General features: G+C 65.9%; 52 protein-coding genes and 2 tRNA genes (2 of these 54 running past the window's edge). 35 read left to right on the top strand and 19 right to left on the bottom strand.

Features of this window, described 5'->3' with window-relative positions; genetic code table 11:
* The 10 genes from BM252_RS03800 to fliE all read right to left on the bottom strand — a co-directional run.
* Positions 1–324: the start of a flagellar hook-length control protein FliK gene (locus BM252_RS03800; protein ID WP_093383866.1), read on the bottom strand. 1,038 nt of this gene lie to the left of the window's left edge; 324 of the gene's 1,362 nt are visible here — the first part of the coding sequence; it begins with the start codon at positions 322–324; its stop codon lies off the left edge, out of view.
* A gap of 2 nt (positions 325–326) precedes the next feature.
* Positions 327–638, bottom strand: coding sequence for a hypothetical protein (locus tag BM252_RS03795; RefSeq protein ID WP_093383863.1), 312 nt, complete (start codon positions 636–638; stop codon positions 327–329).
* Positions 631–1,020 carry a flagellar export chaperone FliS gene (gene fliS, locus BM252_RS03790; RefSeq protein ID WP_093383861.1) on the bottom strand — a complete coding sequence of 130 codons (390 nt, stop codon included), beginning with the start codon at positions 1,018–1,020 and terminating at the stop codon, positions 631–633. Before fliS ends, BM252_RS03795 begins: the two co-directional genes overlap by 8 nt.
* A 62-nt stretch (positions 1,021–1,082) precedes the next feature.
* Positions 1,083–2,480 (bottom strand): flagellar filament capping protein FliD, encoded by a 1,398-nt coding sequence (gene fliD, locus BM252_RS03785; protein WP_245774070.1) that lies wholly within the window; start codon positions 2,478–2,480, stop codon positions 1,083–1,085.
* Positions 2,481–2,562: 82 nt separating this feature from the next.
* A complete protein-coding gene (locus BM252_RS03780; protein WP_093383856.1) occupies positions 2,563–3,003 on the bottom strand; it encodes a flagellar export protein FliJ in 441 nt (146 codons plus the stop codon).
* Entirely contained in the window at positions 3,000–4,310 is a 1,311-nt protein-coding gene (fliI, locus tag BM252_RS03775) for a flagellar protein export ATPase FliI (RefSeq protein ID WP_093383854.1), read from the bottom strand. Before fliI ends, BM252_RS03780 begins: the two co-directional genes overlap by 4 nt.
* Positions 4,307–5,020, bottom strand: a complete 714-nt coding sequence (gene fliH / locus BM252_RS03770) for a flagellar assembly protein FliH (RefSeq protein WP_093383852.1) — start codon at positions 5,018–5,020, stop codon at positions 4,307–4,309. Before fliH ends, fliI begins: the two co-directional genes overlap by 4 nt.
* Positions 5,017–6,054, bottom strand: a complete 1,038-nt coding sequence (locus tag BM252_RS03765) for a flagellar motor switch protein FliG (protein WP_093383850.1) — start codon at positions 6,052–6,054, stop codon at positions 5,017–5,019. Before BM252_RS03765 ends, fliH begins: the two co-directional genes overlap by 4 nt.
* Entirely contained in the window at positions 6,038–7,771 is a 1,734-nt protein-coding gene (gene fliF, locus BM252_RS03760; RefSeq protein ID WP_093383847.1) for a flagellar basal-body MS-ring/collar protein FliF, read from the bottom strand. Before fliF ends, BM252_RS03765 begins: the two co-directional genes overlap by 17 nt.
* A 21-nt stretch (positions 7,772–7,792) precedes the next feature.
* Positions 7,793–8,137, bottom strand: a complete 345-nt coding sequence (fliE, locus tag BM252_RS03755; protein ID WP_093383844.1) for a flagellar hook-basal body complex protein FliE — start codon at positions 8,135–8,137, stop codon at positions 7,793–7,795.
* Between the two features lie 609 nt (positions 8,138–8,746).
* Here fliE and BM252_RS03750 point away from each other — a divergent pair.
* From BM252_RS03750 to BM252_RS03720, 7 genes are read left to right on the top strand one after another with little or no spacing between them, the layout of a single operon-like run.
* Positions 8,747–9,634, top strand: coding sequence for a FliM/FliN family flagellar motor switch protein (locus tag BM252_RS03750; RefSeq protein WP_139236272.1), 888 nt, complete (start codon positions 8,747–8,749; stop codon positions 9,632–9,634).
* A 4-nt stretch (positions 9,635–9,638) separates the two neighbouring features.
* Positions 9,639–10,010 (top strand): FliM/FliN family flagellar motor switch protein, encoded by a 372-nt coding sequence (locus tag BM252_RS03745; RefSeq protein ID WP_425442254.1) that lies wholly within the window; start codon positions 9,639–9,641, stop codon positions 10,008–10,010.
* Positions 10,007–10,792 (top strand): flagellar type III secretion system pore protein FliP, encoded by a 786-nt coding sequence (gene fliP, locus BM252_RS03740; RefSeq protein WP_093383835.1) that lies wholly within the window; start codon positions 10,007–10,009, stop codon positions 10,790–10,792. The genes BM252_RS03745 and fliP overlap by 4 nt, the downstream gene beginning before the upstream one ends.
* Positions 10,792–11,064: a flagellar biosynthetic protein FliQ gene (locus BM252_RS03735; RefSeq protein WP_093383832.1), complete on the top strand. Its 273-nt coding sequence runs from the start codon at positions 10,792–10,794 to the stop codon at positions 11,062–11,064. Before fliP ends, BM252_RS03735 begins: the two co-directional genes overlap by 1 nt.
* Positions 11,065–11,083: 19 nt before the next feature.
* Positions 11,084–11,872 carry a flagellar biosynthetic protein FliR gene (gene fliR / locus BM252_RS03730; RefSeq protein ID WP_093383829.1) on the top strand — a complete coding sequence of 263 codons (789 nt, stop codon included), beginning with the start codon at positions 11,084–11,086 and terminating at the stop codon, positions 11,870–11,872.
* Positions 11,865–13,001: an EscU/YscU/HrcU family type III secretion system export apparatus switch protein gene (locus BM252_RS03725; RefSeq protein WP_093383826.1), complete on the top strand. Its 1,137-nt coding sequence runs from the start codon at positions 11,865–11,867 to the stop codon at positions 12,999–13,001. Before fliR ends, BM252_RS03725 begins: the two co-directional genes overlap by 8 nt.
* A complete protein-coding gene (locus BM252_RS03720) occupies positions 12,998–15,085 on the top strand; it encodes a flagellar biosynthesis protein FlhA (protein WP_093383823.1) in 2,088 nt (695 codons plus the stop codon). The genes BM252_RS03725 and BM252_RS03720 overlap by 4 nt, the downstream gene beginning before the upstream one ends.
* Positions 15,086–15,169: 84 nt before the next feature.
* On the opposite strand, the gene BM252_RS03715 is transcribed toward BM252_RS03720, so the two are convergent.
* From BM252_RS03715 to BM252_RS03705, 3 genes are all read right to left on the bottom strand, one after another.
* Positions 15,170–16,081, bottom strand: a complete 912-nt coding sequence (locus tag BM252_RS03715; protein WP_093383820.1) for a hypothetical protein — start codon at positions 16,079–16,081, stop codon at positions 15,170–15,172.
* Between the two features lie 100 nt (positions 16,082–16,181).
* Positions 16,182–17,084 (bottom strand): flagellin N-terminal helical domain-containing protein, encoded by a 903-nt coding sequence (locus BM252_RS03710; protein WP_093383817.1) that lies wholly within the window; start codon positions 17,082–17,084, stop codon positions 16,182–16,184.
* Between the two features lie 302 nt (positions 17,085–17,386).
* Positions 17,387–19,015 (bottom strand): electron transfer flavoprotein-ubiquinone oxidoreductase, encoded by a 1,629-nt coding sequence (locus BM252_RS03705; protein WP_093383814.1) that lies wholly within the window; start codon positions 19,013–19,015, stop codon positions 17,387–17,389.
* 264 nt (positions 19,016–19,279) lie between these two features.
* On the opposite strand from BM252_RS03705, the gene BM252_RS03700 reads away from it, so the two are divergent.
* Positions 19,280–20,056, top strand: coding sequence for an SDR family oxidoreductase (locus tag BM252_RS03700; protein WP_093383811.1), 777 nt, complete (start codon positions 19,280–19,282; stop codon positions 20,054–20,056).
* Positions 20,057–20,147: 91 nt separating this feature from the next.
* Here BM252_RS03700 and BM252_RS03695 read toward each other — a convergent pair whose 3' ends face one another.
* Positions 20,148–20,711 carry a LuxR C-terminal-related transcriptional regulator gene (locus BM252_RS03695; protein WP_093383808.1) on the bottom strand — a complete coding sequence of 188 codons (564 nt, stop codon included), beginning with the start codon at positions 20,709–20,711 and terminating at the stop codon, positions 20,148–20,150.
* A gap of 151 nt (positions 20,712–20,862) precedes the next feature.
* Between BM252_RS03695 and BM252_RS03690 the strand changes: the two genes are divergently transcribed.
* The 3 genes from BM252_RS03690 to BM252_RS03680 all read left to right on the top strand — a co-directional run bounded on the left by BM252_RS03690 (position 20,863) and on the right by BM252_RS03680 (position 23,998).
* On the top strand, positions 20,863–21,564 hold the full coding sequence (locus tag BM252_RS03690; protein WP_093383805.1) for a CoA transferase subunit A: 702 nt from the start codon (positions 20,863–20,865) through the stop codon (positions 21,562–21,564).
* Between the two features lie 39 nt (positions 21,565–21,603).
* The gene (locus BM252_RS03685; protein ID WP_093383802.1) at positions 21,604–22,254 is read left to right on the top strand and encodes a CoA transferase subunit B; all 651 of its coding nucleotides are present in this window, start codon (positions 21,604–21,606) and stop codon (positions 22,252–22,254) included.
* A 172-nt stretch (positions 22,255–22,426) separates the two neighbouring features.
* Positions 22,427–23,998, top strand: a complete 1,572-nt coding sequence (locus BM252_RS03680; protein ID WP_093383798.1) for an oleate hydratase — start codon at positions 22,427–22,429, stop codon at positions 23,996–23,998.
* 69 nt (positions 23,999–24,067) lie between these two features.
* On the opposite strand, the gene BM252_RS03675 is transcribed toward BM252_RS03680, so the two are convergent.
* Entirely contained in the window at positions 24,068–25,375 is a 1,308-nt protein-coding gene (locus BM252_RS03675; RefSeq protein ID WP_093383795.1) for a dicarboxylate/amino acid:cation symporter, read from the bottom strand.
* Between the two features lie 215 nt (positions 25,376–25,590).
* Positions 25,591–26,397, bottom strand: coding sequence for a 3-hydroxybutyrate dehydrogenase (locus BM252_RS03670; protein WP_093383792.1), 807 nt, complete (start codon positions 26,395–26,397; stop codon positions 25,591–25,593).
* Positions 26,398–26,566: 169 nt separating this feature from the next.
* Between BM252_RS03670 and BM252_RS03665 the strand changes: the two genes are divergently transcribed.
* The 3 genes from BM252_RS03665 to BM252_RS03655 all read left to right on the top strand — a co-directional run bounded on the left by BM252_RS03665 (position 26,567) and on the right by BM252_RS03655 (position 30,140).
* A complete protein-coding gene (locus BM252_RS03665) occupies positions 26,567–27,448 on the top strand; it encodes an alpha/beta fold hydrolase (RefSeq protein ID WP_093383789.1) in 882 nt (293 codons plus the stop codon).
* An 87-nt stretch (positions 27,449–27,535) separates the two neighbouring features.
* On the top strand, positions 27,536–27,886 hold the full coding sequence (locus BM252_RS03660) for a RidA family protein (protein ID WP_093383786.1): 351 nt from the start codon (positions 27,536–27,538) through the stop codon (positions 27,884–27,886).
* A 7-nt stretch (positions 27,887–27,893) separates the two neighbouring features.
* Positions 27,894–30,140 (top strand): RelA/SpoT family protein, encoded by a 2,247-nt coding sequence (locus BM252_RS03655; RefSeq protein ID WP_093383783.1) that lies wholly within the window; start codon positions 27,894–27,896, stop codon positions 30,138–30,140.
* Positions 30,141–30,161: 21 nt separating this feature from the next.
* Here BM252_RS03655 and BM252_RS03650 read toward each other — a convergent pair whose 3' ends face one another.
* Entirely contained in the window at positions 30,162–31,106 is a 945-nt protein-coding gene (locus tag BM252_RS03650; protein WP_093383780.1) for a cation diffusion facilitator family transporter, read from the bottom strand.
* Between the two features lie 278 nt (positions 31,107–31,384).
* On the opposite strand from BM252_RS03650, the gene BM252_RS03645 reads away from it, so the two are divergent.
* The 12 genes from BM252_RS03645 to BM252_RS03590 all read left to right on the top strand — a co-directional run bounded on the left by BM252_RS03645 (position 31,385) and on the right by BM252_RS03590 (position 42,159).
* A tRNA-Val gene (locus BM252_RS03645) sits at positions 31,385–31,461 on the top strand.
* A 76-nt stretch (positions 31,462–31,537) separates the two neighbouring features.
* A tRNA-Val gene (locus tag BM252_RS03640) sits at positions 31,538–31,614 on the top strand.
* A gap of 206 nt (positions 31,615–31,820) precedes the next feature.
* Positions 31,821–33,728 (top strand): threonine--tRNA ligase, encoded by a 1,908-nt coding sequence (gene thrS, locus BM252_RS03635; protein WP_093383777.1) that lies wholly within the window; start codon positions 31,821–31,823, stop codon positions 33,726–33,728.
* A gap of 50 nt (positions 33,729–33,778) precedes the next feature.
* Complete coding sequence (gene infC / locus BM252_RS03630; protein ID WP_093383774.1) at positions 33,779–34,300, top strand: translation initiation factor IF-3; 522 nt, start codon at positions 33,779–33,781, stop codon at positions 34,298–34,300.
* Between the two features lie 218 nt (positions 34,301–34,518).
* Positions 34,519–34,716, top strand: coding sequence for a 50S ribosomal protein L35 (gene rpmI, locus BM252_RS03625; RefSeq protein ID WP_093384226.1), 198 nt, complete (start codon positions 34,519–34,521; stop codon positions 34,714–34,716).
* Positions 34,717–34,742: 26 nt separating this feature from the next.
* Positions 34,743–35,102 (top strand): 50S ribosomal protein L20, encoded by a 360-nt coding sequence (rplT, locus tag BM252_RS03620; RefSeq protein ID WP_093383772.1) that lies wholly within the window; start codon positions 34,743–34,745, stop codon positions 35,100–35,102.
* A 98-nt stretch (positions 35,103–35,200) separates the two neighbouring features.
* The gene (gene pheS / locus BM252_RS03615) at positions 35,201–36,220 is read left to right on the top strand and encodes a phenylalanine--tRNA ligase subunit alpha (protein WP_093383770.1); all 1,020 of its coding nucleotides are present in this window, start codon (positions 35,201–35,203) and stop codon (positions 36,218–36,220) included.
* A gap of 78 nt (positions 36,221–36,298) precedes the next feature.
* Positions 36,299–38,725: a phenylalanine--tRNA ligase subunit beta gene (pheT, locus tag BM252_RS03610; RefSeq protein WP_093383767.1), complete on the top strand. Its 2,427-nt coding sequence runs from the start codon at positions 36,299–36,301 to the stop codon at positions 38,723–38,725.
* 161 nt (positions 38,726–38,886) lie between these two features.
* A complete protein-coding gene (locus BM252_RS03605) occupies positions 38,887–39,234 on the top strand; it encodes an integration host factor subunit alpha (RefSeq protein ID WP_017875098.1) in 348 nt (115 codons plus the stop codon).
* Positions 39,235–39,257: 23 nt separating this feature from the next.
* Entirely contained in the window at positions 39,258–39,674 is a 417-nt protein-coding gene (locus BM252_RS03600) for a MerR family transcriptional regulator (RefSeq protein WP_093383765.1), read from the top strand.
* Between the two features lie 189 nt (positions 39,675–39,863).
* Entirely contained in the window at positions 39,864–40,496 is a 633-nt protein-coding gene (locus BM252_RS03595; RefSeq protein WP_093383762.1) for a response regulator, read from the top strand.
* Positions 40,497–40,635: 139 nt separating this feature from the next.
* Positions 40,636–42,159, top strand: a complete 1,524-nt coding sequence (locus tag BM252_RS03590; protein ID WP_093383759.1) for a CHASE3 domain-containing protein — start codon at positions 40,636–40,638, stop codon at positions 42,157–42,159.
* On the opposite strand, the gene BM252_RS03585 is transcribed toward BM252_RS03590, so the two are convergent.
* A complete protein-coding gene (locus tag BM252_RS03585; protein WP_093383756.1) occupies positions 42,056–42,865 on the bottom strand; it encodes a Crp/Fnr family transcriptional regulator in 810 nt (269 codons plus the stop codon). The genes BM252_RS03590 and BM252_RS03585 overlap by 104 nt on opposite strands.
* A 426-nt stretch (positions 42,866–43,291) precedes the next feature.
* On the opposite strand from BM252_RS03585, the gene BM252_RS03580 reads away from it, so the two are divergent.
* Both BM252_RS03580 and BM252_RS03575 read left to right on the top strand, forming a co-directional pair.
* A complete protein-coding gene (locus tag BM252_RS03580; RefSeq protein WP_093383754.1) occupies positions 43,292–43,969 on the top strand; it encodes a response regulator transcription factor in 678 nt (225 codons plus the stop codon).
* On the top strand, positions 43,962–45,440 hold the full coding sequence (locus BM252_RS03575) for a sensor histidine kinase (RefSeq protein WP_093383751.1): 1,479 nt from the start codon (positions 43,962–43,964) through the stop codon (positions 45,438–45,440). Before BM252_RS03580 ends, BM252_RS03575 begins: the two co-directional genes overlap by 8 nt.
* A 101-nt stretch (positions 45,441–45,541) precedes the next feature.
* Here the strand turns inward: BM252_RS03575 and BM252_RS03570 are convergent, their stop codons facing one another.
* Positions 45,542–47,242: a methyl-accepting chemotaxis protein gene (locus BM252_RS03570; protein WP_093383748.1), complete on the bottom strand. Its 1,701-nt coding sequence runs from the start codon at positions 47,240–47,242 to the stop codon at positions 45,542–45,544.
* A gap of 420 nt (positions 47,243–47,662) precedes the next feature.
* Here BM252_RS03570 and BM252_RS03565 point away from each other — a divergent pair, with 420 nt between their 5' ends.
* The 7 genes from BM252_RS03565 to BM252_RS03535 form a co-directional block, all read left to right on the top strand.
* Positions 47,663–48,088 carry a type IV pilin protein gene (locus BM252_RS03565; RefSeq protein WP_093383746.1) on the top strand — a complete coding sequence of 142 codons (426 nt, stop codon included), beginning with the start codon at positions 47,663–47,665 and terminating at the stop codon, positions 48,086–48,088.
* Positions 48,076–48,732 carry a pilus assembly FimT family protein gene (locus tag BM252_RS03560; RefSeq protein ID WP_093383743.1) on the top strand — a complete coding sequence of 219 codons (657 nt, stop codon included), beginning with the start codon at positions 48,076–48,078 and terminating at the stop codon, positions 48,730–48,732. Before BM252_RS03565 ends, BM252_RS03560 begins: the two co-directional genes overlap by 13 nt.
* An 8-nt stretch (positions 48,733–48,740) precedes the next feature.
* Positions 48,741–49,196 (top strand): type IV pilus modification PilV family protein, encoded by a 456-nt coding sequence (locus BM252_RS03555; RefSeq protein WP_093384223.1) that lies wholly within the window; start codon positions 48,741–48,743, stop codon positions 49,194–49,196.
* A 1-nt stretch (position 49,197) separates the two neighbouring features.
* Positions 49,198–50,382, top strand: a complete 1,185-nt coding sequence (locus BM252_RS03550; RefSeq protein ID WP_093383740.1) for a PilW family protein — start codon at positions 49,198–49,200, stop codon at positions 50,380–50,382.
* The gene (locus BM252_RS03545) at positions 50,382–51,041 is read left to right on the top strand and encodes a pilus assembly PilX family protein (protein WP_245774069.1); all 660 of its coding nucleotides are present in this window, start codon (positions 50,382–50,384) and stop codon (positions 51,039–51,041) included. The genes BM252_RS03550 and BM252_RS03545 overlap by 1 nt, the downstream gene beginning before the upstream one ends.
* A 125-nt stretch (positions 51,042–51,166) precedes the next feature.
* Positions 51,167–55,789, top strand: a complete 4,623-nt coding sequence (locus BM252_RS03540; RefSeq protein ID WP_093383738.1) for a PilC/PilY family type IV pilus protein — start codon at positions 51,167–51,169, stop codon at positions 55,787–55,789.
* A gap of 98 nt (positions 55,790–55,887) precedes the next feature.
* Positions 55,888–56,583: the beginning of a peptide chain release factor 3 gene (locus tag BM252_RS03535; protein ID WP_093383736.1), read on the top strand. The gene runs 972 nt beyond the window's last position; only the first 696 of its 1,668 coding nucleotides appear in the window; its start codon is at positions 55,888–55,890; its stop codon lies beyond the right edge, outside the window.

Genomic DNA, 56,583 nt, shown 5'->3' with positions numbered 1-56,583 from the left:
GTTCATCATGGCGCCCTGGTCGGGCGCGGCGGCGGCGCTCGCCGTGCCGGCGTCCGGCGTGGTGGCGGCGGCGCTGTCGCCGCTGTCCGCCGTCGCGGCGTCATCGGCGGCAGGCGGCGCGACCTCGATCTGTTGGGCCAGGTTCAGCAACTGGGCGAACAGCGCCGCCGCTCCGTCCACGGCCGGCGCGGCCGGCGACGCGGCGGCGGCGTCGGCCATGGACGGCTGGTCGAGCTGGTTGGCGGCCGGGTTGGCGTTCGGGAACAGGCCGGCGGCGTTCTGCTGGGCGGGTTTGGCTGCTGCGGTACTCAGGGTCATGGTCATGCTTAAATTCCGGTTTCAGCGGTTTCGCTGTCGAGGGCGTAGGCGAGCCAGCCCTCTTTGTTAGCTTGCATTTCGTTCAGTTGGCGGCCGAGGTCGGCGGTGGCCTGGTCGCAGCGCTGCACGGCCTGTTCGTGCAGTTGGCGCAGCGCCGCCAGAGCGGCCCGTTCGGCCGTCGTCCAGTTGCCCTGCGCCGCCATCTGCGGCAGCGCCGAGGCCATCATGGTGTTCAGCGCGCCGAGCGCGGGCCAGTCGGCGGCGTCGAGCGCGGCGCCCATTTTCTGCCCCAGCTGCAACAACGTGCGCTGCCTATCCATTCTTCGCCTGCACGCCCAGCCAGCCCTGCTTGATGGTGGTCAGCAGGGTGGTGACCTCGTCGACGATGCTCGGGTCGAGCTGGACGCCGGCCGTGTAGAGGCGTTCGGCGCAGTAGTCGTACAGGCGGCCCAGGTTGGCCACCACCTCGCCGCCGTTGTCGAAGTCGAGCGAGCTGGATAGGCCGTTGATGATCTCGGTGCACTTGTTCAGGCTGTTGGCCTTGAGCTCGTAGCGCTTGCCGACGATGTGGCCGCGGGCGCGCGCCAGCTCCTCGAGCAGGCCGTTGGTCAGCACCAGCACCAGCTCGACCGGCGAGGCGCGCGCGGTCTGGGCGTCGAGGTTGACGGAATGGTAACTGCTGTAGGCTTCCTGGTTTAACATGGTATTCACCGTACTTCTATGCTTGCGTTAGGGGAGGGCGGCCGTCGCCGGCCGCCTGCCGGTTAGGAACTGCTGTTGTTCGACGAGAACAGCGCGGTGAACAGGCTGGAGGTGTTGTTCATCTTCGACTGCAGCGTCTGCAGGTTGGTGAACTGGACCAAATAGCGGTTGTAAGCGTTCTGGAACTGGGCCTGCACCTTGGCCTGGCGGTCGGCCAGCGTGATCTGCTCCTTGTCGACCGAGCTCTTGCGCGTAGCCAGCTGGCCGCTGGCCGAATTGGTCCATTGACCCATCAGTTTGTCGAGCGCGCCGAGCACGCCGCTACTGTTGCTCAGCGAGGCCTTGCCGAACAGGCCGTCCAGGCCGGTCGGATTGGCGGCGATTGCCTTGCCCAGTTTGACCGTGTCCAGTGCCAGGGTGCCGTCGCGCTTGGCGCTGATGCCGTAGTTGACCAGGGTCTGGCCGCCGATCGCCGTGCGCAGCGTGCCGAGCAGCCGGTTGCGCAGCGCACCCAGGCCGGAGTCGGAGGCGAAGACCGCTGCGCCGACGCCCTTGCCCGGGTCGCCGACATCGGTCACTCCGTCGAGGGTCGTGAGCATCTTGTTGTAGGCGTCGACGAAGCTTTGCACGTTGGCGTTGGTGGCGGCGCTGTCAGCGGCGACGGTCAGCGTCACCGGTGCCTCGTTGGCGGCCTGTGCCTTGGTGAAGGTCATCGTCACGCCGTCGATCACACTGAACACGTTGGAGGCCTGGGTGATCTGGGTGCCGGTGGTCTTGGCCCCGAGCCACACCACGGCGTCCTGCGCGGCGACCACTTGCTTTTGGTTGTTGGCGTCGTCCAGCGCCGCCTTGAGGGCGGCGTTGGTGACGCCGCCGGTGTCGAGCGAGGCGCCGTTGGCGGCGCCGGTCAGGTTCGAGGTCAGCACCAGCGTGGTGGCGCCGTTGATGTTCATAGTCGAGGCGGTGATGCGGGAATTGTTGCTGGCGGCGACGTTGATGGCGGCAGCAATTTCCTTCGGCGACAGGGTGCCGTCCATGTTGTTGTCGGCGGTGGTCAGGCTGACCTGGAAGCTGCTGCCGTCGGCCAGCATCACGCTCAGGTTGCCGCTGCCGGCGGCGGTGGTGTCGCTCAGGCCGCCATAGGAGATCTGCCCGGCGGTGGCCAATTGTTCGACGTAGAAAGAGTAGGTGCCGGCGATGGCCGCCGAGGTGGCCGTCGCCGTGCCGACCGCCGAGCTGAAGGTGGCCGCGTTGGCGCTCATGGTCTTGCTGCCCAAGCTGAGCGAGGACAGCGTGCTCTGGAAGGCGCCCATCGCGCTGCTCAGCGTGGTCAGCGCCGTCTTGGTGGCGGTCGCCACCTTGCTGCGGCTGTCGATCATCGACTGCGACCCGGCGACATAGGAGTTGGCCAGGTTGGTCGCGGTCGTTTTCGGATCGTAATTAATGTTGTTGAGTGCCATGATCGTGCCCCTTGGAAAGGATGGATGAAGTGTACCTTGTTATAAGGCGACCTAAATCGTTTCCGTATGAAAATATTCTCAACTATTTTTCGTTTTTCTGGCCGCGGAACCAGGCTTGTGTGGCCAATTCGTCATGTTGCTTGCGCTCTTGTACATGTTGCTCCTTGCGGACCACCTGGTGCTGCTTGTCGAGCACCTTGCCGAGCACCTCGCGCTTCATCCAGGCCGCGTTGAGGGCCTGTTGCGACACTGCCATGTCGGCCTCGTGCATGTGCAGGTCGAGCCGGTGGGTGTCGGCCAGCTGCATCACCGCCTGCTTGTAGTCGCCGCAGTTGCCGGCCAGCGCCATGTGCAGCGCGCCGCTGGCGCCGCTGTTGGTGTACAGCCCCGTGAGGCGGTCCAGGTTCTTCTGGTAGCGCTCGCGCAGGTTGGCCTTTTCCGCCATCTCGGTCTGCAGGCGCTCGACCTCGGTGTTGCGCAGCGCCACCAAGGTGGTCAGGTTGCGGATGTTGTGCTGGCTCATGTCATCAGCTTCTCAAGTTGATCGACGCAGGGGGAGAAGGGCGCCGCTTCCTTGGTGCCCTGGCAGAGGAACTCCTCGACCGCCGGATGCAGTTTGACGGCCTTGTCGGTGACCGGGTCGGCGCCGGGCACGTAGGCGCCCAGCGGGATCAGGTCGCGCACCCGGTCGTGGCGCGCCATGCTGGCCTTGAGCGCGCGCGCCGCCAGCATGTGCGGCGTCGTGATCACCTGGGTCATGCAGCGGCTGATCGAGGCGGCCACGTCGATGGCCGGATAGTGGCCGCGCTCGGCCAGTTCGCGGCTGAGCACGATGTGGCCGTCGAGGATGGCGCGCGCCGTGTCGACCACCGGGTCCTGCTGGTCGTCGCCCTCGGCCAGCACGGTGTAGATGGCGCTCATGCTGCCGACCGGGTTCTCGCCGTTGCCGGCGCTCTCGACCAGCTGCGGCAGGTTGGAGAACACCGACGGCGGATAGCCCTTGGTGGCCGGCGGCTCGCCCAGCGCCAGCGCCACCTCGCGCAGCGCCATGGCGTAGCGGGTCAGCGAGTCGACCAGCAGCAACACGTTCTTGCCCTGGTCGCGGAAGTGGGCGGCGATCGAGTGGCACATCTCGGTGGCCATGATGCGCATCAAGGGGCTCTCGTCGGCCGGGGCGATCACCAGCACCGCCTTGGCCAGGCCGTCCTTGCCGAGCGACATCTCGACGAACTCGCGCACCTCGCGCGAGCGCTCGCCGATCAGGCCGACGACGACCACGTCGGCCACGGTCTGCCGGGTGATCAGGCCGAGCAGCACCGACTTGCCGACGCCGCTGCCGGCCATCAGGCCGACACGCTGGCCCTTGCCCAGCGTCAGCATGGCGTTGATCGCCCGCACGCCGACGTCGAGTGACTCGGTGACCGGTTTCTTTTTCAGGGGATTGATGCGCGGCGGGGTCGACTCGAGCGGATGTTCGCCGCCCAGCTTGCCCAGGCCGTCGATCGGCTCGCCCAGGCCGTTGACCATGCGGCCCAGCCAGGAGGGGCCGATCTGCAGGCTGACCTTGTCCTGCGAGGGCAGCACGCGGGCGCCGGTGGTCAGGCCGATGGCCTTCTTGAACGGCATCAGGAAGGACAGCTTCTCGCGGAAGCCGACCACCTGGGCGTCGAGCCACTCGCCGCTGACTGTCTCTATTTGGCAACGCTGGCCGGTGTGCAGCCGGCAGCCGGCCGCCTCGAGCAACAAGCCGGACGCGCCGACCAGCCGCCCGGTCGGGGTGGCCATCGGGACGGCGCCCAGTTCTAGGTTGCGCAAGGCATCGGCGATCATTCTTCGCTTTCCGTGTCGTCGCCGCCGTCGGCGGCTTGTAACTGATTATCGACCTGTTCCATGACGGCGGCAAGACGTTGATGACAACCGGCATCGACTTCGTTGTCGCCGGCCTTGATGCGGCACTCGCCGGCGTCGAGGCGGGCGTCGCCGATTAGGTTCCAGCGCTTGGCGCGCTTGGGGTCCAGCTCGCTGATGCGCTTCAGCTCCTCCGGGTTGAGGAAGACGTCGATCTCCTCGCGGGTCGGCGGCATCGAGGCCAGGGTCTCGTCGACCAGGGCCATGATCTGCACCGGTTGCAGCGCCAGCTCGGCGCGGATCACCTGGCGCGCCACCTTGGCCACCAGGTCGACCACCTCCTTGCGCTGGGCGGCGCGGTAGTCGGCGCGCAGTTTTTTCAAGCTCTTGAGCATGGCGTCGACCGGCCGCGCCAGCTGGTCGTAGGCCACCAGGGTCTCGGCGCGGCCCTCCTCGCGGCCCTGTTCCTGGCCGGCGGCGCGGCCGGCCTCGAAGCCGTCCTCCTGGCCGCGCGACAGGCCGACCTCGTAGCCGTCGCGCTGGCCCTGCTCGAAGCCCTCGCCGACCGAGGCCTGCCACTGCGCGCCGGCGTCGACGCCACCGCTGCCGTTCGAACCGTTCGGGTGCGCCCGTTGCGCGACTGCAACAACCTGCGACAGCGGCGGGAAGCGGTAGGGACGGAACTGCTTCATTCGACCACCGCCTCGGCGAACAGCTGGATCTCGATTTCGCCGCTGTCGGCCAGCGCCTTGACGGTGGCCATGATCTCCTGGCGGGTCTGCTCGATGCGCGACATCGGAATCGGACCGGCGCGCCGCATCATGTCCTCGAAGGCCTGGGCCTGGCGTTTCGGCATGGTCTTGAGCACCGCGTCGCGGATCGACAGCTCGGCGCCCTTGAGGGCGATGGCCCACTGCTCCAGCGGCACCTCCTCGATGATGCGGGTGATGGCCACCTCGGACTGGGTCGACAGGATGAAGAAGTCGTACATCGACAGCTCGATCTGCGCCACCACCTCGGGATCGTGGGCGCGCAGCAGCTCGACCATCTGCGCCCGGTTCGACGGCAGCCGGTTGAGGATCTCGGCGGCCTGGCGGATGCCCTCGACGCTGGTGCTCTGCATGTCGAAGGTGCCCAGGCAGCGGCCCACCAGCTGGTCGAGCTCGACCAGCAGGTCGCGGTCGATCTCGTCCAGGCGCGCCAAATTCAGCAGCACCAAGTCGCGCCCCTCGAGGGGCAGGGCGTCGAGGATCTGGCCGGCCAGGGTGGCCGGCAGGAAGGCCAGGAACACCGCCTGCATGCGCACGTGCTCGTTGGAGATGTACTCGGCCAGCCACTTCGGCGAGGCCCACTGCAGGCGCGCCATCTTGGGCCGCAGCTCGTCGCCGTAGATGCTGTTGAGCACCGTGTTGGCGATGTCGTTGCCCAGCGCCAGGTCGAGCGAGCGCTTCAGGTAGCTGCGCGAGGCGCCGTGCACGCCGGACTGCTGGCGGTAGTCGTCGAAGAAGGTCTGCATGGCGTGCTTGACCGACTCGACCTTGATGCCGCTCATGCGCGACATCACCTGGGTCACCTCGAGCAGCTCCTCGCGCGACAGGCAGCGCAGCACGGCGGCGGCCGGCTCCTCGCCTATGCTCAGCAGGACGATGGCGGCCTGTTCGACCGGCGTCAGGTAGACGCCCTCGGGCTGGTCCATGGAATCTTGCATGCTATTGAGTTCGGCCATTTTTCTGCATCCATTGTTTGACGACTTCGGCGACGCGTTCGGGTTCCTTCTCGGCCAGCACCTTCAGGTGGTCGACCATCACGTCGACCGCCGAACCGGCCGGCGGCAAATCGTAGTTCTCCAGCAGCGGCACCACCGGCATGCCCGGCATGCCGGCGGCGCCGGCTGCCAGCGCGTCCGCCTCGCCGGCGGCGTGTTCCGGCGAGGCCAGCGCCGGCGCGCCGGCGCCGTGGGCACCGGCGGCCACGGTGCTGGCCTCGGCGCTGCGGCGTTCGGCGGCCAGGCGGGCGGCGGCGGCCGGCGACGGCGTCAGGCGCGCCGTCAGCAGGCGCAGCAGCGGACGCAGCAGCAGCAGGTAGCCGAGCAGGGCGCCGACGGCGTACATGATCCACGAGCTGAAGTCGACCACCGTGTCGCGCTCCTGCCACCATGGCGTGAGCGCCGCCTTGGCCGGGAAGTTCATGGCGCTGACCACCAGCTGGTCGCCGCGCTCGGTGTCGATGCCCAGGCCGTTGCGCAGCAACTTGTCGATGTTGGCCAGCTCGGCCGGCGTCCAGCCGGTCTTGGGGAAGGGCGCGGCGGCCTGCGCCAGCACCACGGCGATGCTCTGCTTCTTCAGCGTGCCGCGGCTGCGCTTGGTCTGGGTGATGCTGCGGTCGTAGGCGTACTGGCGGGTGGTGGCGTTCTTGCGCGCCGTGCCGTCGTCGGCCTTGGCGGCGCCGTCGGCGGCCTTGGCGTCGGTGGCGGCCGGCGGCGGCCGGTTCGACAGGGTGCCCGGTACGCCCATGGCGATGCGGTTGCGGTCCTGCTCCTCGCGCATGGCCTCGCTGGTGACCTTGGGCGCGTCGCCGTACTTCTCGACCGTTTCCTCGACCTTGTCGTTGTCGACGGCGGCGGTGACGCTGAGGCGGAAGTTGTCCTCGCCGATGACCGTGCCGAGCAGGTTCCTGACGTTGCTGCGGATCTCGTCCTGGAAGCGCTTGCCGTTGTCGTTGCCGTTGCTGCCGGCGTCGAAGCCGTCGGCCAGGTCGACGTGCGAGGACAGCAGGTTGCCGGCCTGGTCGACCAGGCTGACCCGCTGCGGGCTCAGGCTGGCCACGCTGCCGGCCACCATGTTGACGATGGCGGCGATGTGTTCCGGCGCCAGGGTGCGGCCCGGCTTGGTCGCCACCACCACCGAGGCCGACGACTTGTCGCCGTCGCTCGAGACGAAGGAGGTCGACTTGGCGATCGACAGGTGGACGCGGGCGTGGCCGATGGCGTCGAGCGTCATGATCGACTGCGCCAGTTCGCCCTCCAGGCCGCGGCGGAAGCGCACGTCCTGGACGAACTGGCTGACCCCCAGCGGGTCGTTCTTGTCCATCAGCTCGAGGCCGGCGGGCAGCTGGGCGGTGACGCCGCGCGCCGCCAGCAGCATGCGCACCTTGCCCAGCATCGACTGCGGCACCAGCACCTGGCCGCTGTCGGGATGCAGGCGGTAGGGGATGTGGTCGGTGTCGAGCACGGCCATCATGTCGGGCGCCGAGACGCGCTCGCGCGCGCCGAACACCGGCTTGTAGGCCGACTGGTCGCTCCACAGGTACATCAGCACCATGGCGGTGACGCCGACCGCCAGCAGCAGCAGCGGATACAGGTTTTTGACCAGGGCGGGGGGCAGCGACGGCAGCGCGGGATCCGCGCGCCAGCGCGCGAAGGCGGACTTGAGGGTGTTGATCACTTGGATTGCTTTCGCGAAGACTTACAGCGGAAGTTTGATGAGTTCGTCGACCGCGCCCATCACTTTGTTGCGTACTTGCATCAACATCGAGAAGGACAGGTTGGCCTCCTGGCTGGCCAGCATGGCGCCGACCAGGTCCTCGCTCTTGCCACTGTCGACGTCGGCCATGCGCTGGCCGGCCACGCGGTCGTCCTCGTTGACCCTGCCGATGGCCTGTTTCATCGAGTCGGCGAACGAGCTCGCCGGGGCGGCGCCGGCGCCGGCGAACTGGGCGGCGGCGGCGATGCTGTCGCCGGCCAGGTTGTGCGCTGCGTTGCTGAGGGAGGCGAGATCCGCCTGAATCAGGGTTGCGATACCATTGCTCATGTTGCCACCTCCACTTTCTCTTGCAACGTTGGTCATAACTGCTGGTCCTGCGCAGACCCGGCGCCCGGCACTGCCGGCCGTGCCGCGGGTCCGCTCTGCATATCGCCGTCCGGTAGGACAAGCGGTAGAGGCATGTCGGTCAAACCCTGACACGCTGTGGGCGCCTCGCTCCGGCCCGTGCATATCAATACCACGATTCCGCGCGTCCAGGGTTGCTCGAAAACCATACCCGCCGCCAGACAGTTTCTTTACAATCGAAACTGTTTTCTTTAAGCAAATATCGTTATAAATCATTCACTAAGCGCAGTTTGACAAAGTTGTTCTGCAGCGGCCAGACCTGCGCTATGATACGAGGAAGCTTACTGCCTAGCAACTTTCTTGTAAAGGTCTATTTGGCCGTTCCATTATTGTTTTATGGCAAATAAAATATTGTTGCGTGGCAATAATGTGAATTATGATGTATCCTGTGCTACCGAGATCGTCCTACTTTAAGATACGATACGGTAAGCAGCCGAATTTCCTGAGAATCGAGGCCGCTGCGGTCGCCGCCAGCGGCGGCGAGCACGGGTCTTGGAAGCAGGCACCAGTATGTTTCGACATGACCACGACATGACTACCATAAAACCGACCGCGCAACACCAAGTGCTCGATCCCTGCTTGCTGGGGCGGCCTGTGCACTTGTTGCACATCTTCGCGGCCCAGCTGCGCGACGACCTGGCCCAGGCGATGCGCCTGAACATGAGCCGGCGCTACTGGGGGGGCTTCCAGGTCGACGATGTCGTCTTCGGCCGCCTCGAGGGCGGCGAACAGATCGGCCGCTGGCTCAGTTTCGCCGCGCCGTCCGGCAACATCGGCTTCTCGCTGGAACGCAAGGTCCTGCTCAGCGTGCTGAACTTCCGCTACGGCCGCAACAAGAACGACAGCAAGGTCGAGGGCAACAGCGCCGCCGCCGCCGTCGACGAGAGCGCGGTGCGCGTCACCGCCACCGAGGAACGCCTCGCTGTGGTGTTGGGGCAACAGTTGGCCGGTACCCTGGCCGGCCGCATCGAGCTCAACCTGCCGGCCATCGACAAGGCGGCGCCGGCCGAGGGCGACGAGTTCAAGCCGGCCGCCGGCGCCCACCCGCCGAAGGGCACCTGGATCGTCACCGTCACCGTCAGCGACGTCGACAGCGGCGCCACCGGCCGCTTCTGGTTCTCGCTCGACAAGGCGCTGATGGCCAGCGTGCTGCGCGGCCTGATGCCGGCGCGCGAACTGAACAAGAAGGGCGGCAAGAACCAGGGCCCGCTGGCGCAGCGTTTGCAGGTCGGCCTGCACGGCCGCCTGGTCAGCAAGGAGGTGCCGCTGGGCAGCCTGTTCGACCTGCGGGTCGGCGACATCATCCCGGTCAGCCTGCACCGCGCCGACGTGCTGCTCGACGACTCGCGCCTGTTCACGGCGGCCGTGACCGAGCACAAGGGCAAACTCTGTTTAACCTCTTTTGAAGATGTCGAATAACATGATGAACATGAATGCAAGCGGTACCAGCGACGCCCTGTTGGAAGATTTGTCCGAGGAAATGATCATCGACCAGGTCGGCGCCGAGCTGCCCGAGCCGGTCGAGCCCAAGCCGCGCCGCGACCTGCCGCAGATGATGCGCAAGATTCCGGTGACCTTGACGCTGGAGGTGGGCTCGGCCCGCATCTCGCTGCAGGACCTGATGGCGATCGGCCCCGACAGCGTCGTCGAGCTCGACGTGCAGGCCGGCGAGCCGCTGATCATCAAGGTCAACGGCACCGCCATCGGCCGCGCCGAGGTCGTCGTCGCCGGCGAGAACTATGGATTGAAGGTGATCGACCTGGACGGTCTCAACCTCGACATGATGACCCCATGACGCACGGTGTGACCCCCGCGGCGGGCTGGCGGCGTGCGCTGCCGACCGCGCTGGGCTGCGGACTGTTGCTGCTGTTGCTGCTGAGCTTGGCGCCGCGCACGGCCGGCGCGGTCGACCTGCTCGGCGAGGTGGTGCCCGGCGCCAAGACGGACCTGACCGTCAAGACGCAGATCCTGATCATCATGACCCTGCTGGGTCTGTTGCCGGTGATGGTCATGATGATGACCAGCTTCACCCGCTTCGTCATCGTGCTGTCGCTGCTGCGCCAGGCGCTCGGCCTGCAGCAGGGCCTGCCCAACCGCATCATCACCGGCATCGCCCTGATCCTCACCCTGCTGGTGATGCGGCCGATCGGCGAGCAGATCTGGCGCGACGCCTTCGTGCCCTACGACAAGGACCAGATCGGCCTGCAGGACGCCCTGCGCATCGCCGAGAAGCCGATCTCGCGCTTCATGCTGGCGCAAACCAGCAAGGCGGCGCTGCAGCAGATCGCCCACCTGGCCGGCGAGGACAAGATCAGCACCCCGGCCGAGCACGCCTTCACCGTCAAGCTGGCCGCCTTCGTGCTGTCCGAGCTCAAGACCGCCTTCCAGATCGGTTGCATGCTGTTCATCCCCTTCCTGGTCATCGACCTGGTGGTGTCGTCGGTGCTGATGGCGATGGGCATGATGATGCTGTCGCCGCTGGTCATTTCGCTGCCGTTCAAGCTGTTGCTGTTCGTGCTGGTCGACGGCTGGACCCTGACCGTCAATACGCTCGTCACGAGCATACAGGCCTACTGATGCTGACCCCCGAAGTTGCCGTCGACCTCGTCGTCGAATCGCTGCACATCGTCATGCTGCTGGTGGTGCTGCTGGTGGTGCCCGGCCTGATCACCGGCCTGGTGGTGGCGCTGGTGCAGGCCGCCACGCAGATCAACGAGCAGACGCTGAGCTTCCTGCCGCGCCTGCTGGTGACCTTGCTGGCGATCATCGTGATGGGCCGCTGGATGGCCGGCTACCTGATGGACTTCTGCGTCTCCATCTTCACCCGCGCCGGCTCCCTGGTCGGCTAGCCGGCCCGCAATCCGCCCCATGGAGACCGTGTTCAGCCAGTTGCTGCCGATGTTGACCGCGTTGTGGTGGCCGTTTTGCCGCTGCATGGCGCTGCTGTCGGCCGCCCCGGTGATCGGCGAGTCGGCCACCCCGGTGACGGTGCGCATCCTGGTCTCGCTGGTGCTGGCCGTGGTGCTGCTGCCGCTGACCGGCGCCGGCCCGGCCCACACCATCGACCCGATCTCGCTGCAGGGCGTGCTGGCCACCGTCGAGCAGGCCCTGCTCGGTTTCGTGCTCGGCCTGGCCTTCCACTTCAGCATGGCGGTGATCGGCGTGCTCGGCTTCATGGTGTCGTCGCAGATGGGCCTGTCGATGGCGGTGATGAACGATCCGATGAACGGCCAGTCGTCCGACGTCGTCTCGGCCCTGTTGTCGGCGCTGGCCATCATCGTCTTCTTCGCCATCGACGGCCACCTGGTGCTCACCTCGGTGCTGGCGCACAGCTTCAAGGCCTGGCCGCTGGGCCAGGGCTACGGCCCGCTGCTGCTGCAGACGGTGGCCTACAACGTCGCCTGGATCTTCTCGGCGGCGATGCTGCTGGCCATCCCGGTGGTGTTCTCGACCCTGGTGGTGCAGCTCGGCTTCGGCTTCCTCAACCGCGTCGCGCCCAGCCTGAACCTGTTCGCCCTGGGCTTCTCGGTGATCACCATCTTCGGCCTGCTGATGCTGTCGCAGTTGGTGCGCTTCATCCCCGCGCACTACACCATGATGACCGACCGCGTGCTGGAGATGATCCAGGCGCAGATGGCGGCGGCCGGCCATGGCTGAGTCGACCGGCGACAAGACAGAAAAGGCCTCGGCGCAGAAACTCAAGAAGTCGCGCCAGGAAGGGCAGGTGGTGCGCTCGCGCGACCTGTCGACGGCGATCGGCATCCTGGTCAGCCTGAAGCTGTTCGTCTACCTGCTGCCGACCTATTACGGCGAGTTCCTCGAACTGTTCCACCAGGGCTTCGCGCCGCTGGCCAGCGAGGGCTCGTTGGACAACGCGCTGTCGATCGTCTTCTCCACCGCCATCTGGCTGCTGGTGAAGATGGTGGCGCCGCTGTTCGTGGTGCCCTTGTTCATCGTGCTCGGCGGGCTGGTGCCGGGCGGCTGGGTGGCCAGCACCAAGAACTGGTCGTTCAAGATGGAGCGGCTGAGTCCGGCCACCAACCTGGGCCGCCTGTTCTCCGCCAAGCACGGCTTCGACTTCCTGATCTCGCTCGGCAAGGCCGGCGTGCTGATCTGGGTGCTGACCCACGTCGCCCGCTCCACCGTGCGCGACTACACCCAGCTGCAGCACATGCCGCTGGGCCAGGCCATGATGAGCGGCTCGAACCTGATGCTCGACGGCCTGATGTCGCTGTGCTCGGTGTTCGTCATCTTCGCCGTCATCGACGTGCCGGCCCAGGCCTACTTCTTCGCCAAGCAGCAGCGCATGAGCAAGCAGGACATGAAGGAGGAGCACAAGAGCAACGAGGGCCGGCCCGAGGTGAAGAACCGCATCCGCCAGCTGCAGCGGCAGATGGCCAAGCGCAGCGCGCGCAAGACCGTGCCCACGGCCGATGTCGTCATCGTCAACCCGGAGCACTACGCCGTCGCCCTCAAGTACGACGAGGGCCGCGCCGAGGCGCCCTACGTGGTGGCCAAGGGCGTCGACGAGATGGCCCTGTACATCCGCCAGCTGGCCGCCGAGTTCAACATCGAGGTGCTGCCGCTGCCGCCGCTGGCGCGCGCCATCTACAACACCAGCCAGGTCAACCAGCAGATCCCGGTGCAGTTGTACCAGGCCGTCTCGCAGGTGCTGAACTACGTGCTGCAACTGCAAGCTTTCCGTACTGGGCGGCGCGCCGTCCAGCCACCATTCCCCAACGAGGTGGTCATTCCACCGTCCATGAGTGAGGTTTCGCCGTCATGAATTTCCTGAACCGGATGATCGCAGAGCTGCGTCGCCACAAGTTCGCCACACCCGCCTTCCTGCTGGTGATCTTGGCGATGATCATCCTGCCGCTGCCGCCCGTCCTGCTCGACGTGATGTTCACCTTCAACATCGTGCTGGCCCTGATCGTCATCCTGGTCAGCGTCTCGGCCAAGCGGCCGCTCGACTTCTCGGTGTTCCCGACGGTGATCCTGGCCACCACCATGATGCGCCTGACCCTGAACGTCGCCTCGACCCGGGTGGTGCTGCTGCACGGCCACGAGGGCACCGCCGCGGCCGGCCAGGTGATCGAGGCCTTCGGCAAGGTCGTCATCGGCGGCAACTTCGTCGTCGGTATCGTGGTCTTCGTGATCCTGATGATCATCAATTTCGCCGTCGTCACCAAGGGTGCCGAACGGATCTCCGAGGTGTCGGCCCGCTTCACGCTGGACGCGCTGCCGGGCAAGCAGATGGCCATCGACGCCGACCTCAACGCCGGCCTGATCAACCAGGAAAAGGCCCAGGCGCGCCGTCTCGACGTCGCCGCCGAGGCCGACTTCTACGGCGCCATGGACGGCGCCTCCAAGTTCGTCCGTGGCGACGCCGTCGCCAGCATCCTGATCCTGATCATCAACATGGTCGGCGGCGTCGCCATCGGCTCGCTGATGCAGGACATGAGCTTCGGCGAGGCCTTCCGCCAGTACGCCCTGCTGACCATCGGTGACGGCCTGGTGGCGCAGATCCCGGCGTTGCTGCTGTCGGCCGCCGCCGCCATCCTGGTAACCCGCATCTCCGACTCGGGCGACTTCGAGCAGCAGGTCGGCAGCCAGCTGCTGGCCTCGCCGCCGGTGATCCTCAGCGCCGCCGGCATGATGCTGGTGCTGGCCATGGTGCCGGGCATGCCGTGGATGATGTTCACCGGCTTCGCCGGCGTGCTCGGCTTCGTCGGCTGGAAGCTCAGCCAGCACGTCAAGGCGCCCGACAACGACAACCTGGCCGCCATCGAGGCGGCGCTGCGCGAGGAGCGCGCGCCCGAGCTGGAATGGCAGAGCCTGCCTGCGGTGGCGCCGCTGCAGGTGGCCTTGGGCTACAAGCTGGTCGGCATGATCGACAAGGCCCAGGGCGAGCCGCTGTCCAAGCGTATCAAGGGCCTGCGCCAGAGCCTGTCCGAGGCGATGGGCCTGCTGCTGCCGCCGATCGCCGTGCGCGACGACCTCGGCCTGAAACCCTCGCAGTACGCGGTGATGCTGTCTGGCACCACGGTGGCCTCGGCCGAGGTGTTCCCCGAGCGCCTGATGGCGATCCCCTCGCACAACGTCTACGGCCAGATCGACGGCATCCCCGGCATCGAGCCGGCCTACGGCATGCCGGTCACCTGGATCGAGCCGGGCGAGAAGGCCAACGCGCTCGGCCTGGGCTACCAGGTGGTCGAGGCGCCGAGCGCCATCGCCACCCACCTGTCCAAGCTGATCCGCGAGTACCTGCCCGAGCTGTTCCGCCACGAGGACGTGGCGGCCCTGCTCGAGCGGCTGGCGGCGTTGTCGCCCAAGCTGTCGGGCGCGCTCGACAAGGCGCTCACCCACACCCAGTTGCTGCGGGTGTTCCGCGTGCTGCTGGCCGAGAACGTCTCGCTGAAGGACATCGTGCCGATCGCCACCACCCTGCTCGACAGCTCGGAGACCACCAAGGACCCGATCCTGCTGGCCGCCGAGGTGCGCTGCGCGCTGCGCCGGCAGATCGTCTCCAGCCTGTTCGGGCAGAAGCCGGAGATGCAGGCCTTCAACCTGGGCGGCGACCTGGAGAATATGCTGCTCGGTTCGCTGAACCAGGCGCGGCAGAGCGGCAAGGTGGTGCTCGACAACTATCCGATCGACCCGCACCTGCTGGCCCAGCTGCAGGTCAACATGCCGGTGGCGCGCGAGCAGATGAAGCAGCAGGCCACGCCGCCGCTGCTGCTGGTGCTGCCGCAGATCCGACCTCTGCTGGCGCGCTACGCCCGCCTGTTCGCGCCCGGCCTGCACGTGCTGTCCTACAACGAGATCCCGGAGAACCGCGAGGTCAGTATCATCGGCACGGTCGGCTAGCGCCGGCTTGGGGGAATGAAAAATGGCGCCGGGTGGCGCCATTTTGTTGTTGGGCGGCGCGTGGGGCGCCCGCCGGGGCCGCCCTCAGGCCGTTTCGGAGAACAGGTCGTCCGGCGGCAGCGGCTGCGACAGCAGCACGGCCACTTCGGCCATGGCCTTGAACATCGCCTTGGTCAGCGTGGCGATCTGTTCGCGGGTGGGCAGGGAGGCCCCCTGGGCGTTGGGCGCCAGTTCGCGCAGCAGGCGGCAGCGCAGGATGGTCAGGCCGGAGCGGCTGACCGTCGAGGCCAGCAGAGGCAGCATCTCGCGCATGTGCTGCATCGCCGAGCTTTGCTGCGCGCCCACCTCCAGCACCACGCCGCTGCCGGCCGGCTCCATCTGGATCACCACCCGGCCCACGCCCGGCAGCATCAACTCCAGCCGCAGCGCGACGCGGCGCCGGCGGCGCCGCGATTGCTCGCTGTCGCCGTCCTTGGCGACCACCCGCAGTACCAGTTTTTCCGCGCCCCAGGCGTAGACGGCGAAGCGCCAGGGCTCCATCTCGGTGACCAGCGGCAGGCCGGGGCGGCCCTCGCGCATCGAGTTCGGGGTGTGGTCGGCCATGAACAGGCTGGCCGGCACGTGCTGGCCGGCGGCCTGTTGCAGCAGCGCGTCGCGTTGGGCGCCGTAGGTGCGCACCATGACGAACCACGAGGCCGCCATGGCGTTGGTGTCGGGCGGCTGCCACACCAGCTGGCGCGACATGAACAATTGGTTGGGGCGCATCGCCGCCGGGTCGTTGGCGCCGAGCTTGTCGCTGAACAGGGCGTCCATACCGGCCTGGGCCCGGGGCAGGGGGCGGCCGTCGCCGCCGTCGTGCGGCAGGTCGGCCAGCGGCGCGAGCGGATAGACGCCGTCCTCGCCCAAGGCGGGCGCCGGCGCCGGGCCGGTGTGTTGCGACTGCCGCTCGAGCGGGCCGAGCGGGGCGGTGGTGGGTCCTATGCGGTCGAATGCCATCGTGTTTTCTCACGTCTTGCTGGGCAAAAAAAAAAGCCAACCGGGTCTCCGGTTGGCTCCTGGTGTTCCCGCCTGTCGCCAGCGCAGGAAGACGCTACGATTATTGCAGCAGGGACATAACCAGCGACGAGGTGCTGTTGCTTTGCTTCAGCATCGCGGTGCCGGCTTGCAGCAGCATCTGGTTCGAGGTCATGCTCGACGACTCAGCGGCGAAGTCGGTGTCCATGATGCGGCCGGTTGCGGCCTTGGTGTTGGTCGAAATGTTCGACAAGTTGTTGTAGACGTGGTCCAGACGGTTGGCGGCGGCGCCCAGTGCCGAACGTACCTTGCCGACCGATTCGATGGCTTTTTGCAACTTGTCGATCGCGCCGTTGGCGGCGGTGGTGGTGGTGATGTCGCTGCCGGCGGCAGCAATTGGTACACCGCTGTCGTCGTAGCCTCCAGCGCCGCCTTTCAGGTCGGTGTGCATGGTGGCGAGTTCGGTGCCGGTGGCCAGATCGACGGTCATGGTTTCATCCGACGATGCGCCGATTTGGAACTTGATTGCGGCGGTCAACGTACCAACGGTGCCGGTGGCGGTGGCGGTGCCGCGCAACAGCGATTGGCCACCGAAGGAGGTGTTGTTAACGATATTGCTCAGCTCGCTGGTCAGCGCGTCGAATTCAGCTTGCAGTGCGACGCCATCCTTGGTGGTCGAGGTCGCATCGGCGCCTTGGGTCGCCAGATCCTTCATGCGGACCAGAATGTTGGTGGTTTCATCGAGCGCGCCTTCGGCGGTCTGCAGCATCGAGATACCGTTTTGGGTGTTGCGCATGGCCATGGCCATGCCGCTGGTCTGGGCTTTCAGACGGGTGGCGATCTGCAGGCCGGCGGCATCGTCCATTGCCGAGTTGACACGGAAGCCGGTGCTCAGGCGGGTCTGCGAAGTCGACAGGCTGGACTGGGTGCGGCCGATCGAGTTTTGTGCGGAAAGGGCAGCAGCGTTGGTGTGAAGGCTCAGCATGAAATAACTCCTGGTAGGGTGGGTTCAGTTCGGAGCAACGTTTTGATGCTCTCCCAAGTACAAGACGACCATTGAGGGGAGGACATTAAATGCTTTGTGGAAATTTTTGAAAATAAATTATTTCAGCCCTTAAAACGCGCGCCGGGCCCGCCGTTCGCGGCGTTTCCACCAGTGGATTATGGGCCGTTTCCGCCGTCCCGGCGCGGGAAAATACATGTCGAAAAGAAAAACAGCGCGGGGTGGGGCTCACCGCGCGCTGTTTTGTTGCTTTTCCGCCTAGTCCGGCCGGCGGGCCGGCGACCTTACATATTTGGATAGTTCGGCCCGCCGCCGCCCTCCGGTGTGATCCAGGCAATGTTCTGGGTCGGGTCCTTGATGTCGCAGGTCTTGCAGTGCACGCAGTTCTGCGCGTTGATCTGCAGGCGGTCGGCGCCCTCGTCGGTCTTGACGAACTCGTACACCCCGGCCGGACAGTAGCGCGCCTCCGGACCGGCGAACTGGGCCAGGTTGACGTCGACCGGCACGCTGGCGTTCTTCAAGGTCAGGTGGATAGGCTGGTCCTCGGCGTGGTTGGTGTTGGAGATGAACACCGACGACAGGCGGTCGAAGGTCAGCTTGCCGTCCGGTTTCGGATAGACGATCGGCTTGCACTGGGCCGCCGGCTTCAGGCACTCGTGGTCGGCGTAGCTGTGGCGCAGGGTCCACGGCGCCTTGCCGCGCAGGACCAACTGGTCGATGGCGGTCATCACGCTGCCCAGGTACAGGCCCTTGCTCAGCCAAGGCTTGACGTTGCGCGCCACGTGCAGCTCCTCGTGCAGCCAGGACTGCTCGAAGGCGGCCGGGAAGGCAGTCAACTCGTCGTGCTGGCGTTGCTCGCCGAGCGCGCCGAACACCGCCTCGGCGGCCAGCATGCCGCTCTTGATGGCGGCGTGGCTGCCCTTGATGCGGCTCATGTTGAGGAAGCCGGCGTCGCAGCCGATCAGCGCGCCGCCCGGGAACACCAGCTTCGGCAGCGACTGCAGGCCGCCGGCGGTGATGGCGCGGGCGCCGTAGGAGATGCGCTTGGCGCCCTCGAAGAAGCCGCGGATGGCCGGGTGGGTCTTGTAGCGCTGGAACTCCTCGTAGGGCGACAGATAGGGGTTCTCGTAGCTCAGGCCGACCACGTAGCCGACCATCACCTGGTTGTTTTCCAGGTGGTAGAGGAAGGAACCGCCGTAGGTCTTGCTGTCGAGCGGCCAGCCGGTGGTGTGCACCACCAGGCCGGGCTGGTGCTTGGCCGGGTCGATCTCCCATAGTTCCTTGATGCCGATGCCATAGGACTGCGGGTCCTTGCCCTTGTTCAAGTCGTACTTGGCCATCAACTGCTTGCCCAGGTGGCCGCGGGCGCCCTCGGCGAACAGGGTGTACTTGCCGTGCAGCTCCATGCCGATCTGGAAGTCGGGGCCGGGCTGGCCGTCGCGCTTGACGCCCATGTTGCCGGTGGCCACGCCCTTGACCGAGCCGTCGTCGTTGTACAGGATCTCGGCGGCGGCGAAGCCGGGGAACACCTCGACGCCCAGCGCCTCGGCCTGCTGGCCCAGCCAGCGCACCACGTTGCCCAGCGAGATCACGTAGTTGCCATGGTTCTCGAAGCAGGCCGGCAGGACGAAGTTCGGCGTCTTGTAGGCCTTGGTCTCGGTCAGGAACAGCACGCGGTCCTCGCTCACCTCGGTGTGCAGCGGCGCGCCCAGCTCCTTCCAGTTGGGGATCAGCTCGGTCAAGGCCTTCGGGTCCATCACCGCGCCCGACAGGATGTGCGCGCCCAGCTCGCCGCCTTTTTCCAGCACGACGACGGACACTTCCTGGCCCTTCTCGGCCGCCAACTGCTTGATCTTGATCGCCGCCGACAAGCCCGCAGGGCCGCCACCGACGATGACGACGTCGTATTCCATCGCGTCGCGCGGGCCGTACTGTTCAACTAGATTATTAGGCTGTGTCATGGTGTTTTTTTATAGTGGAGAGAAAATTTAAGCACGAGTGTGCTTCTTTTTGCTGCGGATTGCAACTTTGGCGCCATTTTGAGGGACATTATTAGATGCCGCAATCTAATACTGGCGATTTGTGTAATGATTGCGATTAGATAGCGCAGGTGCGTGCGCCGCGCGTCTACAATGGATCACCAGACAATCAGATCGTTCCAAGTAAGGGAGTAGCTCGTGGGTATAGAAGTCAATTTCGAGGGGAAAATCGCCCTCATCACCGGCGCCTCCAGCGGCTTGGGCGCGCGTTTCGCCAAGGTGCTGGCGCAGGCCGGCGCCCAAGTGGTGCTGGCCTCGCGCCGCACCGAGCGGCTCAAGGAGCTGCGCGCCGAGATCGAAGCGGACGGCGGCGCGGCCCATGTGGTCAGCCTGGACGTGACCGACTTCGCCAGCATCAAGTCGGCCATCGCCCACGCCGAGACGGAGGCCGGACCGATCGACATCCTGGTCAACAACTCCGGCGTGTCCAACACCCAGCGCCTGGTCGACGTCTCGCCGGAGGACTACGCCTTCGTCATGGACACCAATCTGCGCGGCGCCTTTTTCGTCGCCCAGCAGACCGCCAAGCGGATGATCGCGCGGGCCAAGGGCGACCCCAAAAAACAACACCGCATCATTAACATCGCTTCGGTGGCCGGCCTGCGCGTGCTGCCGCAGATCGGCGTCTACTGCATGAGCAAGGCCGGCGTGGTGCAGATGACCAAGGCCATGGCGGTCGAGTGGGGCAAGTACAACATCAACACCAACGCCATCTGCCCGGGCTACATTTCGACCGAGATCAACGAGGACTATTTCGCCAGCGAGCAGGGCCAGAAGCTGGTCGAGATGCTGCCGCGCAAGCGTGCCGGCAAGCCGGAGGACCTCGACGGCCTGCTCTTGCTGCTGGCCGGCGAGGACTCGCACTTCATCAACGGCGCCATCATCTCGGCCGACGACGGCATGCTGGCGATGTAAGGACGGGCCGCGCCCGACACCGGCGCGGCAGGGTATGGCAGGGTGGGGCCGCCGCAGCGCCGCGACAGCGCCGCGGCCTGGTCGAGGCGGCCTATTGCTGTTGCAGGCCAACCAGCTTGTGCACCAGTTCGGACGAGGTGGCGGCGGAGAATTTTCGCATCAGCTTGGCGCGGTGCATCTCCACCGTGCGCGGCGACAGGTCGATCTGCCGGGCGATGACCTTGCTGGTCTTGCCCTCGACCAGCAGGGCGGCGATCTCGCGCTCGCGCGGGGTCAGCTCGGCCGTCACCGGGCGCTTCTCGCTGACGTCCTCGAAGGTCCAGATGCCGGGCCCGAGCGGCTCGTTGAGCTTGAGCGCGTGGCCGCTGACGTGGCACCAGAACAGCTCCTGGTTGGCACGCCGCATGATGCGCTCGTCCGAATAGCGGCCGCGCGCGTTCATGATCGGGATGATGCGGTCGCCGGTGCGCAGGAACTCGTCGGCGGTGGGGTAGAGCACCTGGAAGGACAGGCCCTCGAGCATGCCGCGCGTGTAGCCGAACATCGCCGCCAGCGCCTCGTTGCAGGACTGGATGACGCGGTTCTCGGAAATGCACATGCCGACCGGCGCGTGCAGGAAAATGGTTTCGTAATCGATGGCTTGCGGTGCATTCATCTGGCGCGGTTTCAATTCTGGTCGAGGGAAAGAATGCAGGTAGTTCTACGGTATTGTGCTTTTGTTTTGTGTATTTTATGCTGAGACGTTGCGCTGCATGCGATATCAACAAAACAAAGCGACACAGCTTAACAAAAGATAAGGGACGCGTATGAACAAAGTGTATCCGGACGCCGCCTCAGCCCTGGCTGGCGTGGTCCAAAACGGTCAAACCATCGCCGTCGGCGGCTTCGGCCTGTGCGGCATCCCCGAGGCCCTGATCCTGGCGCTGCGCGATTCCGGCGTGACCGGGCTGACCGCCATCTCCAACAACGCCGGGGTCGACGGCTTCGGCCTCGGCCAGCTGCTCGAGACGCGCCAAATCAAGAAGATGATCGCCTCCTACGTCGGCGAGAACAAGGAGTTCGCCCGCCAATACCTGGCCGGCGAGCTTGAGCTCGAATTCACCCCGCAGGGCACCTTGGCGGAAAAACTGCGCGCCGGCGGCGCCGGCATCCCGGCCTTCTTCACCAAGACCGGCGTCGGCACCATCGTCGCCGACGGCAAGGAGATCCGCGAGTTCGACGGCGAGCAATACGTGATGGAACGCAGCCTGGTGGCCGACGTGTCGCTGGTCAAGGCCTGGAAGGCCGACAAGGCCGGCAACCTGGTGTTCCGCAAGACCGCGCGCAACTTCAACCCGAACGTGGCGATGGCCGGCAAGATCACCATCGCCGAGGTCGAGGAGCTGGTCGAGGTCGGCGAGATCGATCCCGACCAGGTCCACCTGCCGAGCATCTTCGTGCAGCGCATCGTGGTCAACGCCACGCCGGAAAAACGCATCGAGCAGCGCACCGTGCGCGCCGCCGCCTAAGCGCCCGGCACCCCAGAACAAAGAAAGACGGAGATTACTATGGCATGGACTCGTGACGAAATGGCCGCGCGCGCGGCGAAGGAATTGCAGGACGGATTTTATGTGAACCTGGGCATCGGCCTGCCCACCCTGGTGGCCAACTACGTGCCGCAGGACATCGAGGTGTTCCTGCAGTCGGAGAACGGCCTGCTGGGCATCGGCCCCTTCCCGACCGACGCCGAGGTCGACGCCGACCTGATCAACGCCGGCAAGCAGACCGTGACGGCCTTGCCCGGCTCGGCCTATTTCAGCTCGGCCGACTCCTTCGGCATGATCCGTGGCGGCAAGATCAACCTGGCCATCCTCGGCGCCATGCAGGTCTCCGAACAGGGCGACCTGGCCAACTGGATGATCCCCGGCAAAATGGTCAAGGGCATGGGCGGCGCCATGGACCTGGTGGCCGGCGTCAAGCGCGTCGTCGTGCTGATGGAGCACGTCGCCACCGCCAAGGACGGCTCGACCTCGCACAAGCTGCTGAAAAAATGCGACCTGCCGTTGACCGGCGTCGGCGTGGTCGACCTGATCATCACCGACCTCGGCGTGATCGAGGTGACGCCGCAGGGCCTCAAGCTGATCGAACTGGCGCCCGGCGTCAGCAAGGACGACGTCAAGGCCGCCACCGGCGCCGATCTGGACGTTTCCGCCGTATAACGCGGCGGCGGCACTGAACGGTACGCAACGGCACGCCCCTACGGCGTGCCGTTGCCGTTTACGCCGGCGCGCCAAGGCGCGGCACCGGCCGTTCCGCTCTGTGTGGTGTAGCGTACTGACTTGATGATATGTACAACATACAATCATTACAAGACATTCCACAGAGGACACAATGCATACCCCAATTAAAGCTTATCTGGTCGGAGGCGGCATCGGTTCGCTCGCCGCCGCCGCCTTCATGATCCGCGACGGCGGCGTCAGCGGCGCCGACATCACCATCTTCGAGGCCATGGCGATCGCCGGCGGCAGCCTCGACGGCGGCGGCAACCCCACCGACGGCTACACGCTGCGCGGCGGCCGCATGCTCACCACCGACAACTACGAATGCACCTGGGAATTGTTCAAGTCGATTCCCTCGCTCGAACATCCGGGCCGCAGCGTCTACGAGGAAACCATCGCCTTCAACGAGAAGCACGTGTCGCACTCGATGGCGCGGCTGGTCGACCGCAACCGCTTCAAGCTCGACGTCAAGTCGATGGGCTTCTCGATGACCGACCGCCTGGAGTTGCTGCGCCTGAGCGAGGCCAGCGAGGACGTGCTGGACGGCAGCGCCATCACCGACTGGCTGTCGCCGGCCTTCTTCGAGACCAAGTTCTGGTTCATGTGGGCCACCACCTTCGCCTTCCAACCCTGGCACAGCGCGGTGGAGTTCAAGCGCTATCTGCACCGTTTCATGATGGAGTTCTCGCGCATCGAAACGTTGGCCGGCGTCAAGCGCACCGTCTACAACCAGTACGACTCGCTGGTGCGGCCCCTGCAGCACTGGTTGCAGCAGCAGGGCGTGCGCGTGCTCACCGGCTGCAAGGTGGAGGACATCGAACTCAAGGAGCACGACGGCGTGACCATGGCGACGGCGCTGCAATGTGTGCGCGACGGCGCCAGCGAGCGCCTCGAGCTCGGCCCCGACGACCTGCTGTTCTTCCAAAACGGCTCGATGACCGACGCCGCCAGCTATGGCTCGATGAGCAGCGCGCCGCCCAAGCTCAGCAAGCGCGACAGCGGCGGCTGGACCCTGTGGGAAAAGCTGGCGGCGGGCCGGCCGCAGTTCGGCAATCCGGCCGCCTTCAATTCCAGCATCCCTGAATCGTGGTGGGAGTCGTTCACCGTGACCCTGCACGACAGCGCCTTCTTCGACCGCATGGAGAAGTTCAGCGGCAACAGCGCCGGCACCGGCGGCCTGGTCACCTTCAAGGATTCCAACTGGTTCATGTCGATCGTGCTGGCGCACCAGCCGCACTTCGCCGGCCAGCCGGAGGGCGTGCAAGTGTTCTGGGGTTACGCGCTGCATCCCGACCGTATCGGCAACTTCGTCGCCAAGCCGATGGCCGACTGCAGCGGCGAGGAGATCCTGCGCGAGCTGTGCGGCCATTTGAACTTCGACTACGAGGTGATGGCCAAGGCCAATTGCATTCCCTGCCGCATGCCCTACATCACCAGCATGTTCATGCCGCGCGTCAAGAGCGACCGGCCGCTGCCGGTGCCCGCCAACACCCGCAACCTGGCCTTCGTCAGCCAGTTCGTCGAGGTCGCCGACGACGTCGTCTTCACCGTCGAATACTCGGTGCGGGCGGCGCAGATGGCGGTCTACCAGCTGCTCAAGGTCGAACGCGAGGTGCCGCCGGTGCACGCCCACGACCACGCGCTAAAGGTCAAGTTCGACGCGCTGGTCAAAGCCTTCCAATAGGCGCTGCTTGCCAATAAAAAAATCCCCGCACATCGCTGTGCGGGGATTTTTTTTGCCGCTAGGGGCGGCTTAGGCGTGGTGGGCGCGGCTGATCGGGATCAGGTCGGGATCGGTCACGGTCGAGCCGGGGTTGGCCAGTTCGCGCTTCAGCGTGTCGTGGTTCAATTCCTTTTCCCAGCTCGATACCACCACCGTGGCCACACCGTTGCCGATGAAGTTGGTCAGGGCGCGGCATTCGCTCATGAAGCGGTCGATGCCGAGGATCAACGCCATGCCGGCCACCGGAATGGTCGGCACCACGGCCAAGGTTGCCGCCAGGGTGATGAAGCCGGCGCCGGTGATGCCGGAGGCGCCCTTCGAGGTCAGCATCGCCACGCCGAGGATGGTCAGCTCCTGGGTCAACGTCAGGTCGGTGTTGGTGGCCTGGGCGACGAACAGGGCGGCCATGGTCATGTAGATGTTGGTGCCGTCCAGGTTGAACGAGTAGCCGGTGGGAACCACCAGGCCGACCACCGATTTCGAGCAGCCGAGGCGCTCCAGCTTGGTCATCAGCGAGGGCAGGGCGCTTTCCGACGAGCTGGTGCCCAGCACGATCAGCAGTTCTTCCTTGATGTAGAGGATGAAGCGGCCGATCGAGAAGCCGGTGTACTTGCAGATGGCGCCGAGGACGATGAAGATGAACAGGGCGCAGGTCAGGTAGAAGGAACCCATCAGCGCCGCCAGCGGCTTCAGCGAGGCGATGCCGTACTTGCCGATGGTGAAGGCCATGGCACCGAAGGCGCCGACCGGGGCGGCCTTCATGATGATGGCGACGACGGCGAAGATGGCGGCCGACAAGTCGTCGATCAGCTTGGTGACCGGCTTGCCGCGCTCGCCGATCAGCGACAGGGCGAAGCCGAACAGGATGGCCACCAGCAGCACCTGCAGGATCTCGCCCTTGGCGAAGGCGTCGACCACGGTGTTGGGGATGATGTTCATGACGAAGTCGATGGTCGACTGGCCCTTGGCCTTGGCGGTGTACTCGGCGATCGACTTGGTGTCGAGCGTGGCCGGGTCGGCGTTGAAGCCGGCGCCCGGGCGCAGGATGTTGGCGACGAACAGGCCGATCACCAGCGCGAAGGTGGACACCACCTCGAAGTACAACAGGGCCTTGCCGCCGACGCGGCCGATTTTCTTGATGTCCTGCATGCCGGCGATGCCGGACACGACGGTGCAGAAGATCACCGGCGCGATGATCATCTTGATCAGTTTGATGAAGCCGTCGCCGAACGGCTTCATGGCCACCGCGTCCTTGGGGAAGAACTCCCCGAGCAGGATGCCGCAGGCGATGGCGAACAGCACCTGGATGTAGAGAATTTTGTAGAACGGCTTTTTCACGGAAGCTCCTCGGAAAGCGGTGGAATATTTGAGGAGTTCATGATGAGTCAAGCCGCCAGATATCACCATTGTGGTTAACCGCAAATCACGGATGGTGATATCTGCTCGTGGCGCACGGGCCACAGGCCGTGCAAGCCACAGGCAAAACCTAGGGTCAGACCCTCAGGGTCTGACCCTGGCTCTCTGCCTTAGGGTGGGTTAAGAGCCGACGGCGCCTACTGGGCGACCCAGCCGCCGTCCATGTTCCAGGCCACGCCGCGCACCTGTTTGGCGGCGTCGCTGCACAGGAACACCGCCAGCGCGCCCAGCTCCTCGGGCGTGACGAACTCGCCGGACGGTTGCTTGTCGGCCAGCAGCGCCTGCTTGGCGGCGTCGTTGCTGATGCCGTCCTTGCTGGCGCGCGCGTCGACCTGTTTTTGCACCAGCGGCGTCAGCACGAAGCCGGGGCAGATGGCGTTGACGGTGACGCCGGTGGTGGCCGTCTCCAGCGCGCCGACCTTGGTCAGGCCGATCAGACCGTGCTTGGCCGCCACATAGGCCGACTTCTGCGCCGAGCCGACCAGGCCGTGGGTCGAGGCCAGGTTGATGATGCGGCCCCAGTTCTTCGCCCGCATGCGCGGCAGCACCAGGCGCGACGTATGGAAGGCCGAGGTCAGGTTGATGGCGATGATGGCATCCCATTTTTCGGTGGGGAAATCCTCGATGTTGGCGACATATTGGATGCCGGCGTTGTTGACCAGCACGTCGACGCCGCCGAACTTGTCGTCGGCGAAGGCGATCATCGCCTCGATCTCGGCCGGCTTGGACATGTCGGCGTTGTGGTAGGCGGTCTGCACGCCGAACTCCTTGGCCACGTCGGCCTGCAGCTGCTCGATCTCGCCGGCGTCGCCGAAACCGTTGAAGACGATGTTGGCGCCGCTGCCGGCCAGCGCGCGCGCCATGCCCAGGCCGATGCCCGAGGTGGAGCCGGTGACCAGTGCCGTTTTGCCGCTCAAAAGCTTGCCTGCGTTAGTGCTTGCCATGGTTTCCCCTGTGGTGAAAGATGTTGGGTTGGTGGTATGGGCGCCGCTGCGCTACACTGCGGTAAGATTTTAAGCGCAACGACCGGTAAAATGTCATCCCCGGCCAACATTACATAAAAATCCCCATGCGGTCATTTGGTGACGAATCCGCATCTGACAAGGAAGTGGCATGCTCGAAGCAAAAATTAAGTCGGTTCAGTGTCTGTCGATGGCCGGTCTGCACCAGATGGCGTACAAGGAATGGGGCGACGCCGACAATCCCAATGTGCTGGTCTGCGTGCACGGCGTGACCCGCGTCGCCGACGACTTCGACAGCATGGCGCGCGCCCTCGCCGCCGACTACCGCGTGGTCTGCCCCGACGTGGTCGGCCGTGGCCGTTCCGGTCGCTTGCGCAACCCGCAGCTCTACCGCATTCCGCAATACGTCGCCGACATGGTGACCCTGCTGGCGCGCGTGCTGGCCAACGGCGAGCGCCAGACGGTCGACTGGTTCGGCACCTCGATGGGCGGCCTGATCGGCCTGGGCATGGCGGCGCTGCCGGACAGCCCGGTCAGCAAGCTGATCCTCAACGACATCGGCCCGGTGCTCGACCCGACGGCGCTGCAGCGCATCGGCGACTACATCGGCCAGGACCTGCGCTTCCCCACCTTCGACGAGGCGGCCAAGTTCATCCGCGACGTGTCGCAACCGTTCGGCCCGCACAGCGAGGCCGAGTGGCACAAGCTGGCGGCCGACGTGCTGCGCCAGGACAAGGACGGCATGTGGGTGCGCCACTACGACATGGGCCTGGCCCAGCCGTTCCGCTCGGCCACGCCGGAGTCGGCCCAGGCCGACGAGGCGGCGCTGTGGAGCGCCTACGACGCCGTCACCTGCCCGACGCTGCTGGTGCGCGGCGCCGAGTCCGACCTGCTGTCGCGCGACACGGCGCTGGGCATGACCCGGCGCGGCCCGCGCGCCGAGCTGGTCGAGATCGCCGGCGTCGGCCACGCCCCCACCTTCATCCACGACGAGCAGATCGCCGTGGTGCGCAAGTTCCTGTTGAATAGATAGCCGCGCGAGCGCATCTGCCGGCATCCCCCGTTTTTCGCAGCACCGTATGCGCTTCACGTTTCAGAACCAAGATTGAGAGTAAAAAGTATGGAAATCAAACGACTGTATGTAGGCAAGCGCCTGTCCGAAGTGGCCATCCACAACAGCACGGTCTACCTGGCCGGCCAGATCGCCGAGGACACCACGCAGGACATCGCCGGCCAGACCCGCGAGGTGCTGGGCCACGTCGACCGCCTGCTGGCCGAATCGGGCAGCGACAAGACCTGCATCCTCAGCTGCCAGATCTACATCGCCGACATGGCCCACTTCGCCGGCATGAACGAGGAGTGGGACGTCTGGGTGCCGAGCGGCCACACGCCGCCGCGCGCCACCGTCGAGGCCAAGCTGGCCGATCCGGCCGTGTTGGTCGAGATCGTCGTCGTCGCCGCGCAGCGCTAGGGGCGATATGGTTTCCATCGCGGCGCTCAACAGTGCAACGTCGGACCAGCTGGTGCAGGGGCTCACGCCCGAGGACGGCGCGCGCGTGCTCGCCGCGCTCGACTACGCCAGCGAGGTCTACGGCACCACCCCCAGCAGCCACGGCCAGAGCGCCTTCGACTTTTCTGTCGGCGTGGCCAGCACGCTGGCCTTCCTGCGCTCCGACGCCGAAACCCGCATCGCCGGCCTGATGTTCGAGCTGACCCTGCTCGACCCGACCCAGGTGCCGACCATCGAGCCGCGCTTCGGCCAGGAGGTGTGCGACCTGGCCACCGGCGTGCGCCAGTTGATCCGCCTGCGCGAGCTGACCGTCGGCCAACAGGGCGGCGGCGGCCGTGGCCGCAACGCCGCCCAGCTGGCCGTGGCCCAGGTCGAAACGCTGCGCAAGATGCTGCTGGCGATGGCCTCGGACATGCGCGTGGTGCTGGTGCGCCTGGCCTCCTGCATCACCACCCTGCGCTACTTCGCCGACATCAAACGCTTCGACGACGTCACCCGCGCCTACGGCCGCGAGACGCTGGACCTGTACGCGCCGCTGGCCAACCGCCTGGGCATCTGGCAGCTCAAGTGGGAGCTGGAGGACTTGTCGTTCCGCTTCATCGAGCCGGACGCCTACAAGCGCATCGCCAAGATGTTGGAGGAGAAGCGCATGATGCGCGAGGGCTTCGTCACCTCGGCCATCCTGCGCCTGCAAACCGAGATGGCGGCGGCCGGCATCCAGGCCGAGGTGTTCGGCCGCCCCAAGCACATCTACAGTATCTGGAGCAAGATGCGCGGCAAGGAGCTCGACTTCACCGACCTGTACGACGTGCGCGCCTTCCGCGTCATCGTCGCCGACGTCAAGACCTGCTACACGGTGCTCGGCGTGGTGCACAACATCTGGACGCCGATCCCGAAAGAGTTCGACGACTACATCTCGCGGCCGAAGCCGAACGGCTACCAGTCGCTGCACACGGTGGTGACGGCGGAGGACGGCCGCCCGCTGGAGGTGCAGATCCGCACCCAGGAAATGCACAGCTTCGCCGAGTACGGCGTGGCGGCGCACTGGCGCTACAAGGAGGAGGGCGGCTCCAACTTCTCCGGCCAAAAGTATGACGAGAAGATCGCCTGGCTGCGCCAGCTGCTGGCCTGGAAGTCCGACGTCGCCGATGCCGTCGTCGGCCAGGAGGACATCCAGCGCGAGTGGGTCGAGAAGCTCAAGTCGGCCACGTTGGACGACCGCATCTTCGTGCTCACGCCGCAGGCCCGCGTGCTCGAACTGCCGGTCGGCGCCACGGCGGTCGACTTCGCCTACCATTTGCACAGCGACGTCGGCCACCGCTGCCGTGGCGCCCGCGTCGACGGCATCATGGTGCCGCTCAACACGCCGCTGAAGAACGGCCAGACCTGCGAGATCATCACCGCCAAGGGCGCGCCCGGCACCGCCGGCCCGTCGCGCGACTGGCTGGGCAACGACTACACGGTCAGCACCCGCACCCGCTCGAAGATCCGCGCCTGGTTCCACGCCATCGACATGCAGGAGACACTGTCGAACGGCCGCGCGCTGGTGGAGAAGTCGCTGCAGCGCGAGGGCAAGACCGCCGTCAACCTGGAGTCGCTGGCACACAAGCTGGGCTTCGCCAAGGTCGACGATTTGTTCCTCTCGGTCGGCAAGGACGAGTTCAGCCTGCGCCACGTCGAACAGGCGCTGCACGACACTGGCGAGGTGGCCGAGCCGGAGGACGCCGTCGTCCTCGGCAAGAGCCGCGCCTCCAGTGTCGAGCAGGGCGCCAAGTCCGGTGTGCTGGTGGTCGGCACCGACGGCCTGATGACGGCGCTGGCCAAGTGCTGCAAGCCGGCGCCGCCGGACGCCATCGTCGGCTTTGTCACGCGCGGCAAGGGCGTGTCGATCCACCGCACGACCTGCAAGAACTTCGCCGAGATGCGCAGCAAGGCGCCGGAGCGGGTCATCGTCACCGAGTGGGGCCGCGCGCAGACGGACACGGTCTACCCGGTCGACATCTTCATCCTGGCGGGCGACCGCCAGGGCCTGCTGCGCGACATTTCGGAGATTTTCTCGCGCGAGAAGATCAACGTCATCGGCGTCAACACGCAGAGCGCCAAGGGGCAGGCGCGCATGACCTTCACGGCGGAGATCGGCGCCACGGCGCAGCTGCAAAAAGCGCTGATGGCGATCACCGAGGTGAGCGGCGTGATGGAGGCGCGGCGCGCCTAGCGCCGCTGCGTGTGAAATATCTCAATGGTGGGCGTGCGGCCGATGCTGCATGCCCGCCACTTCCGCCTGCAGGGTCACATGGTCGATGCCGTGGTGCGCCAGCAGCATCGCCTTGACGGCGGCCAGCACCTGCGGCCATTGCTGCAACTCGGCGATCTCGATATGGCCGATCAAGGCCGGCTGGCCCGGCGACATATCCCACACGTGCAGATCGTGCACCGACAACACCCCGGCCACCTGTTCCAGGTCGGCGCCCACCTGCAAATAATCGATCTGCTGCGGCACGCCCTCCATCAGGAAGTGGTAGGACTCGCGCAGCACGCCGACCGTCGATTTCAAGATCAGCAGCGAGACGAACAGCGACAACAGCGGGTCGATCTGCATCCACCCCGTCATATAGATCACGCCGCCGGCCAGCAGCGCCGCCACGGAGCCGAGCAGGTCGCCCATCACGTGCACCAGCGCGGCGCGGGTGTTCATGCTGTCCTTGTCGTGCGACAGCACCCAGGCCACCGCCACATTGATCGCTAGGCCGATCGCCGCCACCACGAACACCGTGCCGCCTTGCACCGTGGGCGGATGGCTGAAGCGCTGCACCGCCTCGACCACGATCCAGGCCACCACCGCCAGCATCGCCATGCCGTTGACGAAGGCGGCCAGCGCCTCGGCGCGGCCGAAACCGAAGGAGTGGCGCGCCGACGGCGGCCGCTTGGCGATCAACTGCGCCAGCAGGGCCAGGCCGAGCGCGGCGGCGTCGGTCACCATGTGGCCGGCGTCGGAGATCAACGCCAGCGAGTTCGACAGGAAGCCGGCCGCCACCTCGACCACGGCGAAGCCGAGCGTCAGCAGCAGCGCCCAGCCCAGCACCTTCTGGCTGCGCCGCTCGACGTAGTGGGCGTGCTTGGCGTCGCCGTCCAGGTGGGCGTGCAGATGGGTGGAGGAGGGCGTGGTGGATTTGGCGGACATGGTGGCTGGCGTCGAGTGGCGTTGCGTCTAGTGTAAGGGATGGCGCCGCCCCGGGCGCGTCAATGCCGTTAAGTTGGGCAAAAACCAGCGGCGAAAATCTAGGGTCAGACCCTGAGGGTCTGACCCTGGCTTTGCGCATCTGGGTGGTCCTAGCGCTCCAGGCACCTCCCCCCGGCGCAGGGTTTGTTGCGGTGTTTTGCACGCGCAATGCTTTTCATCAATGTTTCCTATGAAAGCCCTTGTAATTGTCCGCTCGGCTCTCTATAATCTTGGGCTTCGGGCGGTTAGTTCAGCTGGTTAGAATACTTGGTCGACATCCAAGGGGTCGGGGATTCGAATTCCTCACCGCCCACCAGAACATGAAATACAGTAGTTGCAGCGCAGTAGAAAATTTGTAGAAACAAGGCAGGCGCGGTACATTTCGCCGCACGGGGCGGTTAGTTCAGCTGGTTAGAATACTTGGTCGACATCCAAGGGGTCGGGGATTCGAATTCCTCACCGCCCACCAGAATATATGTAAGAGCGAGAAAGGCAAAACCGGTTATGACACCGCGAACTACTACCAAGATTTGGGAGTGACGCTAGTCGATCGGATTTCCTTTGCTTGTCAAAAAGTGAGAAAACGCGGCTAGCCCGCGTTTTTTTTCGTCCGCATTTTCGTTGTAAATTTTTTTGTACCAATTACCCGGCGTCCGCGCCACTATGGAGATCACTATGCTTTCAGTCCGCCTTCCAGATGGTTCCGCCCGTGAATTCGACGGCCCCGTCACCGTTGCGCAAGTGGCGGCCAGCATCGGCACCGGCCTGGCCAAGGCCGCCTTGGCCGGCAAGGTCGACGGCAAGCTGGTGGATACCTCCTTCCTGATCGAAAAAGATTCCGATCTGGCCATCATCACCGACAAGGACGCCGACGGTCTGGAAGTGATCCGTCACTCGACCGCCCACTTGTTGGCCCACGCCGTCAAGGAATTGTTCCCCGAGGCGCAGGTGACCATCGGCCCGGTGATCGAAAACGGCTTCTACTACGACTTCTCGTACAAGCGCCCGTTCACGCCGGACGACCTGGTGCTGATCGAAAAGAAAATGACCGAGCTGGCCAAGAAGGACGAACAGGTCACCCGCAAGGTGCTGCCGCGCGACGAGGCCGTGGCCTACTTCAAATCGATCGGCGAAGCCTACAAGGCCGAGATCATCGAATCGATCCCGGCCGACCAGGACGTCTCGCTGTACAGCGAGGGCAACTTCACCGACCTGTGCCGTGGCCCCCACGTGCCCTCGACCGGTAAATTGAAAGTGTTCAAGCTGATGAAGCTGGCCGGCGCCTACTGGCGCGGCGACAACAAGAACGAGATGCTGCAACGCGTCTACGGCACCGCCTGGGCCAAGAAGGAAGACCAGGAGCAATACCTGCACGTGCTGGAAGAGGCGGAAAAGCGCGACCACCGCAAGCTGGGCAAGCAACTCGACTTCTTCCACTTCCAGGACGAGGCGCCGGGCCTGGTGTTCTGGCATCCGAAGGGCTGGGCCATCTGGCAAGCCGTCGAGCAATACATGCGCAATAAATACCAGGTCAACGGCTACCAGGAGGTGAAGGCGCCGCAGATCCTCGACCGCACGCTGTGGGAGAAGACCGGCCACTGGGAGAACTACCGCGAGAACATGTTCTCCACCGAGTCGGAGAACCGCTCCTACGCGCTGAAGCCGATGAACTGTCCGGGCCACGTGCAGATCTACAACTCCGGCATGAAGAGCTACCGCGACCTGCCGCTGCGCTTCGGCGAATTCGGCCAGTGCCACCGCAACGAGCCGTCCGGCGCGCTGCACGGCATCATGCGCGTGCGCGGCTTCACCCAGGACGACGGCCACATCTTCTGCACCGAAGAGCAGGTCGAGTCCGAGGTGACCGCCTTCCACGCCCAGGCGATGGAGGTGTACGACGATTTCGGCTTCGAGAACATCGACGTCAAGCTGGCGCTGCGCCCGGACAACCGCATCGGCTCCGACGAGGTGTGGGACATGGCCGAGGAATCGCTGCGCTCGGCGCTGCGCGCCTGCGGCGTCAGCTGGACCGAGCTGCCGGGCGAGGGCGCCTTCTACGGCCCCAAGATCGAGTACCACCTGAAGGATTCGCTGGGCCGCCCATGGCAGGTCGGCACGATGCAGGTCGACTTCTCGATGCCGGGCCGGCTGGGCGCCGAGTATGTGGCGATCGACAACAGCCGCAAGGTGCCGGTCATGCTGCACCGCGCCATCGTCGGCTCGCTCGAGCGCTTCATCGGCATCCTGATCGAGAACCACGCCGGCGCCTTGCCGATGTGGTTGGCGCCGATCCAGATCTCGGTGTTGAACATCTCCGACGCGCAGGCGGAATATGTGCAGAAAGTGGCGCAAAAGCTGCGCCAATGCGGGTTCCGCGTGCAGACCGATTTGCGCAACGAGAAGATAACGTATAAAATACGCGAACATTCCGTACAAAAACTGCCCTACATTTTGGTGGTGGGCGACAAAGAACGGGATGCCAACACCGTGGCCGTGCGGGCACGGGGCAATGTCGATCTGGGCGTAATGTCCATCGAGGCCCTGGTGGAACGACTCCAACAAGACGTCGCAAACAAAGCCTGACGAGGTGACTCGCAGCATGGCCGATCAATCAGATTTTTAAAGGAAACACCATAGCTACTGACAAGTCGCATCGCATCAATGGCGAAATCACTGCCCCTGAAATGCGTTTAAGTGGGGTCGATAACGAGGCTCTCGGTATCGTGACTTTGGCCGAAGCCTTCCGCCTGGCGGAAGAGGCAAACGTCGACCTGGTGGAAATCGCGCCTACCGCGCAACCACCGGTCTGCCGTTTGATGGACTACGGCAAATTCAAGTATTCGGAGCAGAAGAAGGCTCACGAAGCGAAATTGAAGCAGAAGATCATCGCCGTGAAGGAAGTCAAATTCCGTCCGGGCACCGATGACGGCGACTACAATATCAAGCTGCGTAACCTCATCAAGTTCCTCGATGAAGGCGACAAAACCAAAATCACGCTGCGTTTCCGCGGCCGTGAGATGGCGCACCAGGATATTGGTTTCCGCATGCTGGAACGTCTGAAGGCCGACCTGGAGCCGTACGGCCAGGTCGAGCAGTTCCCGAAGATGGAAGGCCGTCAGATGATCATGGTCCTGTCGCCCAAGAAGAAAAAGTAAGCCGTACCAGCTGTGAACTGTCGGGCTGGGCGCCGATCTTGGCGCCCGCCGCTTTTCCAGTGCAGAATTGCGGCAGTTGGTCTATAATGGCCGGCTGTTGCACTGTAGCGGACTCGCATCCGCTGCAAAACATGTGAAAGCAGGCATCTAAGCGCGACGTCGTGTTGCCACCTGCAATCCTGTTATAAATGGAGCTGTCCGTAAAAGGACAGATTGCTATGCCTAAAATGAAAACCAAAAGCTCCGCGAAAAAACGTTTTCGCGTGCGTCCGGGTGGTACTGTTAAGAGTGGTCACGCTTTCAAGCGCCACATTCTGACCAAGAAGACCACCAAGTCGAAGCGCCACCTGCGCGGTATCACGAACGTTGATGCGGCTGACGTGAAATCCGTCATGCGCATGATGCCAACCGCTTAATCTCACACTCAATTTAAGGAGTTACTATGCCTAGAGTAAAACGTGGGGTTACAGCTCGTGCCCGTCATAAAAAAATCTTAAACATGGCCAAGGGTTACCGCGGTCGTCGCAGCAAGGTATACCGTGTTGCCAAGCAAGCAGTCATGCGTGCTGGCCAATACGCTTACCGCGACCGTCGTAACAAGAAGCGCGTCTTCCGCCGCCTGTGGATCGCTCGTATCAACGCCGCTTCCCGTGAGCATGGCGTGACGTACAGCGTGTTCATGAACGGTCTGAAAAAAGCTTCGATCGAACTGGACCGTAAAGTCCTGGCCGATATGGCAGTGATGGACAAGCCAGCGTTCGCTGCGATTGTCAACGCTGTGAAAGCAAAAATCGCTGCGTAAGCATTGATTTTGTCAGCGCCGCCTTCGGGTGGTGACTAAAAGAACGGGGCAGAGGTGTATACCTGTGCCCCGTTTTTGATTGAGGAAAACAAAAACGCATGGACTCCCTGGAACAACTCGTCGCCTCCGCAGTGCAGGACTTCATGGCCGCGCAAGATGACGCCGCCGCACTGGAAAACGCCAAAGCCAAATACCTGGGCAAGACCGGCCAGATCACCGAATTGATGAAGGGTCTGGGCAAGCTCGACCCGGAACAGCGCAAGGCGCAGGGCGCCCTGATCAATGCCGCCAAAGGGCAGATCGAAGCGGCGTTGACGGCCCGGCGCGACGCGCTGGCCGACGCCCAGATGCAAACCCGTTTGAACGCCGAGGCGATCGACGTCTCGCTGCCAGGCCGCGGCCGCGCCGGCGGCGGGCTGCACCCGGTGATGCGCACCTGGGAGCGGGTCGAGGAGATCTTCCGCTCGATCGGTTTCGACGTGGCCGACGGCCCCGAAATCGAGAACGACTGGACCAATTTCACGGCGCTCAACAGCCCGGAAAACCATCCGGCCCGTTCGATGCAGGACACCTTCTACATCGAGGGCAACGACAGCGAAGGCAAGCCGCTGCTGCTGCGCACCCACACCAGTCCGATGCAGGTGCGCTACGCGCGCAGCCACACGCCGCCGATCAAGGTGATCGCGCCCGGCCGCACCTACCGCGTCGACAGCGACGCCACCCACTCGCCGATGTTCCACCAGGTCGAGGGCCTGTGGATCGCCGAGGACATCAGCTTCGCCGACCTGAAGGGCGTCTACCTGAACTTCGTCAAGGCCTTCTTCGAGACCGACGACCTGCAGGTGCGCTTCCGCCCGTCCTACTTCCCGTTCACCGAACCGTCGGCCGAGATCGACATCGCCTTCGGCTCCGGTCCGCTCAAGGGCCGCTGGCTGGAAGTGTCCGGCTCCGGCCAGGTGCACCCTAACGTGGTGCGCAACTTCGGCCTCGACCCCGAGCGCTTCATCGGTTTCGCCTTCGGCTCCGGCCTCGAGCGGCTGACCATGCTGCGCTACGGCATCAGCGACCTGCGCCTGTTCTACGAGGGCGACCTGCGCTTCCTGAAGCAGTTCAACTAAAAAACGGTTTACCCCGTTTCTACAATCGCGGTCGAGCGCCACGCGCTCCCGCCTTGGACAATCTTTGAAGGCTTGATTATGCAATTTTCCGAAAACTGGCTCCGTACCATGGTCGATCCGAAGATGACTTCGGACGAGCTGGCCCACCTGCTGACGATGTCCGGCCTCGAGGTCGAAGAGGTCGAAGCGGTCGCGCCGCCATTTTCCAACGTCGTCGTCGGCCTGGTGCGCGAGATGAACAAGCATCCCAACGCCGACCGCCTGAACGTCTGCCAGGTCGACGTCGGCACCGGCACCCTGCTCAACATCGTCTGCGGCGCGCCCAACGTGCGCCCGGGCCTGAAGGTGGTCTGCGCCATGGCCGGCGCCATCCTGCCGCCCGGCGCCGACGGCAAGCCGTTCGAGATCAAGGTCGGCCAGCTGCGCGGCGTCGAGTCGCAGGGCATGTTGTGCTCGGCGCGCGAGCTCAAGCTGTCGGAAGAGAACGCCGGCCTGCTGGAACTGCCGGACGACGCCCCCGTCGGCCAGAACTTCCGCGACTACTACGCCCTCAACGACCTTAAATTCACCATCAAGCTGACGCCCAACAAGGCCGACTGCCTGTCCGTGCTGGGCGTGGCGCGCGAAGTGTCGGCATTGACCGGCACCCCGCTGCAGCAGCCGCAGTACCGCAGCGTGGCCGTCAACAGCGCCGAGGTGCTGCCGGTCAAGGTGTCGGCGCCCGACCTGTGCGGCCGCTTCTCCGGCCGCGTCATCCGCAACCTGAACGCCCGCGCGGCCACGCCGGACTGGATGAAGCAGCGCCTCGAGCGCAGCGGCCAGCGTCCGCTGTCGGCCCTGGTCGACATCTCCAACTACGTCATGCTCGAGCTGGGCCGTCCCAGCCACGTGTTCGACCTGGCGAAGATCCACGGCGGCCTGAACGTGCGCTGGGGCAAGGCCGGCGAATCGCTGAAGCTGCTCAACGGCAACACCGTCGCCGTCGACGACTGGGTCGGCGTGATCTCCGACGACAAGGAAATCGAGTCGCTGGCCGGCATCATGGGTGGCGACGCCACCGCCGTCTCGCTCGATACCGACAGTATCTACCTGGAAGCGGCGTTCTGGTGGCCCAGCGCCATCCAGGGCCGCGCTCGCCGCTTCAACTTCTCGACCGACGCGGCGCACCGCTTCGAGCGCGGCGTCGACTACGCCACCACGGTCGAGCACATCGAGCGCATCACCGCGCTGATCATCGAGATCTGCGGCACGCCGCAGACCCAGGTCGGCCCGGTCGACGACCACGTCGTCAACCTGCCGCAGCGCACGCCGGTCAAGCTGCGCACCGCGCGCGCCCAAAAGGTCATCGGCGTGGTGCTGAGCGACGCCGTCATCGCCGACATCTTCACCCGCCTGGCGCTGCCGTTCACGCTGGAGGACGGCGTGTTCTCGGTGACCGCGCCGAGCTACCGCTTCGACATCGAGATCGAGGAAGACCTGATCGAGGAAGTGGCCCGCGTCTACGGTTTCGAGAACATCCCGACGGTGGCCCCGGTGGCCGCCAACAGCATGATCATCGCGCCGGAAGACACCCGTTCGCTGTTCGCCGTGCGCCACCAGCTGGCCGACCTGGGCTTCCAGGAAGTGGTCAACATGAGCTTCGTCGAGGCGGCCTGGGAACAGGACTTCGCCGACAACGCCAGCCCGATCAAGCTGCAGAACCCGATCGCCAGCCAGATGGGCGTGATGCGCTCGAGCCTGGTCGGCAGCCTGCTGGCCAATGTGCGCTACAACCTGAACCGCAAGACCAACCGCGTCCGCGTGTTCGAGATCGGCGCCATCTACCAGCGCGACGCCGGCGTGCCGGACGGCCCGCTGAGCGTGGCCGGCTACCACCAGCCCAAGCGCGTCGCCGCGATGGCCTACGGCGGCGTGGCCGACGAGCAATGGGGCCAGGCCGCGCGCAACGTCGACTTCTTCGACCTGAAGGCCGACCTGGAGGCGCTGTTCGCGCCGCGCCAGCTGCGCTTCGTCAAGACCGCGCACCCGGCGCTGCACCCGGGCCGCTCGGCCAGTGTCGAGCTCGACGGCAAGGCCATCGGCTTCATCGGCGAGCTGCACCCGCGCTGGCAGCAGAAATACGACCTGCCGCTGGCGCCGGTCGTGTTCGAGGTCGATGCCATTGCCACGCAGCAACGAATCGTGCCAAAATACGAGGAGATCTCCAAGTTCCCCGGCGCCACCCGCGACATGGCGGTGGTGCTCAAGCAGAGCGTGCCGGCGCAGGTCTTGCTGGACGCGTTCCATGCCGCAGTGCAATCGATTCCCCAAGGTAAGATTGTGCAAGCCATTGTTTTGTTTGATGAATATCGGGGCAAAGGCTTGGAGGCGGACGAGAAATCACTTGCTTTCCGCTTTAGCTTACAAGATACTCAAAACACCTTGCAGGACGATGTCGTCGACCTCGTGATGGCCGCTTTGGCCGACGCGACCAAGCAGATCGACGGCGCCAAACTGCGCTCCTGAGCACCGCCCCGGCGTTTGCAGGGGGCAACTTAGGCAACACACGGGAGTCCGGCGCGGCCGGACTCGCTCGTTCTTAGAGAAGGCAGGGCAGGAAAATTAATAACAACGACGTTGATTCCGCCGTACTCCAATCCGCCCTGGCCGCCGATTTGCATCGCGCCATGTTGGTGGCCAAGGTACGCCAGGAAGCGGAAAAAGATTTGCCGACGCTCACCAAGGCCGAGCTGGCCGAGCTGTTGTTCGAACAGGTCGGCTTGAACAAGCGCGAGGCGAAGGACATGGTCGAGACCTTCTTCGACGAGATCCGCAACGCGCTCGAGCGCGGCGAGGCGGTCAAGCTGTCCGGCTTCGGCAACTTCCAGCTGCGCGACAAGCCGCAGCGGCCCGGCCGCAACCCCAAAACCGGCGAGGAGATCCCCATCACGGCGCGCCGCGTGGTGACCTTCCACGCCAGCCAGAAGTTGAAGGGCATGGTCGAAGAGACCAATCCGCTGGCGCGCGCAGCCTGAGCCTGACTGGGACATGAGCCGTGATGAATGATCGCATCGGTAAAACCGAACTCGTCGTACTGCCGCCGATACCGGCCAAGCGCTATTTCACGATCGGCGAGGTGAGCGAGCTGTGCGGCGTGAAGCCGCATGTGCTGCGTTACTGGGAGCAGGAGTTCACCCAGCTCAAGCCGGTCAAGCGGCGCGGCAACCGGCGCTACTACCAGCACCACGAGGTGCTGCTGATCCGCCGCATCCGCGAGCTGCTGTACGAGCAGGGTTTCACCATCAGCGGGGCGCGGAATAAACTCGACAGTCGTGCGTACGATCCGGCGCAAGCGGAGTATGATGGTGCGGCTGGCGCGGACGGCGCAGCGCGGCCGGCCGAGCCGGCCTTGCCGCCGCTCGACCGCGACCTGATCCGCAGCGAACTGCTGGCGATACTCAGCCTGCTCAAGTAGCGGCGGCGGGGCCCCATGGAAGGCGCGCTGGGCGCCTTTTTTTTCGTCCGTCGGGGCGGGTGGATTGTGAAATATCCGCTGTTATAATACGAATGTTGATAATTTGTTATTCAAGAATGCATACGCTGATGCAGGACGGCGTGAAGTCCCGGTCTGCTTTCCCATGCCAGGAAAATACGAGGGAAAACGATGATACGCGTTGCAATATGTGACGACCACCAGATAGTCCGAGCCGGATTCAAACAGATCTTCTCCGCCGAGGGCGACTTCGACGTGGTGGCCGAGGCCGGCACGGGGCGGGAGGCGCTCGACATCGCCCGTCGCGAGATCTGCGACGTGTTGCTGCTCGACATCGCCATGCCCGACCAGAGCGGCATCGACACCTTGCGCACCATCCGCCAGGGCCAGCCGGACCTGCCGGTGCTGATCCTGTCCGGCTATCCGGCCCAGCAGTACGCCTTGAACCTATTCAAGATGGGCGCCAACGGCTACCTGAACAAGGAGTGCGAGGCCGACGAGTTGATCACCGCCGTGCGCACCATCTACCAGGGCCGCCGCTACGTCAGCTCGACGGTGGGCGAGTTGCTGGCGCAAAGCTTCGACCGCGACCCCAACACGGCGCTGCACACCGAGCTGTCGGACCGCGAGTTCCAGGTCTTCCTGCGCCTGGCGCGCGGCGCCACCGTGTCCGACATCGGCGTGGCCCTGTCGCTGAGCATCAAGACGGTCAGCACCTACCGCACCCGCGTGATGGAGAAGATGGGCCTGCAATCGAACAGCGACCTGACCTATTACGCCATGAAGAACAACCTGCTCGACTGACGCCAAACCGTGCAACAAAGCGCCCGCGAGGGCGCGCACGGTAGCGCTGCTGCGGCGCAGCAGTTTGTCTTACGGTCTATAATTGGCCGGCGCGGCCTCTCTCAGCGGGCCGCCCAATCTAGCCAAGGATGTATTCCGGATGTATTTCACCGTCGAACAGGCGCCCCAACACCGTCTCCCCCTGTACAAGACCGTCTTGTGCATCACCTGCGCCTTGATCTTGATCGTCAACGGCTTCAGTTTGTTTCACAATCTGAAATCCTTGAAGGGCGCCAACTTCCTGCTGAGCCAGAGCTCGCGCGTGGCCGACCGCCTGCAATACTTGAACGTGCTGGTGCTGGACGCCGAAAGCAGCATGCGCGGCTACTTCATCTCCGGCAAGGATTCCTATCTGGGGCCGACCAAGACGGCCGTCGCCGCTACCGAGGCCGAGTTCAAGGAACTCGAACGCCTGTTGGCCGACAGCCCGTCGCAACTGAAGAACCTGGCCCAGCTGCACAGCCTGGTGCGGCGCAAGCTGTCGATCATGGGACAGGCGCTGGACGTCTACCGCGAGGGCGGCCTGAGCGAGATCGTCAAGATCGCCACGCTCAGCGACGGCCGCTCCAGCATGGACGAGATCCGCCTGCTGGTGGTCATCATGGTGCAGGAGCAGAACGAGACGCTGGCCGCGCGCAGCGCCGCCTTCTATTACGAGTATCAAAAAGCCGTGATGTTGGGCATGGGCATCAACGCCATCGCCATCATGGTGTTGATCATGTTCTACCAGTTGGTGCGGCGCAGTTTCCAGAACCGCGCGGCGGTCGAGCACGCGCTGCAAAGCGCCAACGAGAACCTGGAGTCGACGGTGGCGCAGCGCACCGAGCAGTTATCCGTGCTGTCGCGCCATTTGATCAGCATCAGCGAGGAGGAGAAGGTGCGCCTGTCGCGCGAACTGCACGACGAGATGGGTGCCAATTTGACCTCGATCAGCATGGACATCGCCGCCGTCACCCAGCGCCTGCAAAAGATCGAGCCCGAGCTGGCGGTGCAACTCAAGCGCGCCCGCGCCACCCTGGTCGAAACGGTGGAGATGAAGCGGCGCATCGTCGAGAACCTACGCCCCAGCCTGCTCGACAACCTGGGCCTGTGCGCCGCCATCGAAAGCTATTGCGACGAATTCAGCCGGCTGGCCGAGGTGCGCTGCGATACCGACATCGCCGCCGACGTCGAGAACGAGGCTGGCCGCTCGGGCGACCTGTCGATCGCGCTGTTCCGCATCGTCCAGGAATCGCTGACCAACATCCGCAAATATGCCAAGGCCAGCAAGGTTACCGTCAGCCTGAGCCGCAGCGCCGAGGGGCTGGTGCTGCGGGTGATCGACGACGGCGTCGGCATCGCCTCCAACACCATCGTCAAGCCGATGTCGCACGGCCTGCTGGGCATGCGCGAGCGCGCCTTGCTGCTGGGCGGCACCATGACGATACGCCGTGGCCGCAATGAAACCGGCACCTGCATCGAGGTGCATATTCCCTTGCGCGGCCCGCTGGTCACCGTGGTGGACGGACCGCGCCGAGACCTTAGCAGCGTGCCACATCCACTAACAGACGGTCATATTCCGTCTTCGCCACTTTGTAGCACTCTCCCGCAGACAGCTCCAGACCTTGGCGGTCCAACACCGTGATGTTGCCGCGACGGTAGGTGATCAGGCCGTCGTCCTGCAGCTTGCCGGCGGCGGCGGTGATGCTTTCGCGGCGCACGCCGAGCATGATGGAGATCATCTCCTGCGTCACCTTCAGTTCGTTCGACGGCGAGCGGTCGAGGCGGTCGAGCAGCCAGCGGCACAGTTTTTGTTCGATCGAGCTGTGGCGGCCGCCGACGGCGTTCTGCGCCATCTGGGCGAACAGCGCCGTGTTGTAGCGCATCAGCAGCTGGGGCAGGGCGCCGCCCTGGTTGAAGGCGTCGCGCAGGTGCTGGGCCTTCAGGCGGTAGCCGTAGCCGGCGCTCTGCACCACGGCGCTGCACATGGCGCGCTCGCCGGCGAACAGCGACACGCCGACCACACCCTCGTGGCCGACCACGGCGATTTCGGTGGTGGCGCCGTCCTCCATCACGTACAGCAGCGAGACGATGGCGGTGGTCGGGAAGTAGACGTTTTCCAGCTTGTCGCCGAACTCGAACAGCTCCTTGCCGAAGGGCAGGGCGACCAGTTCCAGGTGTTCGAACAAGGACTCCAGCGCTTCGCGCGGCAGGGCCGCCAGCAGTTCGTTCTGCTGGGCGCCGCTGTAGCTGACAATCGGCCGGGACGCAACTTTGTATTCGCGGGAACCAACAGGCATGGTCTTCGACAGCGACTGCTTGGTTTTGGCGCTCAGTTGAGTATTGTTCATTTTATTCCTCACAGACTTTAAATACGGGGTGACGACGCGGACCGGACGCTGGGTTCGGGTGGGCTTCTGTTCTCGCCTCACTTAGCGTGTCGTGTTGTTGTCACTTTAACGATCTATGTCGCTGGCGAACATAAGACGAGTAGTCGCACTCATGTAGGCTCTCAACAGGGTGTTTTGTAAGCCTAGTCCTACTTGCATGATGATCGCCACTCCGCACCGCCCGTTTTCGCTTGCCTTGGATTTTCTACGGTGCAATACTTGACCCGGGCGCGCGGCTGGTGGACGCGGCGCGATCTGCCGCATAATGGAGCGTTGCGGGGCCGCCGTGGCCTTACGCGGCCCGGGCTGACGCGGCCCGGCCTGTCGCGGCCCGGCCTGACGTGGCCCGGCCTGACGTGGCCCGGCCTGTTAGCAATGGAGGCGAGCATGCACGTACTGGTGGTGGAGGACGACGCCGTGCTGGCCGACGGCCTGGCCCGCGTGCTGGGCGGCCACGGCATGCTGGTCGAGGTGGTCGGCAACGGCAGCCAGGCCGACGCCCTGTTGCAGCGCGGCGCCGCCGCCGAGGTGCTGGTGCTCGACATCGGCCTGCCCGGCATCGACGGCTTCGAAGTGGTGCGTCGCCTGCGCGCGCGCGCCAGCGCCATCCCGATCCTGCTGCTGACGGCGCGCGACGCCATCGAGGACCGCGTGCGCGGCCTCGAGCTGGGCGCCGACGACTACCTGGTCAAACCCTTCGCCACGGCCGAGCTGGTGGCACGGATACGCGCGCTGGCACGCCGCCACGGCCCCAAGCCGAGCGTGCTGGCGCTGGGCGCCTTGACGCTGGACACCTCGGCCAAACGGGCCAGGGTAGGCGAGCGCGTCATCGAGCTGTCGGCGCGCGAGTGGGCGGTGCTGGAGTACCTGCTGCAACACGCCGCGCGGGTGGTCTCCAAGCAGCAGATCATCGACGCCATCCTGCCCTGGGGCGACGACCTGACGCTCAACGCCGTCGAAGTCTACATCTCGCGGGTGCGCCTGAAGATCGCCGACGCCGGCGTCAGCATCCGCACCATACGCGGCTTCGGCTACATGCTCGAACAAAACGCCGACCATGCCTAGCATCCGGCTGCGCCTGCTCAAACGCCTGATCGGCCCCATCCTGCTGATCAACCTGGCCGGCGGCGCGCTGACCTATCTGTTGGCCTGGATGCCGGCCCAGCTGGCCTTCGACGAAAGCCTGGCCGACGCCGCCGGCGCGTTGGCGGCGCGGCTGGGCCGGCAGGGCGCCGGTTGGCAGATCGACTTGCCGCGCCAGGCCGAGCAGGTGCTGCGCAACGACGCCGCCGACGCCGTCTACTTCGTCGTGCGCGACGGCAACGGCGGCGTGATCGCCGGCGACGCCGACTTCCCGCCATTCGCCGCCAGCGCACCAGCCAGCGCACCAGCCAGCGCCACGCCCGCCGCCGTCACTACCACCACAGCACCAGCCGCCGCACCTGCCAGCGCGCCGGCCGGCGCCACGTCCGGTGCCAGCGCCGGCAGCACCCGCGCCGGCGCGCCGGCGCGCGCCGCGCTGGCCTACGACGGCATGATGCGCGGCGAGCCGGTGCGCCTGCTGGTGCTGCGCGTGGAGCGCGACGGCGCCGGCGCCGGCATCGGCGTGGCCAAGACGCTGCGCAAGCGGCTGCAGGTGCGCCAGGCCATCGTGCGCGCGCTGGTGTTGTTGGAGGCCTTGCTGACGCTGTCCTCGGTCGGCCTGGTTTGGTTCTCCGTCACCAACGGCCTGCTGCCGCTGAAACGCATGGGCGCCGACTTGAACGCGCGCGGCGGCGACGACCTGGCGCCGATAACCCAGGCCGCAGTGCCGCACGAGTTGGAACCGGTGGTGGCCGCCCTCAACGGCCTGCTCGACAAGGTCGGCGCCGGCGCCCAGGCGCAGCACGACTTCCTGGCCAACGTGGCGCACCAGCTGCGCACGCCGCTGGCCGGTTTGCGCACCCAGTTGGAGTGGCTGGCGCAGCGCCACGACGAGCCGGACACGGCCCAGTCGATCCGCCTGATGCTGTCGTCGACCGAGCGCATGATACGCCAGACCAACCAGCTGCTGGCGCTGGCGCGCGCCGAGCCGAGCCGCTTCGCCAAGACGCGGCTCGAGCCGCTGGCGTTGGAGTCTCTGGTGGAGGAGGCGATCCAGCATTTCGTCGACCAGGCCGCGTTGAAACACATCGACCTGGGCTTCGAACTGCTGCCGACGCAGGTGCGCGGCGACCGGTTTTTGTTGCGCGACCTGGTCGACAACCTGATCGACAACGCCATCCGCTACACGCCGCCGCACGGCACGGTGACGGTGGGCTGCCGCCCGGACGGCGCCGGCGGCGTGCTGTTGGTGGAGGATTCCGGCCCCGGCATCGCGCCCGACCAGCGCGAGCTGGTGTTCAGCCGCTTCCTGCGGCTAGACGGGAAGAGCAGCGGCAGCGGCCTGGGCTTGGCCATCGTGCGCGACATCGCGCAGGCGCACGGCGCCAGCATCGCCATCGACAGCGGCCACGGCGGCCGGGGCGCCTTGTTCTCGGTGCGCTTCCCGGCCTGAGCCGCCGACGCGGCGGCGCAGGCTCGGCATGGCCCAGCGAGGTTCGGCGAGGTTCGGCGAGGTTCAGCGTGGCCGAGTGTGGCCAAACCAGGCGAAACGATTTAGAAGGTTTCCCAATCGTCGCCGGCGCTGCTCGCCGGCGCGCGGCGTGGCGCCGCCAGCCGGCTTGCCGGGCGCGTTGCGGCGGCTTGCGTGTGGCCACGCGGCGCGGCCACGGCCGGCGCGGCGTGGTTGGCGTCGATCTTGAACACGCTGACCGCATCGTGCAGCACGGCGGCCTGTTGCTGCATCGAGGCGGCGGCGGCCGCCGCCTGTTCGACCAGGGCGGCGTTCTGCTGGGTGGCGTTGTCCATCTCGGCGATGGCCTGGTTGACCTGGGAGATGCCGGCGTTCTGCTCGCCGCTGGCGACGGCGATCTCGCCGATGATGCCGGTGACCCGCTGCACGCTGCTGACCACCTCGTCCATCGTCGCGCCGGCGCGCGCCACCAGTTTGCCGCCGGCCTCGACCCGCTCGACCGAATGCGAGATCAGCTCCTTGATCTCCTTGGCCGCCGCCGCCGAGCGCTGCGCCAGGTTGCGCACCTCGCTGGCGACGACGGCGAAGCCGCGTCCCTGTTCGCCGGCGCGGGCCGCCTCGACGGCGGCGTTCAGCGCCAGGATGTTGGTTTGGAAGGCGATGCCGTCGATCACGGCGATGATGTCGACGATCTTCTTCGACGCCTCGTTGATCGAGTCCATCGTGGCGATCACCTCGGCCACGTCGGCGCCGCCGCGCAGCGCCACGGCCGAGGCGCCGCCGGCCAGCACGCTGGCCTGGCTGGCGTTCTCGCTGGTCTGGCGCACGGCGGCGGTGAGCTGCTCCATCGACGAGGCGGTCTCCTCGAGCGCGCTGGCCTGGGCCTCGGTGCGGGCCGACAGGTCCTGGTTGCCCTGGGCGATCTCGGCCGAGGCCAGGGCGATCGCGTCGGTGCCGCCGCGCACCTGGCCGACGATGCCGGCCAAACTGTCGTGCATATGCTTGAGGGCGGCCAGCAGGGTGCCGATCTCGTCCTTGCGATTGACCGCGATGTCCTTGCTCAGGTCGCCGTCGGCGACCACCTGGGCGATCGCCACCGCCTCGTTGAGCGGGCCGATGATGCCGCGCGCCAGCCACAGCACGATGGCGCCGCCCAGCAGCACGGTCAACAGCAGCTCGACCAGCAGCTGCAGCGTGGCCGAGGTGTGCGCCGCCCGGTTCTGCGCCGACAGCGCGGCCATCAACAGCCGGGTCTGCTCTTCCATATACAGCACCGTCTCGTCGATCTTGGCGGCGGTGGGGCGGTCCTTGCCGCGCACCTCGGCGTCGACCAGTTGCACGCTGGCCGGATCGGCGGCGTCGTACAGCCGCAGCGCGGGCAGGAACACGCCGGCCAGCTGCTCGTGCATCTTGATGGCGTCGTCGACCAGCGGCGTGGCCAGGCTCAGCTTGGCCAGCAGCGCGTTGACGCGCAGCAGCTCGGCGTGGGTCTTGTCGGCCGCCCGCTTGAACTCCTTCAGATACTTCTCGTACTCGTCGGCCTTGCCGCCGCGCACCAGGATGTTCTTCCACGCCTGGATCTGGTCCTTGAACTCGACCTGGGCGCTGCGCGCCGTGTCGATGGCGTCGGTCAGCGTGGCGGCCTGTTGCATGCCCGTCTCGCTGCGGCCGTTGGCCTGGCTCAGCGCGTGCCAGCCGTTGAGGCCGACCAGCAGCAGGGCGAGGCAGAAGAAGCCTCCCAGCAGACCGAGCCGCATGGTGATTTTCAGGTTGGCCAAATTCATGTGTTGTTCTCCGGTGAAGTCATGTCGCGAAGACGCCGGGCGCGCGCGGGCACCGCCCCGATCTTGTGGATCGTTGCGTCTGGGGCAAGCAGTATCGCGGGAGCTTAACGCGGGGTCAATAAATAAGTTGGTTACGCAGCAATTAATTGACATTAAACAACATGGTGGCGATATGAAAGTCACTACCGCGCCGGCGGCGCGGAGTGACGCGGGGACCAGGCCGGTGTTTTTGCCGGAATCCAAGCTGATGCGCCGTTGCCGCCCGCCGCCGCGCGGCAAGGTTGAAACGGCGCGCCGCGCGGCTGTCAGCGTTGCGTCAGGATTTCCTCAGGGAAATGCAAGCTTGGGGGGCTACTATCATGACAGCGAGCAACACGGCGGCATCCCGCCCCCAGCGCCGCCGTCACAGGAGGAAGCGCCATGAAACGCCTGCAACAAGGCTTTACGCTGATCGAGGTGATGATCTCGGTGGCCATCGTCGGCGTGCTGATGGCGGTGGCGCTGCCGGCCTACAGCGACTATGTGACGCGCGGCCGCCTCAGCGAGGTGTTCACCGCGCTCGGCGCGGCGCAGCCGGCGGCCGAGCAGTTCTGGTCCAACTCGCGCAGCTACGTCGGCTTCGACGGCGCCGTCACCTTCCCGGCCAACACCGCCAACTTCACCTACGCCTTGTCCGGCGCCTCGGCCTCGGCCTACACGGTGACCGGCACCGGCATCGGCCGCATGGCCGGCTTTGCCTACACCATCGACCAGAACGGCGGCCACGCCACCACCGCCAGCCCGGCCGGCTGGGGCACCAGCACCAGTTGCTGGGTCGACCACAAGGGTGGATCATGTTCCAACTAGAGCGCGCCGGCGGCTGGGCCGAGGCCGGCGCCGGGCAGGGCGGCTTCACCATGGTCGAGCTGATGATCGCCCTGGTGGTGTTCGCCTTCATGCTGGCGTTGGGCGTGCCGAACATGAGCAAGTGGGTGCTGGCCAGCAAGGCCCGCTCGGCCAGCGAGTTCTATGTCGACGGCTTCGCCCGCGCCCGGCGCGAGGCGGTGGCACACAACGCGCGCAGCCGCATCGTGCTGTCACCGAATCTCGTCAACGGCCAGATGGACTGGCAGATCGACCTGTGCTTCCCGGTGCCGGGCACGCCGTGCAGCCAGGTCAGCGGCGTCTGGTCGACGCCCGACACGCCGGCGCCCAACGATCCGCAGGGCGCGGCCGGCTACAAGTCGGTGTTCCGTGGCGCCGACGCGCTGCCGCAGGCGGACACCCTGGTGCCCACCCTGACCCCGCAGGGCAGCTCGGAGATCTACTACACCGAACTGGGCTGGGTCGACACCACCTTCGCCCAGCGGCTGACCCGGCTGCAGCTGGAGCCGAGCAGCCAATTGGCCGGCGAGGTGCCGAGCGTGGCGCTGGTGGTGACCCTGGCCGGCATGGCCAGCAAATGCGATCCGACCGTGGCGCCGGGCGATTCGCGCGGCTGTCCGCCATGAATGCCGCCATGCCAAGCGCCACCCCGGGCGCCAGCCCGGCCGCCACGCCCCGGCAAGGGCGCCGCGCCGCCCAGCGCGGCGTCGCCCTGCTCGAGGCGATGCTGGCCATCGTCATCCTCGGCATCGGCCTGCTCGGCACGGTCGGCCTGCAGGCGCGCGCCTACTCGGCGCTGTCGGACGCCAGCATGCGCGCCGAGGCCACCATGGCGGTGGAAAAACTGCTGGGCGTGATGAGCAACGACGTCGCCAACATCCCCAACTACGCGCTGGCCGAGGGCGCCGTGCCCAACGCCGCGCTGGCGCCGTGGCTGGCCGAGACGCGCGGCTACATCCCCGGCGCGCGCATCGCCGTGGCGGTGACGGCGGAGCTGCGCCGCTTCCGCGTCGACGCGACCATCCGTTGGACGCGCAAGGCCGGCGGGGTGGAGAACCAGCACCAGATCACCTCCTACATCTCGAACTGACATGGACGCCCGCCACCCATCCCCCCCGCCGGGCGGCCGCCGCGCCGGCTTCTCGCTGGTCGAACTGCTGGTCAGCGTGGTGGTCGGCCTGCTGGCGCTGATGTTCGCCACCCGGCTGATCGTCAGCGCCGAGCAGAACAAGGCGACCTCGCTGGGCGGCTCGGACGCCATGCAGAACGGCATGCTGGCGCTGTTCTCGCTGAACGCCGACGCGGCCCAGTCCGGCTGGGGCCTGAACGACGACCTGGTCACCGGCTGCAACACCACCTTCAGCGACACGGCCGGCTTCACGCTGGCGCCGGCCACCCGGGGCGGCGCCGCCATCACGCCGCTGGCGCCGGTGGTGATCGAATGGAACAACGCCAACTCCGACCGCATCACCTTCTACACCGGCAGCTCGAGCAGCGCGGTCGGCTCGGTCAAGCTGCTGGCCAACTACGTCGGCGGTCCGCTGCTGACCAGCGACACCAACGCCGCCTTCGGCTTCGCCGACGGCGACGTGATCGTGGTGGCGCCCGAGCCGGCCGGCGGCAATTGTTCCCTGGCCCAGCTGGCCGGCGCGCCGGCCGGCCCGGTGCTCAACATCGCGCCGGGCGCCGCCTACCGCTTCAACCTCGCCGCCGGGCTGGGCAACAACTACGGACCGGGCCAGGCGCGCATCTTCAACCTGGGGCCGGGCGCCAAGCTGGCCATGCACAGCTGGTCGGTGCAAAACGGCATCCTGCTGCTGCGCTCGACCGACCTGGCCGGCTCGTCGGCGCAGCCGGTGTCGGTGATCGACAACGTGGTGGCCATCAAGGCCCAGTACGGCTTCGAGACGCGCGCCATCGCCAACTATAGCCCGGCCAAGGACGGCATGCAGGTGGGCCAGTGGAGCGGGAGCATGATCGACGCCGACGGCGACGGCGTGGTCGGCGGCGCCGGCGACTTCCTGCGCGTGGCGGCGGTGCGGCTGGCCGTGGTGGCGCGCAGCAAGAGCGCGGAGAAGCCCAAGGCCAGCAACGGCCAGTGCGACGCCAGCAGCGCCAAGCCGGTGCTGTTCAGCAGCCAGGCGCCGGCCACGGTGGCGGCCGCGCCCGTCACGGTGGAGGTGGCGGTGGCCGGCGACACGATAGCCTGGCAGTGCTACCGCTACCGCGTGTTCGAGGCCATCGTGCCGATCCGCAACGCCGAATGGAGGCCGTGATGCGCCGCCCGCCCTGCTGCCCCCTCTGCCGCCCCCTGTTGCGCCGCCTGGCCCCGCGCCGCCTGTCCGGCCAGTCCCGGCTCGCGTGCGCCGCGCGCCAGGCCGGCGTGGCCCTGCCGGTGATGCTGATCATGCTGACCGTCATGTTAATTAGCAGCATCTACCTGCTCAAGTCGAGCACCTCGACCACGCTGACCACCGCCAACCTGGCCTACGACTCGGCGCTGAGCAAGGCCGCCGACCTGGGCGTGCACACCGCCTTCGCCTGGCTGGCCGCCGCCGACAAGTCGACCCTGGTGGTCGACCAGGTCGGCGGCGGCTACCTGGCCACGCTCAACCCGCTGCAGACGGTCAATACGCCGGCCTTCTGGAACGGCTCGGTGAAGCTGCTCGACACGGCCGGCAACCAGGTCGAATACGTGATCCACCGCATGTGCACCTTCACCGGCCTGTACAACTCGACCAACCCGCAGAACAGCTGCGTGCTGACCTCGGCCAAGGCCAATGTCAAGTCGGCCACGCCGGTGGGGCGCAGCCTGTCGTCGGACGCGCCGGAGTACCAGGACCAGCCGCAGCTGCATTACGTGGTCACCACCCGCATCTACGGGCCGCGCGGCGGCAACGTGGTCAACCAGTCCGTGGTGATGATGGGCCCCTGAGGCGGAGGCGCCGGCCGCTCCAACACCAGGGTCAGACCCTAGGGTCTGACCCTAGGTTTCGCCGGAGGGTTTTCTCAATTTAGCTGCACGCGCCAGCCGTGGCCACCTTCTTCAATGGGACTAGCATGAAACCGATCACTCTATTGTCGCTCGCCGCCGCCGGCCTGCTGGCCGCCGGCCCCGCCTTGGCCGGCCAGACCCAGATCGCCCAGGTGCCGCTGCTTAACATCACCGGCACCGGCACCGTCAAGCCCAACCTGATGCTGTTGTTCGACAACTCCGGTTCGATGGACCAGGCCTACACGCCGGACTACGTCAACGACAACCTGTGCCGCTCGGCGGCCCAGTTGTCCGGCGGCGTGACCGCCTGCAACGTCGGCCATCCGCCTTTCATGAGCCCGGACTTCAACAAGCAGTACTACAACCCGAAAATCCGCTACCAGGCGCCGATCAAGTCGGACGGCACCTTCTACCCGGAGCAGACCTCGGCCGCCACCGGCACCTGGAGCAACGTCACCAGCGACGGCTTCGGCGCCCACAAGACCGACCTGTACGGCAGCAGCAGCAACGCCATCAACCTGGTCAGCGGTTTTCCCGACCTGAAGTGGTGCGACCCCAACAACACCAGCTCCTGCCAGGTCAACAGCGCCAGCTACACCTATCCGGACAACACCTTCCGCAGCGCCGTCGCCATCAACGGCGGGCCCTACTACTACACCATCGGCGTGGCCGAGTACTGCACCGACGACAGCATGAGCAACTGCAAGTCGACCTCGGTGGGCGCCGCCGCGCCGGCCGGCTACCCGGTGCCGGTCAAGCTGCGCTGGTGCAGCAACACCCTGCTGACGGCCTGCCAGGGCAAGCGCGTCGGCAGCTTCATCTACCCGCGCTACTCGGCGGCGGTGGGTTCCAACGCCGCCTACGGCACCATCTCCATCGGCGCCTCGGCCTCGAGCTCGTCGATGACCATCAGCAGCGTCACCATCCCCGACCCGAGCACCGCGCGCACCATCAGCAGCGGCACGCTGACCGCCAGCGCCGGCACCAACACGGCGCTCAAGCAACAGACCGTGGCCAGCGCGCTGGCCGCCAACATCATCGCCAGGTCTGTCGCCAAGAGCAACACCAACCTGTACTACGCATGCGTGCGCGCGCCGATCGGCCAGCCCAGCGTGCCGTCCTGCGCCACCGCCTTCGGCATCACGCTGGCGGCCGACAACATCGTCGCCGTCGTGCCGGTGCTGTGCAGCGGCGCCGTCAACCTGGCCAACTGCCTGCCGATCAACGACGCCAGCCGCGCCGGCTGGGGCATCACGGCGACCGCGCCGGCCGTCACGCCGACGCCGGCCACCACCGGCGTGCCGCCCACCGCGCTGTTGTTCGCCAGCGGCACCACGTCCGGCTCGGGCACGCCCAGCCTGGCCTCGGTCAAACTGGGCGGCACCACGCTGGCCAGCGCCATCGGCCTGGGCAAGAGCACCACCGCCAGCGCCGTGGTGGTCAAGCTGCAGGCCGCCATCGGCGTCGCCGGCAGCATCCGCGCCTACATCGGCGGCAACGCCGTGACCAAGCTGTGCCAGGCGCAGGGCGCCACCACGCTGTGCCTGGTCGACACCGGCGCCACCGTCAACGGCGCCGCGCCCTCGGTCGGCAGCCTGAGCAACGGCGGCACGCTGGCCTTCACCACGGCCAACGCCACCAGCTCCAGCGACGCCATACCGGTCGCCACGGTGGCGTTGTCGGCCGGTTCCAGCGCGCCGAGCAGCTTCAGCCGCGTCGACATCGTGTCCGGCGCCACCTATCCGAAGGGCAGCGAGCGCACCGACTGCGTGGCCGGCGCCGGCGTCTGCAGCTACGCCGAGGAGATGACCAACTTCGCCAACTGGTACGCCTACTACAAGACCCGGCTGCAGATGATGAAGAGCTCGGTCGGCATCGCCTTCTCGCCGATCACCGGCAACTACAAGGTCGGCTACGCCAAGCTGTCGGTGACCGGCGCGGCCGGCGCCATCGACATGAAGCCGGCCGACTTCACCGGCAGCGCGCGCAGCACCTGGTACACCCTGCTGTACAACACCACCACCACCGGTTCGACGCCGATCCGCACGGCGATGGACAACGTCGGCCGCATGTTCGGCAACCTGGCGCCCTACAACTACGCCGCCGGCAGCGAGGTGGTGCAGTACCCCTGCCAGCAGAACTTCATGATCCTCACCACCGACGGCTATTGGAACGGCAGCTCGACGGCCAACGTCGTCAACAACGACAACGTCGAGAACGCGGCGCGCTTCTGCAGCCAGGCGCGCGGCTGCGTCGACGCGCGTGCGCAGAGCCAACCCTCGATCGCCGACGTCGCGCTGCACTGGTACAACGGCGGCTCCAGCACCACCACGGTGTCGCTGCGGCCCTCGCTGGAGCCGGACATGAGCAAGCCCGGCTCGGTGCCGGCGGCCGGCGGCGAGAACACCCACCTGCACATGAACACCTACACCCTGGGGCTGGGCGTGGACGGCGTGATGACCTACGAGGCCAACTACGACTCGGCGCCCAAGGTCGGTGGCGATTTCTACAACCTGATCACAGCCGCCAGCTCGGGCTGCCCGTGGAACGGCGGCGGCGCCTACGTCTGGCCCAACCCGGACGTGAGCAACACCGCCAGCACGGTGCAGGAGCGGGTCGACGACCTGTGGCACGCCGCCGTCAACGGCCATGGCAAGTACTTCAGCGCCAACGAGCCGCGCGAGGTGGTCGACGGCCTCAGCTCGGCGCTGGCCAACATGCAGGTGAAGATAGGCGCGGCGGCTGCCGCCGCGACGTCGACGCCGAACATCTCGCAACAGGACAACGACATTTTTTCCGCCACCTTCACCACCGTCAAATGGTACGGCGAGCTGTCCGACAAAAAGATCGACCCGGCCACCGGCATCGTCGGCGGCACGGCCAGCTGGACCAGCTCCGACAAGGTGGGCCAGAAGGTGGCCGCCGCCAGCGACACGCGCACCATCTACATGCTCGACGCCGGCAGCGGCGCGCTGAAGAACTTCAGCTACGCCGCCATGTCGGGTGCCGAGAAGGGCTGGTTCGACAACAAGTGTGCCGCGCTGTCGCAGTGCACGCTGCTGTCGGCCGCCGACAAGGCCGTGGTCAACGACGGCAACAACCTGGTCAACTGGCTGCGCGGCCAGCAGCAGCACGCCGACGACCAGCTGTTCCGCGCCTACACGCTGACGCCCAACACGCCGGCCGGCTCGCCGGGCCCGATCCCCATCGTGCTGGGCGACATCGCCTCGTCCAAGCCGGCCTATCTGCGCGACCCGCGCAAGAGCTTCCTGACCAGCGGCTACAGCGCCTTCAAGAGCGCCAACGCCGGCCGCGCCGGCACCGTGTTCGCCGCCGCCAACGACGGCATGCTGCACGCCTTCAGCGCCGCCAGCGGCGAGGAGCTGTGGGCCTACGCGCCGCGCATCACCATGAGGAAGCTGTACGCGCTGGCCAGCACCACCTACGGCACCAACCACCAGTTCAGCACCGACGCCTCGCCCGAGCTGGCCGACGTGCAGATCGGCGGCGTCTGGAAGAGCGTGCTGGTGGCCGGCCTGAACGGCGGCGGCCGCGGCTACTACGCGCTCGACGTGACCGACCCGGCGCATCCGGTGGCGCTGTGGGAACTGTGCGCCGACGCCAACGTCTGCGCGCGCAACGACACCGACCTCGGGCTCTCCTTCGGCAATCCGCAGTTCGGCATGTGGCAGGGCAAATGGGTGGTCTTCCTCACCTCCGGCTACAACAACGTGCCCGGCGTCGACGGCGTGGCCGGCGGCAGCGGCCAGGGCATCCTGTTCATCGTCGACGTGGCCACCGGCGCGGTGTTGAAGAAGGTGTCGACCCTGGCCGGCGACACGACGACGCCGTCCGGCCTGGCCAAGATCACCTCGATCTCGCTCGACCCGAGCACCGACCCGAGCACCACCTACGTCTACGGCGGCGACAACCAGGGCCAGATGTGGCGCTTCGACATGAGCGACCCGAACAGCAGCGCCGTGGCGGTGCTGAAGATGGGCGACGCCGGCGCGCTGCAGCCGATCACCACGCGGCCCGACGTGACGCTGTGCGCGGTCAGCGCCAGCAGCACCGTGAACGGCATCACCACCGTCACCGAGACGGCGCAGCGCGTGGTCTTGTTCGGCACCGGCCGCCTGCTCGACGTGCCCGACACCTCCAACACCGACGTGCAGAGCCTGTACCTGCTGAAGGACAGCGGCAGCGCCGTCGCCAACCTGCGCGGTTCCAGCATGGTCGAGCAGACCCTCAGCCTGGCCGGCTCGAGCAGCAACACCAACACCTACGCCATCACCAGCAACCAGGTCGACCTGGGGCAGAAGAGCGGCTGGTTCTTCGACTGGAAGCTCAACGCCGGCGAGCGCATGAACCTCGACCCGCAGATCGTCAGCGGGGTCGCCAACGTGGTGACGAATATGCCGACCTCGTCGTCGGCCTGCTCGGTGGGCGGCTCGAGCAACAGCTACCAGGTCGACGTCTGCGACGGCAGCGCGGTGTCCGGCCAGCCGGCCGGCAGCACCTTGTCGAACACCTCGGCGGCGGTCGGCTTCATCATCATCCGCCTGCCCAAGGGCGAGCTGAAGATGATCAGCACCATGGCCACCGGCGAAACGCGCACCAAGTCGCTGGCCGAGCAGAACTCGGCCGCCGCCCACCGGGTCGGCTGGCGCCGGGTCAAGGGCGATTGAGGCCGGGCCGGGCCGATAGCGGGGAAACAGTTCACACGAAAGCCCCAACTATCGGTAAAATTGAAGGTTTTTTGCGGGGCCATAATATGGTCGCGACTATGGCCAACGATACCGAAAACACAATACCCGAATTGAACGACGATTCCGCCCCGGCCAGCAGCGCCAAAACGCCGGCGCTGATCGCCCGCGAAGTGCAGCGCCGCCGCACCTTCGGCATCATTTCCCACCCGGATGCGGGTAAGACCACGCTGACCGAAAAGCTGCTGCTGTTCTCGGGCGCGATCCAAATGGCCGGCACGGTCAAGGCGCGCAAGAGCGGCCGCCACGCCACCTCCGACTGGATGGAGATCGAGAAGCAGCGCGGCATTTCCGTGGCCTCCTCGGTGATGCAGTTCGAGCACCGCGACCACGTCATCAACCTGCTCGACACCCCCGGCCACCAGGACTTCTCGGAAGACACCTACCGCGTGCTGACGGCGGTCGACTCGGCCCTGATGGTGATCGACGCGGCCAAGGGTGTCGAGGCGCAGACCATCAAGCTGCTGGCGGTTTGCCGCATGCGCAACACGCCGATCGTCACCTTCATGAACAAGATGGACCGCGAAACGCGCGATCCGCTGGAACTGCTCGACGAGCTCGAATCGGTGCTGAAGATCCAATGCGCGCCGGTCACCTGGCCGATCGGCATGGGCAAGAACTTCCGCGGCGTCTACCACCTGCTGAACGACGAGATCATGCTGTTCAAGGCCGGCGAGGAAAAGGCCGACGGCGCCTTCGAGGTCATCAAGGGCATC

This window comes from Rugamonas rubra (genome assembly GCF_900114705.1).
In the GTDB taxonomy this organism is placed as follows: Bacteria; Pseudomonadota; Gammaproteobacteria; order Burkholderiales; family Burkholderiaceae_D; genus Rugamonas; species Rugamonas rubra.
This window is presented reverse-complemented; position numbering and strand designations above follow the sequence as displayed.

Bases quoted from the DNA above. Each gene is read 5' to 3' on its own strand.
- BM252_RS03670 (WP_093383792.1), bottom strand. From the start codon at position 26,397: ATGGCAAGCACTAACGCAGGCAAGCTTTTGAGCGGCAAAACGGCACTG.
- fliP (WP_093383835.1), top strand. From the start codon at position 10,007: ATGACGCACGGTGTGACCCCCGCGGCGGGCTGGCGGCGTGCGCTGCCG.
- fliR (WP_093383829.1), top strand. From the start codon at position 11,084: ATGGAGACCGTGTTCAGCCAGTTGCTGCCGATGTTGACCGCGTTGTGG.
- BM252_RS03580 (WP_093383754.1), top strand. From the start codon at position 43,292: ATGCACGTACTGGTGGTGGAGGACGACGCCGTGCTGGCCGACGGCCTG.
- BM252_RS03655 (WP_093383783.1), top strand. From the start codon at position 27,894: ATGGTTTCCATCGCGGCGCTCAACAGTGCAACGTCGGACCAGCTGGTG.
- BM252_RS03705 (WP_093383814.1), bottom strand. From the start codon at position 19,015: ATGGAATACGACGTCGTCATCGTCGGTGGCGGCCCTGCGGGCTTGTCG.
- pheT (WP_093383767.1), top strand. From the start codon at position 36,299: ATGCAATTTTCCGAAAACTGGCTCCGTACCATGGTCGATCCGAAGATG.
- BM252_RS03715 (WP_093383820.1), bottom strand. From the start codon at position 16,081: ATGGCATTCGACCGCATAGGACCCACCACCGCCCCGCTCGGCCCGCTC.
- rpmI (WP_093384226.1), top strand. From the start codon at position 34,519: ATGCCTAAAATGAAAACCAAAAGCTCCGCGAAAAAACGTTTTCGCGTG.
- fliI (WP_093383854.1), bottom strand. From the start codon at position 4,310: ATGATCGCCGATGCCTTGCGCAACCTAGAACTGGGCGCCGTCCCGATG.
- BM252_RS03665 (WP_093383789.1), top strand. From the start codon at position 26,567: ATGCTCGAAGCAAAAATTAAGTCGGTTCAGTGTCTGTCGATGGCCGGT.
- BM252_RS03650 (WP_093383780.1), bottom strand. From the start codon at position 31,106: ATGTCCGCCAAATCCACCACGCCCTCCTCCACCCATCTGCACGCCCAC.
- BM252_RS03735 (WP_093383832.1), top strand. From the start codon at position 10,792: ATGCTGACCCCCGAAGTTGCCGTCGACCTCGTCGTCGAATCGCTGCAC.
- BM252_RS03570 (WP_093383748.1), bottom strand. From the start codon at position 47,242: ATGAATTTGGCCAACCTGAAAATCACCATGCGGCTCGGTCTGCTGGGA.
- BM252_RS03595 (WP_093383762.1), top strand. From the start codon at position 39,864: ATGATACGCGTTGCAATATGTGACGACCACCAGATAGTCCGAGCCGGA.
- BM252_RS03550 (WP_093383740.1), top strand. From the start codon at position 49,198: ATGGACGCCCGCCACCCATCCCCCCCGCCGGGCGGCCGCCGCGCCGGC.
- BM252_RS03575 (WP_093383751.1), top strand. From the start codon at position 43,962: ATGCCTAGCATCCGGCTGCGCCTGCTCAAACGCCTGATCGGCCCCATC.
- BM252_RS03565 (WP_093383746.1), top strand. From the start codon at position 47,663: ATGAAACGCCTGCAACAAGGCTTTACGCTGATCGAGGTGATGATCTCG.
- thrS (WP_093383777.1), top strand. From the start codon at position 31,821: ATGCTTTCAGTCCGCCTTCCAGATGGTTCCGCCCGTGAATTCGACGGC.
- BM252_RS03605 (WP_017875098.1), top strand. From the start codon at position 38,887: ATGTTGGTGGCCAAGGTACGCCAGGAAGCGGAAAAAGATTTGCCGACG.
- BM252_RS03560 (WP_093383743.1), top strand. From the start codon at position 48,076: ATGTTCCAACTAGAGCGCGCCGGCGGCTGGGCCGAGGCCGGCGCCGGG.
- BM252_RS03690 (WP_093383805.1), top strand. From the start codon at position 20,863: ATGAACAAAGTGTATCCGGACGCCGCCTCAGCCCTGGCTGGCGTGGTC.
- BM252_RS03695 (WP_093383808.1), bottom strand. From the start codon at position 20,711: ATGAATGCACCGCAAGCCATCGATTACGAAACCATTTTCCTGCACGCG.
- BM252_RS03600 (WP_093383765.1), top strand. From the start codon at position 39,258: ATGAATGATCGCATCGGTAAAACCGAACTCGTCGTACTGCCGCCGATA.
- pheS (WP_093383770.1), top strand. From the start codon at position 35,201: ATGGACTCCCTGGAACAACTCGTCGCCTCCGCAGTGCAGGACTTCATG.
- BM252_RS03590 (WP_093383759.1), top strand. From the start codon at position 40,636: ATGTATTTCACCGTCGAACAGGCGCCCCAACACCGTCTCCCCCTGTAC.
- BM252_RS03725 (WP_093383826.1), top strand. From the start codon at position 11,865: ATGGCTGAGTCGACCGGCGACAAGACAGAAAAGGCCTCGGCGCAGAAA.
- BM252_RS03720 (WP_093383823.1), top strand. From the start codon at position 12,998: ATGAATTTCCTGAACCGGATGATCGCAGAGCTGCGTCGCCACAAGTTC.
- BM252_RS03765 (WP_093383850.1), bottom strand. From the start codon at position 6,054: ATGGCCGAACTCAATAGCATGCAAGATTCCATGGACCAGCCCGAGGGC.
- fliE (WP_093383844.1), bottom strand. From the start codon at position 8,137: ATGAGCAATGGTATCGCAACCCTGATTCAGGCGGATCTCGCCTCCCTC.
- BM252_RS03745 (WP_425442254.1), top strand. From the start codon at position 9,639: ATGAACATGAATGCAAGCGGTACCAGCGACGCCCTGTTGGAAGATTTG.
- BM252_RS03660 (WP_093383786.1), top strand. From the start codon at position 27,536: ATGGAAATCAAACGACTGTATGTAGGCAAGCGCCTGTCCGAAGTGGCC.
- BM252_RS03710 (WP_093383817.1), bottom strand. From the start codon at position 17,084: ATGCTGAGCCTTCACACCAACGCTGCTGCCCTTTCCGCACAAAACTCG.
- BM252_RS03545 (WP_245774069.1), top strand. From the start codon at position 50,382: ATGCGCCGCCCGCCCTGCTGCCCCCTCTGCCGCCCCCTGTTGCGCCGC.
- BM252_RS03680 (WP_093383798.1), top strand. From the start codon at position 22,427: ATGCATACCCCAATTAAAGCTTATCTGGTCGGAGGCGGCATCGGTTCG.
- rplT (WP_093383772.1), top strand. From the start codon at position 34,743: ATGCCTAGAGTAAAACGTGGGGTTACAGCTCGTGCCCGTCATAAAAAA.
- BM252_RS03685 (WP_093383802.1), top strand. From the start codon at position 21,604: ATGGCATGGACTCGTGACGAAATGGCCGCGCGCGCGGCGAAGGAATTG.
- fliH (WP_093383852.1), bottom strand. From the start codon at position 5,020: ATGAAGCAGTTCCGTCCCTACCGCTTCCCGCCGCTGTCGCAGGTTGTT.
- BM252_RS03795 (WP_093383863.1), bottom strand. From the start codon at position 638: ATGGATAGGCAGCGCACGTTGTTGCAGCTGGGGCAGAAAATGGGCGCC.
- BM252_RS03780 (WP_093383856.1), bottom strand. From the start codon at position 3,003: ATGAGCCAGCACAACATCCGCAACCTGACCACCTTGGTGGCGCTGCGC.
- BM252_RS03555 (WP_093384223.1), top strand. From the start codon at position 48,741: ATGCCAAGCGCCACCCCGGGCGCCAGCCCGGCCGCCACGCCCCGGCAA.
- BM252_RS03540 (WP_093383738.1), top strand. From the start codon at position 51,167: ATGAAACCGATCACTCTATTGTCGCTCGCCGCCGCCGGCCTGCTGGCC.
- fliD (WP_245774070.1), bottom strand. From the start codon at position 2,480: ATGGCACTCAACAACATTAATTACGATCCGAAAACGACCGCGACCAAC.
- BM252_RS03585 (WP_093383756.1), bottom strand. From the start codon at position 42,865: ATGAACAATACTCAACTGAGCGCCAAAACCAAGCAGTCGCTGTCGAAG.
- BM252_RS03750 (WP_139236272.1), top strand. From the start codon at position 8,747: ATGACTACCATAAAACCGACCGCGCAACACCAAGTGCTCGATCCCTGC.
- fliS (WP_093383861.1), bottom strand. From the start codon at position 1,020: ATGTTAAACCAGGAAGCCTACAGCAGTTACCATTCCGTCAACCTCGAC.